General features: G+C 53.2%; 46 protein-coding genes and 3 tRNA genes (1 of these 49 running past the window's edge). 31 read left to right on the plus strand and 18 right to left on the minus strand.

What is annotated here, in order from left to right; translation table 11 throughout:
* Nucleotides 1–373, minus strand: the 5' portion of a protein-coding gene (gene holD / locus ACHHZ7_RS07365) for a DNA polymerase III subunit psi (protein ID WP_003829988.1). 41 nt of this gene lie to the left of the window's left edge; only the first 373 of its 414 coding nucleotides appear in the window; it begins with the start codon at nucleotides 371–373; its stop codon lies beyond the left edge, outside the window.
* A gap of 103 nt (nucleotides 374–476) precedes the next feature.
* On the opposite strand from holD, the gene rsmC reads away from it, so the two are divergent.
* From rsmC to ACHHZ7_RS07385, 4 genes are all read left to right on the plus strand, one after another.
* On the plus strand, nucleotides 477–1508 hold the full coding sequence (rsmC, locus tag ACHHZ7_RS07370; protein ID WP_395148868.1) for a 16S rRNA (guanine(1207)-N(2))-methyltransferase RsmC: 1032 nt from the start codon (nucleotides 477–479) through the stop codon (nucleotides 1506–1508).
* A gap of 222 nt (nucleotides 1509–1730) precedes the next feature.
* Nucleotides 1731–1817 (plus strand) — tRNA-Leu (locus ACHHZ7_RS07375).
* Nucleotides 1818–1845: 28 nt separating this feature from the next.
* Nucleotides 1846–1931: transfer RNA gene (locus ACHHZ7_RS07380), tRNA-Leu, on the plus strand.
* Between the two features lie 32 nt (nucleotides 1932–1963).
* Nucleotides 1964–2049 (plus strand) — tRNA-Leu (locus ACHHZ7_RS07385).
* Between the two features lie 39 nt (nucleotides 2050–2088).
* On the opposite strand, the gene ACHHZ7_RS07390 is transcribed toward ACHHZ7_RS07385, so the two are convergent.
* Nucleotides 2089–2325 carry a DUF1435 domain-containing protein gene (locus tag ACHHZ7_RS07390; RefSeq protein WP_003019100.1) on the minus strand — a complete coding sequence of 79 codons (237 nt, stop codon included), beginning with the start codon at nucleotides 2323–2325 and terminating at the stop codon, nucleotides 2089–2091.
* A gap of 255 nt (nucleotides 2326–2580) precedes the next feature.
* On the opposite strand from ACHHZ7_RS07390, the gene ACHHZ7_RS07395 reads away from it, so the two are divergent.
* Both ACHHZ7_RS07395 and fhuF read left to right on the plus strand, forming a co-directional pair.
* Nucleotides 2581–3657, plus strand: coding sequence for a diguanylate cyclase (locus tag ACHHZ7_RS07395; protein ID WP_003829994.1), 1077 nt, complete (start codon nucleotides 2581–2583; stop codon nucleotides 3655–3657).
* Between the two features lie 108 nt (nucleotides 3658–3765).
* The gene (gene fhuF, locus ACHHZ7_RS07400) at nucleotides 3766–4554 is read left to right on the plus strand and encodes a siderophore-iron reductase FhuF (RefSeq protein WP_060682787.1); all 789 of its coding nucleotides are present in this window, start codon (nucleotides 3766–3768) and stop codon (nucleotides 4552–4554) included.
* A gap of 29 nt (nucleotides 4555–4583) precedes the next feature.
* On the opposite strand, the gene ACHHZ7_RS07405 is transcribed toward fhuF, so the two are convergent.
* Together ACHHZ7_RS07405 and ACHHZ7_RS07410 are read right to left on the minus strand one after the other, a co-directional pair.
* Nucleotides 4584–5927 carry a PTS sugar transporter subunit IIC gene (locus ACHHZ7_RS07405; RefSeq protein WP_060682788.1) on the minus strand — a complete coding sequence of 448 codons (1344 nt, stop codon included), beginning with the start codon at nucleotides 5925–5927 and terminating at the stop codon, nucleotides 4584–4586.
* Nucleotides 5917–6060, minus strand: a complete 144-nt coding sequence (locus ACHHZ7_RS07410; RefSeq protein ID WP_020996240.1) for a hypothetical protein — start codon at nucleotides 6058–6060, stop codon at nucleotides 5917–5919. The genes ACHHZ7_RS07405 and ACHHZ7_RS07410 overlap by 11 nt, the downstream gene beginning before the upstream one ends.
* A gap of 235 nt (nucleotides 6061–6295) precedes the next feature.
* Here ACHHZ7_RS07410 and ACHHZ7_RS07415 point away from each other — a divergent pair, with 235 nt between their 5' ends.
* A complete protein-coding gene (locus ACHHZ7_RS07415) occupies nucleotides 6296–6754 on the plus strand; it encodes a YbaK/EbsC family protein (RefSeq protein WP_003830001.1) in 459 nt (152 codons plus the stop codon).
* Nucleotides 6755–6811: 57 nt separating this feature from the next.
* On the opposite strand, the gene bglJ is transcribed toward ACHHZ7_RS07415, so the two are convergent.
* Together bglJ and ACHHZ7_RS07425 are read right to left on the minus strand one after the other, a co-directional pair.
* On the minus strand, nucleotides 6812–7489 hold the full coding sequence (gene bglJ, locus ACHHZ7_RS07420; protein WP_008786120.1) for a DNA-binding transcriptional activator BglJ: 678 nt from the start codon (nucleotides 7487–7489) through the stop codon (nucleotides 6812–6814).
* Nucleotides 7450–8175: a response regulator transcription factor gene (locus ACHHZ7_RS07425; protein WP_008786119.1), complete on the minus strand. Its 726-nt coding sequence runs from the start codon at nucleotides 8173–8175 to the stop codon at nucleotides 7450–7452. The genes bglJ and ACHHZ7_RS07425 overlap by 40 nt, the downstream gene beginning before the upstream one ends.
* Nucleotides 8176–8634: 459 nt before the next feature.
* On the opposite strand from ACHHZ7_RS07425, the gene ACHHZ7_RS07430 reads away from it, so the two are divergent.
* From ACHHZ7_RS07430 to opgB, 6 genes are all read left to right on the plus strand, one after another.
* Nucleotides 8635–9411: a threonine/serine exporter ThrE family protein gene (locus ACHHZ7_RS07430; protein WP_060682789.1), complete on the plus strand. Its 777-nt coding sequence runs from the start codon at nucleotides 8635–8637 to the stop codon at nucleotides 9409–9411.
* On the plus strand, nucleotides 9402–9875 hold the full coding sequence (locus ACHHZ7_RS07435; RefSeq protein WP_057067025.1) for a threonine/serine exporter: 474 nt from the start codon (nucleotides 9402–9404) through the stop codon (nucleotides 9873–9875). Before ACHHZ7_RS07430 ends, ACHHZ7_RS07435 begins: the two co-directional genes overlap by 10 nt.
* A gap of 124 nt (nucleotides 9876–9999) precedes the next feature.
* Complete coding sequence (gene dnaT / locus ACHHZ7_RS07440) at nucleotides 10000–10539, plus strand: primosomal protein DnaT (protein ID WP_060682790.1); 540 nt, start codon at nucleotides 10000–10002, stop codon at nucleotides 10537–10539.
* 2 nt (nucleotides 10540–10541) lie between these two features.
* Nucleotides 10542–11279 (plus strand): DNA replication protein DnaC, encoded by a 738-nt coding sequence (dnaC, locus tag ACHHZ7_RS07445; RefSeq protein WP_003019133.1) that lies wholly within the window; start codon nucleotides 10542–10544, stop codon nucleotides 11277–11279.
* A 70-nt stretch (nucleotides 11280–11349) separates the two neighbouring features.
* Nucleotides 11350–11841, plus strand: a complete 492-nt coding sequence (locus ACHHZ7_RS07450; protein ID WP_048236182.1) for a DUF2501 domain-containing protein — start codon at nucleotides 11350–11352, stop codon at nucleotides 11839–11841.
* Between the two features lie 230 nt (nucleotides 11842–12071).
* The gene (opgB, locus tag ACHHZ7_RS07455; protein ID WP_008786114.1) at nucleotides 12072–14363 is read left to right on the plus strand and encodes a phosphatidylglycerol--membrane-oligosaccharide glycerophosphotransferase; all 2292 of its coding nucleotides are present in this window, start codon (nucleotides 12072–12074) and stop codon (nucleotides 14361–14363) included.
* 105 nt (nucleotides 14364–14468) lie between these two features.
* Here the strand turns inward: opgB and ACHHZ7_RS07460 are convergent, their stop codons facing one another.
* Both ACHHZ7_RS07460 and ACHHZ7_RS07465 read right to left on the minus strand, forming a co-directional pair.
* Nucleotides 14469–15914 (minus strand): tagaturonate reductase, encoded by a 1446-nt coding sequence (locus tag ACHHZ7_RS07460; protein WP_048236184.1) that lies wholly within the window; start codon nucleotides 15912–15914, stop codon nucleotides 14469–14471.
* A 13-nt stretch (nucleotides 15915–15927) separates the two neighbouring features.
* Nucleotides 15928–16950: a zinc-binding alcohol dehydrogenase family protein gene (locus tag ACHHZ7_RS07465; protein WP_060682791.1), complete on the minus strand. Its 1023-nt coding sequence runs from the start codon at nucleotides 16948–16950 to the stop codon at nucleotides 15928–15930.
* Between the two features lie 137 nt (nucleotides 16951–17087).
* Here ACHHZ7_RS07465 and ACHHZ7_RS07470 point away from each other — a divergent pair, with 137 nt between their 5' ends.
* The 3 genes from ACHHZ7_RS07470 to ACHHZ7_RS07480 all read left to right on the plus strand — a co-directional run bounded on the left by ACHHZ7_RS07470 (nucleotide 17088) and on the right by ACHHZ7_RS07480 (nucleotide 20146).
* Entirely contained in the window at nucleotides 17088–18002 is a 915-nt protein-coding gene (locus ACHHZ7_RS07470; RefSeq protein WP_048236185.1) for a GntR family transcriptional regulator, read from the plus strand.
* Nucleotides 18003–18216: 214 nt separating this feature from the next.
* A complete protein-coding gene (locus ACHHZ7_RS07475) occupies nucleotides 18217–19578 on the plus strand; it encodes an MFS transporter (RefSeq protein WP_003830025.1) in 1362 nt (453 codons plus the stop codon).
* Nucleotides 19579–19630: 52 nt separating this feature from the next.
* On the plus strand, nucleotides 19631–20146 hold the full coding sequence (locus ACHHZ7_RS07480) for a GNAT family N-acetyltransferase (RefSeq protein ID WP_048236186.1): 516 nt from the start codon (nucleotides 19631–19633) through the stop codon (nucleotides 20144–20146).
* Between the two features lie 14 nt (nucleotides 20147–20160).
* Here the strand turns inward: ACHHZ7_RS07480 and ACHHZ7_RS07485 are convergent, their stop codons facing one another.
* Together ACHHZ7_RS07485 and tsr are read right to left on the minus strand one after the other, a co-directional pair.
* Nucleotides 20161–20475: a hypothetical protein gene (locus ACHHZ7_RS07485; protein ID WP_192463936.1), complete on the minus strand. Its 315-nt coding sequence runs from the start codon at nucleotides 20473–20475 to the stop codon at nucleotides 20161–20163.
* Nucleotides 20447–22108, minus strand: a complete 1662-nt coding sequence (gene tsr / locus ACHHZ7_RS07490; protein ID WP_008786110.1) for a methyl-accepting chemotaxis protein — start codon at nucleotides 22106–22108, stop codon at nucleotides 20447–20449. Before tsr ends, ACHHZ7_RS07485 begins: the two co-directional genes overlap by 29 nt.
* A gap of 364 nt (nucleotides 22109–22472) precedes the next feature.
* Here tsr and btsT point away from each other — a divergent pair, with 364 nt between their 5' ends.
* From btsT to yjiA, 3 genes are read left to right on the plus strand one after another with little or no spacing between them, the layout of a single operon-like run.
* On the plus strand, nucleotides 22473–24623 hold the full coding sequence (btsT, locus tag ACHHZ7_RS07495; RefSeq protein WP_003830033.1) for a pyruvate/proton symporter BtsT: 2151 nt from the start codon (nucleotides 22473–22475) through the stop codon (nucleotides 24621–24623).
* Nucleotides 24624–24673: 50 nt separating this feature from the next.
* The gene (locus ACHHZ7_RS07500) at nucleotides 24674–24868 is read left to right on the plus strand and encodes a YbdD/YjiX family protein (protein WP_003830038.1); all 195 of its coding nucleotides are present in this window, start codon (nucleotides 24674–24676) and stop codon (nucleotides 24866–24868) included.
* A gap of 12 nt (nucleotides 24869–24880) precedes the next feature.
* The gene (gene yjiA / locus ACHHZ7_RS07505; protein WP_060682792.1) at nucleotides 24881–25837 is read left to right on the plus strand and encodes a GTPase; all 957 of its coding nucleotides are present in this window, start codon (nucleotides 24881–24883) and stop codon (nucleotides 25835–25837) included.
* 103 nt (nucleotides 25838–25940) lie between these two features.
* Here the strand turns inward: yjiA and ACHHZ7_RS07510 are convergent, their stop codons facing one another.
* The 4 genes from ACHHZ7_RS07510 to ACHHZ7_RS07525 form a co-directional block, all read right to left on the minus strand.
* Complete coding sequence (locus ACHHZ7_RS07510) at nucleotides 25941–27005, minus strand: DUF2955 domain-containing protein (protein WP_048215011.1); 1065 nt, start codon at nucleotides 27003–27005, stop codon at nucleotides 25941–25943.
* Nucleotides 26995–28062, minus strand: coding sequence for an HlyD family secretion protein (locus ACHHZ7_RS07515; RefSeq protein WP_060682793.1), 1068 nt, complete (start codon nucleotides 28060–28062; stop codon nucleotides 26995–26997). The genes ACHHZ7_RS07510 and ACHHZ7_RS07515 overlap by 11 nt, the downstream gene beginning before the upstream one ends.
* 6 nt (nucleotides 28063–28068) lie before the next feature.
* A complete protein-coding gene (locus ACHHZ7_RS07520) occupies nucleotides 28069–28533 on the minus strand; it encodes a MarR family winged helix-turn-helix transcriptional regulator (protein WP_008786106.1) in 465 nt (154 codons plus the stop codon).
* Between the two features lie 147 nt (nucleotides 28534–28680).
* A complete protein-coding gene (locus tag ACHHZ7_RS07525; protein ID WP_071845219.1) occupies nucleotides 28681–28845 on the minus strand; it encodes a DUF1127 domain-containing protein in 165 nt (54 codons plus the stop codon).
* A 177-nt stretch (nucleotides 28846–29022) separates the two neighbouring features.
* Between ACHHZ7_RS07525 and ACHHZ7_RS07530 the strand changes: the two genes are divergently transcribed.
* Nucleotides 29023–30435, plus strand: coding sequence for a PLP-dependent aminotransferase family protein (locus ACHHZ7_RS07530; protein ID WP_060682794.1), 1413 nt, complete (start codon nucleotides 29023–29025; stop codon nucleotides 30433–30435).
* A 51-nt stretch (nucleotides 30436–30486) separates the two neighbouring features.
* Here ACHHZ7_RS07530 and ACHHZ7_RS07535 read toward each other — a convergent pair whose 3' ends face one another.
* Nucleotides 30487–31449: an Rpn family recombination-promoting nuclease/putative transposase gene (locus tag ACHHZ7_RS07535; protein WP_060682795.1), complete on the minus strand. Its 963-nt coding sequence runs from the start codon at nucleotides 31447–31449 to the stop codon at nucleotides 30487–30489.
* Nucleotides 31450–31679: 230 nt separating this feature from the next.
* On the opposite strand from ACHHZ7_RS07535, the gene ACHHZ7_RS07540 reads away from it, so the two are divergent.
* From ACHHZ7_RS07540 to mdtM, 3 genes are all read left to right on the plus strand, one after another.
* Nucleotides 31680–32495: an AraC family transcriptional regulator gene (locus ACHHZ7_RS07540; RefSeq protein ID WP_060682796.1), complete on the plus strand. Its 816-nt coding sequence runs from the start codon at nucleotides 31680–31682 to the stop codon at nucleotides 32493–32495.
* Between the two features lie 48 nt (nucleotides 32496–32543).
* Entirely contained in the window at nucleotides 32544–33194 is a 651-nt protein-coding gene (locus tag ACHHZ7_RS07545) for a LysE family translocator (RefSeq protein ID WP_032942296.1), read from the plus strand.
* 324 nt (nucleotides 33195–33518) lie between these two features.
* A complete protein-coding gene (gene mdtM, locus ACHHZ7_RS07550) occupies nucleotides 33519–34760 on the plus strand; it encodes a multidrug efflux MFS transporter MdtM (RefSeq protein WP_060682797.1) in 1242 nt (413 codons plus the stop codon).
* A gap of 80 nt (nucleotides 34761–34840) precedes the next feature.
* Here the strand turns inward: mdtM and metC are convergent, their stop codons facing one another.
* Together metC and ACHHZ7_RS07560 are read right to left on the minus strand one after the other, a co-directional pair.
* Entirely contained in the window at nucleotides 34841–36031 is a 1191-nt protein-coding gene (gene metC, locus ACHHZ7_RS07555) for a cystathionine beta-lyase (RefSeq protein ID WP_032942294.1), read from the minus strand.
* Between the two features lie 30 nt (nucleotides 36032–36061).
* The gene (locus ACHHZ7_RS07560) at nucleotides 36062–37294 is read right to left on the minus strand and encodes a dicarboxylate/amino acid:cation symporter (RefSeq protein ID WP_003830065.1); all 1233 of its coding nucleotides are present in this window, start codon (nucleotides 37292–37294) and stop codon (nucleotides 36062–36064) included.
* A gap of 219 nt (nucleotides 37295–37513) precedes the next feature.
* Here ACHHZ7_RS07560 and ACHHZ7_RS07565 point away from each other — a divergent pair, with 219 nt between their 5' ends.
* The 8 genes from ACHHZ7_RS07565 to ACHHZ7_RS07600 all read left to right on the plus strand — a co-directional run bounded on the left by ACHHZ7_RS07565 (nucleotide 37514) and on the right by ACHHZ7_RS07600 (nucleotide 44148).
* Nucleotides 37514–38440: a LysR family transcriptional regulator gene (locus ACHHZ7_RS07565; protein WP_060682798.1), complete on the plus strand. Its 927-nt coding sequence runs from the start codon at nucleotides 37514–37516 to the stop codon at nucleotides 38438–38440.
* Between the two features lie 75 nt (nucleotides 38441–38515).
* Nucleotides 38516–39796 (plus strand): DUF445 domain-containing protein, encoded by a 1281-nt coding sequence (locus ACHHZ7_RS07570; RefSeq protein ID WP_060682799.1) that lies wholly within the window; start codon nucleotides 38516–38518, stop codon nucleotides 39794–39796.
* A gap of 13 nt (nucleotides 39797–39809) precedes the next feature.
* Nucleotides 39810–40274 carry a GNAT family N-acetyltransferase gene (locus tag ACHHZ7_RS07575; RefSeq protein WP_060682800.1) on the plus strand — a complete coding sequence of 155 codons (465 nt, stop codon included), beginning with the start codon at nucleotides 39810–39812 and terminating at the stop codon, nucleotides 40272–40274.
* Between the two features lie 95 nt (nucleotides 40275–40369).
* Entirely contained in the window at nucleotides 40370–41521 is a 1152-nt protein-coding gene (locus tag ACHHZ7_RS07580; protein WP_060682801.1) for a double-cubane-cluster-containing anaerobic reductase, read from the plus strand.
* Nucleotides 41522–41530: 9 nt separating this feature from the next.
* Entirely contained in the window at nucleotides 41531–42298 is a 768-nt protein-coding gene (yjiL, locus tag ACHHZ7_RS07585; protein WP_008786095.1) for a putative 2-hydroxyacyl-CoA dehydratase activator YjiL, read from the plus strand.
* On the plus strand, nucleotides 42295–42546 hold the full coding sequence (locus ACHHZ7_RS07590) for a DUF3343 domain-containing protein (RefSeq protein WP_008786094.1): 252 nt from the start codon (nucleotides 42295–42297) through the stop codon (nucleotides 42544–42546). Before yjiL ends, ACHHZ7_RS07590 begins: the two co-directional genes overlap by 4 nt.
* 94 nt (nucleotides 42547–42640) lie before the next feature.
* Entirely contained in the window at nucleotides 42641–43828 is a 1188-nt protein-coding gene (locus tag ACHHZ7_RS07595) for an MFS transporter (protein WP_060682802.1), read from the plus strand.
* A gap of 191 nt (nucleotides 43829–44019) precedes the next feature.
* Nucleotides 44020–44148, plus strand: coding sequence for a hypothetical protein (locus ACHHZ7_RS07600; protein WP_395148882.1), 129 nt, complete (start codon nucleotides 44020–44022; stop codon nucleotides 44146–44148).
* Here the strand turns inward: ACHHZ7_RS07600 and ACHHZ7_RS07605 are convergent.
* The coding region (locus tag ACHHZ7_RS07605; RefSeq protein ID WP_019725171.1) for an IS1 family transposase at nucleotides 44142–44251 on the minus strand (110 nt) is incomplete at its 5' end. The two genes, ACHHZ7_RS07600 and ACHHZ7_RS07605, sit on opposite strands and share 7 nt — an antisense overlap.

The raw sequence follows: 44251 nt of genomic DNA on the forward strand, positions 1-44251 counted from the left end.
TTTGTTGCCATAACGCGGCGCGTGCCGCTGGGTTTTCCCGTAATTCATTAAACGCAGGACTCTCGACCTGAGCGCCCTCCAGCAGCAGCGGCTCTTCGGTTCCCAGCCGCCAGCTATTACAGCGACTGCCTTGCGGCAGCATGGCGACACGGTCAGGCGTCAGTTGTAAAACCTGATCCGGGCTAACGGTTAATGCACGTAAAATATCGCTGATCAACGGTTCGGTTAGCGCGGGTAACTGTGCAGCAACCATCACCAAACGGACATGCGCAGGAATGGAAATCGCGATCTCGCCCTGCAGTGCGCCAGGACGACGCAACGACCACTGCGTAATGCCCAGTTGCTGTAACTGCCAGTCTCGTCGGGATGTCATAGCGAAACACTCCTGTCTATCAGGGGCGCAAATATAGCAAATTTGTCGAATCCGTGCCATCAAACAACTATAATCCCCCGCTGTACAATTTAAGGAGCATTCCATGTCTGCTTTTACCCCGGCAAGTGAAGTCTTGCTGCGCCACAGTGATGATTTCGAACAAAGCCGTATTCTGTTTGCCGGTGATTTGCAGGATGACCTGCCTGCCCATTTTGAAAGCGCCGCCAGCCGTGCGCACACCCAGCAACTTCACCACTGGCAGGTGCTTAACCGCCAGATGGGCGACAACGTCCGTTTCAGCCTCGTCGCGCAGGCCGATGACGTTGCCGATAGCGATACGCTGATCTACTACTGGCCGAAGAATAAGCCAGAAGCCCAGTTCCAGTTGATGAACATTCTGTCGCTGTTACCGGTGGGCACCGATATTTTTGTTGTCGGTGAGAATCGCAGCGGCGTACGTAGCGCAGAGCAGATGCTTGCCGAATACGCACCGTTAAACAAAGTCGACAGCGCACGTCGCTGTGGCCTGTACCACGGTCGTCTGGAAAAACAGCCGGTCTTTGATGCAGAAAAATACTGGGATGAATACCAGACAGAAAATCTGACCATCAAAACGCTGCCGGGCGTCTTCAGCCGTGACGGTCTGGATGTTGGCAGCCAACTGCTGCTCTCCACGCTGACGCCGCACACCAAAGGCAAAGTGCTGGATGTCGGCTGTGGCGCAGGCGTTCTCTCCGTCGCCTTAGCCAACCACTCGCCGAAAGTGCGCTTAACCCTGTGCGATGTTAGCGCCGCCGCCGTTGAAGCCAGCCGCGCAACGCTTGCAGCCAACGGCATTGAAGGTGACGTCATCGCCAGTAACGTCTTTTCTGACGTGACGGGTCGTTTTGATATGATCATCTCCAACCCGCCGTTCCACGACGGTATGCAGACCAGCCTTGATGCCGCACAAACGCTGATACGTGACGCAGTGCGTCATCTCAACAGCGGTGGTGAACTGCGTATTGTGGCGAACGCCTTCCTGCCTTATCCGAAGGTACTGGATGAAGTGTTTGGCTTCCATGAAGTTATCGCGCAGACCGGACGTTTCAAGGTCTATCGCACCGTGATGACGCGCCAGGCGAAAAAAGCCTAACGGCTGTAGGCCAGATAAGGCGTTTACGCCGCCATCCGGCGTGACACCGAGCAACGCCGGATGGCGCTATCGCTTATCCGGCCTACATAAAACGCCAAAAACCGAAGAAACGCCTTTTTTTTCGGCAATCACGTTAAGTTCGAAAATTAACTGTTGACGCCCTGCATAAAATCTCTAGAATTCGCCCCCGTGGTAACGATACTTTTTGAGTGTCGATGGTATGCGAAGGTGGCGGAATTGGTAGACGCGCTAGCTTCAGGTGTTAGTGTCCTTTCGGACGTGGGGGTTCAAGTCCCCCCCCTCGCACCATAATCCACGTTGATATTGCTCGCACTGGGCGAAGGTGGCGGAATTGGTAGACGCGCTAGCTTCAGGTGTTAGTGTCCTTAGGATGTGGGGGTTCGAGTCCCCCCCCTCGCACCAACGAGGCGATATCAAAAAAATAAGATGACTGTGCGAAGGTGGCGGAATTGGTAGACGCGCTAGCTTCAGGTGTTAGTGTCCTTAGGATGTGGGGGTTCGAGTCCCCCCCCTCGCACCAATTATCTTATTTCCCTCTCGATTTCCTTCTCTGTTTTGTTCATCCCTGATTCCAGTTCATCATTACCAAAACAATGCCACCAATCAGTGCCGCGCATGAAGGTAACAAAACAAAGTGACGTAAACGTTTGTGGTACAGCATGAGCGAAGTCAGCAGTAATCCTAATACAATCATCACCTTCCATACGTAGACCGACAGGTCGCTATATGCCATCCCGGCAATCAGCATTCCCGGCAGCAGAACACCCCATCCACTGCCCAGCGTACGTTGCAACATGATTTCACCTATAACACTGATAATGATAACCAATATCATATGATAAAATTTCTCATTTGTCAGCCGTGAAGCACTATCAATTATATGAGTTTTACTTAACGATTGATGACATGAATAATCCAAGGTGATAAATTGCTCACCGGTTAGCTCTTCAACTAAAAACAATAAAAACCTCTGCGAATGATACCCCGTTCGTTATTTGTTTTATTTACCAACACACCTTCGTACATTGCAGATAACTAACAATATTTACCTATGACAGTACAATCCTGGCGAACTCTGCGCACAAAAAAATACCAACTCTCTTTACGACTGTTTCTACTGCTCAACGCAGTCTCCGCGCTGTTTACGCTTTTTTTCCCACTGTTTGCGGTCAAAGCCTTATCAGTACCGGCGTTGCTGATGCTGGTGATGAGTACACTGCTGCTGGTATGGCATGGGAAATACGCGGATAAAAGAATTAATCTCCCTTTTATTTCAATCGTTTTTGGCTTGTTATGGGCGTTACATATATTCTTGAAATATAACGCTCTAGGTCAGAATGATTATTATTTCCTGTTAATAGCGCTGCTCAGCGTACTGTTTATTGGCTCTATCGCTTTTGCCAATAATATCATCGCGTTTACGCTCCACTCACTCCCCTCCGTCGCCGTTTGTTTATGGCTTAACGGCAGCGAACATGGTTTGCGGATTTTCTATTTTATGGCGCTGCCTATGGCCGGTATCGCCATCCAGCATGTGATACAAAAGCGCTACGATGGATTCGCTCAGCAACTGATGTACAAACTGCTGGAGGAAAGGGAAACCCTGAACGGGCTCAGCATGCTCGACCCGCTAACCGGTTTGTATAATCGCCGGGGGCTGCAACACCGGCTCGATACGCTGTTGGCTCTGAGTAATTCGAGGCACTTCGTTCTGCTGCTGGATATCGACCATTTCAAATCCTATAACGATCATTACGGACATATGATGGGCGACCAGGCGTTGATCCGTGTTTCTGCCGCAATCCGAGACTCCGTACGCTCCCGGGACGTGGTGGCGCGTTTTGGCGGTGAAGAGTTTATGATTTTGCTGACCGCGGTCGATCCACAGCAGGCCCAGGCTGCCGCCGAACGTATCCGCCAGAAAGTGTACGATCTTAAAATCCCTCACATGTTTAATGAGAGCGTGGCAACCAACGTAACCGTCAGTATCGGCATTGCACCTCTGGTAGAACAGGATATTGATGCTGCTATCGCCAAAGCAGATAAAGCCCTTTACGAGGCCAAGAATCTTGGACGTAACAATACGCTGGTCAGCGATGAGCTGCGGGTAAACTGCCCCTCTACCTGAGCTTTCTGTGCGCTACCGCTCGGGATGGCGACAAAGATCTTGCCATCGCTCAATGTCAATTATAGGATTAGCAATCATTATCATTAAGATTAACATCCTTATATCGACATGGCTTATCGTTCCGCACCGATCGTTGAAGATGTCATCTGGCGTAGCCATCTCCCCTCAGAGATGCCCTCGCTGGCTGCTGCCGTACGCGCAACGATAGCCAAAACTCGCGAGCACCTGCTGGACTTCATTCGTTTTGACGAAACGCCTGTGCCAGGTGCAATGACGCTGCATGAATGGACGCAACCGGCGACGCTTAGCTCGCTGCTGGCCGTTTATTCAGACCATATCTATCGCAACCAACCCACGCTACCCCGCGAAAATAAGCCCCTGATTTCTCTTTGGGCGCAATGGTATATCGGCCTGATGATGCCTCCGTTAATGGTGGCCCTACTGACGCAAAAAGAGGCTATCGACGTCTCTCCTGAACATATGCGCGTAGAGTTTCACGAAACGGGCCGTGCGGCCTGCTTCTGGATCGACGTCCATCAGGATCACCAGACAACAACTCTGTCCCCTCAACAACGCATGGAAACGCTGATTCTCTCAGCGCTGACGCCGGTTGTGCAGGCGCTGGAAGCGACGGGCGAGATCAACGCGAAGCTTATCTGGAGCAACACCGGATATTTAATTCACTGGTATTTAACGGAAATGAAGCCGTTGCTAGGTGAGGAACTGCTGACCACGCTGCGCCAGACCTGCTTTTTTGAGAAACAACTCTCCTGCGGTCAGGATAACCCTCTATGGCGAACCGTTGTTCCGCGTGAGGGGCTGTTAGTACGCAGAACCTGCTGCCAACGCTATCGCCTGCCTGACGTTCAGCAATGCGGAGACTGCACGCTGAAGTAAGCGAGGAGCCGTAGCCCCTCGCCAGATATTTATGCAACCTGCTGGTTTTCCTCTTCCATACGCTGCGCCTCTTCTTTTTCCTGCGCCAATAGCTGCTTTTCGTAGACCTTAAAGAACGGGAAGTAGATAACGGCCGACACCAGCGCCAACAGCACCACCAGAATAGCTGCACGATAATCCCAGCCTAATGCCCATGCCGCGCCAACCGGTGCCGGTGCGGTCCAGGGAACCACTGAAATGACCCGCCCAATTAAATCCAGTTTCATCGCCGCCCAGGCCAGTACCGCATTCACCATTGGAGCCAGCAGGAAAGGGATAAAAAACACCGGGTTCATGACAATCGGCGTACCAAAAATCACCGGTTCGTTAATATTAAAAATGCTGGGGACTACGCTCAGACGCCCAATCGAGCGTAGATGAGCCGAACGACTACGCAGATAGCAAATCACCAACCCCATTGTTGCACCTGACCCTCCGACCACAATAAAGAACGTCCAGAACGCTTCCATAAAGATATGCGGTAACGGCGCGCCCTGCGCCAGCGCCGACTGGTTCACCCCAAGATTAGTTAGCCAGAACATTTGCAGCATTCCCGACACAATTGCCGCGCCGTGAATACCCGCAAACCACAATAGATGTCCAATCAATACCGCCAGAAGTATCGCCGGCAGAGAATCTGCAGCCGACACCAATGGTTTAAAAATGGCCATAATGGCCTGCGGGATCAGCATGTCAAACTGCGACTGTATCACCAGACTCAGCGGGTACAGCGTCAGTACTACCACCAGCACCGGGATCAGCAGATCGAAAGAGTTTTTGATCATCGGCGGCACCTGATCGGGTAAACGGATGCCGATGTTGTGCGCCTTCAGGAAGCGCATCATTTCAACACAGTAAATGGCCACCAGGATGGCGGTGAAAATCCCCGTTCCTCCCAGGCTATCAACCGGCATTGTGCCTTTGGTTTTTGGCGCGGCAATCAGCAAAAAAGCCATGATTGATAGCATCGCACACATAAACGGATCTAACTGATGCGACTTCACATAGTGCTTGCCCAGGTTATAAGCAATAGCCGCACATATGTAGACCGACATAATCCCCATCGTCATATCAAACGGTGTGAGGATTTGGCCTTCAAACTGTTTTGCCAGATCCAGCCACGCGCGAGCAAATCCCCAGGTGGTATCCGGAGAAAAAGGCGGGTAGGCAAAAACCAGCAGAAAAGAGCCTACAATCATAAAAGGCATCGCCGAAATAAAACCGTCGCGAATGGCCATTACATGTCGTTGCGAAGAGATGCGCCCGGCAACAGGGCTGACGTAATTTTCAACAAAGCGGAAAATCACGTTAAACACAGCATGGTTAGTAGACATAGCCGTTCTCCCGTTGTGCAAAACCCTGCAACCGTGCTGGCATCAACACCGCCACCACGTAAAGCCCATTACCACTTTTCGCAACCGTGCCGGGAGGAACACCAGCGCTACCGCTTTTCGAGTTAAGTTTCATAGATGGCTCTTATTATGTGATACAGAGGAAGTGACAACTTCAGTATTAATCGTCATTTCAGCATTCTGCAACCGGTTACTGTAACCGGTTTCTTTGATTGTGAAGACGATCGAAAAACTGCTAATGTTGCTATGTTGTTACAATAAAATATTTACAGTGTGGTTGCCCCTATGACAAATTACATCCTGCAGTTTTCTGCTGTGCAGGGCTATCTGTAAGCGATAGGGAGAGAAGAATGAGTTTGCAATCAGTACGCCAATTCCTGGCGCAACATGCACCAGATATCGAGATCATCGAATTAAACCAGAGCACAGCAACCGTTGATCTGGCAGCAAAAGCCCATAACGTTGAACCTGGCCAAATAGCGAAAACACTTTCGCTAAAGGTGAAGAACGATATCATCCTGGTCGTGGCAAAAGGCGATGCCCGACTGGATAATAAAAAGCTTAAGAGTACGTTCGGTGCCAAAGCCCGAATGTTAAGTAGTGATGAGGTCGTGAACGCGACGGGGCACCCCGTTGGCGGCGTTTGCCCCTTCGGATTAGAAACACCGATATCAGTGTACTGTGATGTTTCTCTGAAACACTACGCTGAAGTGCTGCCTGCCGCTGGTGCCATCCACAGCGCGGTTCGCATCACGCCTGAAAGGATGGCTGAACTGACTTCTGCCACCTGGGTTGACGTGTGTCAGTAATGTTCCACGCGCTAAACCGGCTGCCAAGCCCGGCAAGAAACACGTCAACGTTGCCCGTCACGAAACCGCCTGCATAAAAGGCGCTGGCTCGCCGGCACGCAGATACAACAGGATGTCGGCGGCATCCAATAACCCGGCATCCGAGCTGACCCCCAGTTTGGACATCACATTAAATTTGTGTGCCCGAATGGTTTTGATGTTCCTTTCAAGCTGAACAGCAATCTGTGGCATCGAATAACCATTCGACATAAAGCGCAGTATTTCTCGTTCTGTCGGGCTGAGCATACGGCTTTGATTAATATACCAATGGTTTTTCGTACCTTCGGTTCCCCGGCCAGGGCTGCTTAACGCCGTAAATAACGCGTCCTGCAACACCGTTAACGAAGAAGCTTTACTCACAACGCCATCTAACGGCAAGGGGGACAGGGAACCAATTAAACGCGCTTCAGCGTCATCATCGGCAATCACCACACGGCGAATCCGCGGATAATTTATCGCCAGCTCCGTTAAATAGGTCAACCCTGCTCTTCGATCGGTTCTGATTGCAGAGAGGGAAAAAATAACTGCCGAAAACGACATCTTTAACATTGCCTGGCTAAAAGCGGGCTGGTTTGAAAAGAGATGAAGTTTATATTGGTCATCCGGCATGGTATTAAATAAACTCTTAATACCCACGCTGCTCATCGTGCACTTTTCTACCAGTGCAACGTTTCTTTTGATGATTCTGCTTTCCATTCCGTGGTTTCTCCATAAACTGAAGGTAAATTAAGTTCTCGCGATCCTTGAGAACTATTTATCCAGGCATACATTTCTGCATTGCTATTTATCGACAAGCGACGCATAGCGCTATTCTTTTGGGCACTGATTGTTTTATTGCTTTTTTTCAGCAACGCCGCAATCTGGTTAATCCCCCATCCTTTCCCAAGGAGGCGCAATACTTTTCTTTCAGAGAGAGTGAGAACGATAGATCGTGCGCTATGGTCTAACAATTGCGGCATAGCAGGCGGAGAGAGCAGCGCCTTGCTTATTCTCTCTGCTCGTGTATTTCCCGCGTGAATAACATTTACTAAACTTTCAATCGGCTCGGCGTCAGAGAGCAGCGAGCTGACAGGACACATCAGTAGTTCAACCGCCAGAGGATAAAAGATACGAGATACGAGAAATACCCAGTGAATATCACGGTATTGAGATAATAAAGAATAATATTGTTCGCAAACTGCACGTGGATGATTGCAGTCTCCGGTTAAATCAGCAATTACCAAATCAGCACACCGTAGCTGTAATAACGTCAGTTCTTCAACAGAACGACAGTAGGTAAGTTCGTAATCGGAGAACTTTCCCTGCATTATACCTTTAAGCCCAGTTTGTATAATCGGTGATTTACTAATAATAATTGCGTTTTTGCAGCGTCCTGGCAACATATCCCCTCCACACTCACCAGTCCGCAATCGTACTTAATTAAATTCTCCCGGGAGGATTAATAATCTTAACTCACAGGAAAATACTCCGAACAATAAGCGGGGTGAATTGTTATCCTTGGTGTTTATTTCAAATAAGTATTGACGGCACCATCCAAATAGCGCCAAATTCTAAGCTATTATTGCACAATTACGTATAAATACATTATCTGTACAATTATAATAACTACAATAGATCGTTAGCATGGCTTACGTATTTGCCATCCGGGAAAATAACGCTACATTTCAATCATGTCTCCCCCTCGTAACTTAGCGAACGGGAGCGTTAAGATGCCACAACCGTATCACCTGTGTCTTTTTTCGACACAAAGATTGATCTTAGCCAGAGCCAGCGGGCTCACGCTTCATGATAAAAAGAAGACATTCGTCACTCAAAGAGATCCTTTTCAGTCAGAGCGAGCCATGCAAACAGAGCAGTCGTCACAGCGAACGGTTACACGGTTATGTATTCAATGCGGACTTTTTTTACTTCAGCATGGGGCAGAAAGCGCTCTGGTTGACGAGTTATCCACCCGACTCGGGCTGGCACTTGGCATGGATAGCGTAGAAAGCGCCATCTCCTCTAACGCTATCGTCCTGACCACCATTAAAGACGGGCAATGCCTGACATCAACGCGAAAAAATCAGGATCGCGGCATTAATATGCACGTCGTGACGGAAGTGCAGCACATTGTCATTTTGGCGGAACATAAACTGCTGGATATTAAAGGGGTAGAGAAACGCTTTAGCCAGATTAAGCCGCTACGCTATCCAAGATGGCTGGTCGCCTTCATGGTCGGTTTGTCCTGCGCCTGCTTTTGTAAACTCAATAACGGCGGATGGGATGGTGCGGTGATCACCTTTTTCGCCAGCAAGGTGGCAATGTATATCCGTCAGATTCTGGCATCCCGGCATTTGCACCCACAAATTAACTTTTGCATCACCGCGTTTGTGGCGACAACGATTTCTGGTCTGCTGCTGACGCTACCGACGTTTAGCCACACCCCGACCATCGCCATGGCCGCCAGCGTGCTGCTACTGGTTCCGGGCTTTCCGCTGATCAACTCCGTCGCGGATATGTTTAAGGGACACATTAATACCGGGCTCGCCCGCTGGGCAATTGCCAGTTTGCTTACACTGGCGACCTGCATTGGCGTAGTCATGTCGATGACCTTATGGGGGCTGCGCGGATGGGCGTGATCGATTTCATGTTGGCGTTAATGCAGGACATGATCCTGTCGGCGATCCCGGCGGTAGGCTTTGCCATGGTATTTAATGTCCCTCATCGGGCGCTCCCCTGGTGTGCGTTACTCGGCGCGCTCGGCCACGGTTCGCGAATGGTGATGATGAGCGCAGGGTTTAATATCGAATGGTCGACCTTTATGGCATCGCTGCTGGTCGGCTGCATTGGGATCCAGTGGTCGCGTTGGTATCTGGCACATCCGAAAGTCTTTACCGTTGCGGCAGTGATCCCGATGTTCCCAGGGATCTCCGCCTACACCGCCATGATCTCGGCGGTAAAAATCGGTCATTTTGGCTACAGCGAAGCGCTGATGATCACCCTGCTGACCAATTTCCTGAAAGCCTCATCGATCGTCGGCGCGCTCTCCATCGGACTATCCGTGCCAGGATTATGGCTGTATCGCAAACGCCCACGCGTTTGACGGTGCACTTTCTTTAATACCCTGCAGAGAGGGGAATCTCCCCCTCATCTGCTGCTCTCCTTCTTCTCTGTGTTACTATAAAAGCAGTCCCCTTCTCGGTTGTTGTTCAGTATTGAGAAACATTATGCCCTGCAAAATTTTGACGCCAGACGTCACTAGCATTGACGCCTTACTACACGATCACCACGCCGTGCTGGCCAAGTCTGCGGGTGGCGCCGTAGCCGTATTCGCTAACAATGCGCCAGCGTTTTACGCGGTGACGCCTGCGAGACTGGCTGAGCTGTTGGCGCTTGAGGAGAAACTGTCACGCCCGGGAAGCGATGTGACATTGGATGATCAATTTTATGAAGAGCCGCAAGCCGCTCCCGTTGCCGTACCAATGGGGAAATTTGCGATGTACGCTGCCTGGCAGCCTGATGCCGACTTTCAGCGTCAGGCTGCTTTATGGGGCGTAGCGTTGAAAGAGCCGGTTACTGCTGAAGAGCTGGCCTCATTTGTTGCCTACTGGCAGGCTGAAGGAAAAGTCTTTCACCATATTCAGTGGCAGCAAAAACTGGCGCGCAGCATTCAGATTGGACGGGCCAGCAATGGCGGAATGCCAAAGCGCGATGTGAACAGCGTCAGTGAACCTGACAGCCACATTCCACCGGGTTTTAGAGGATAACGATGAAAAACGTTGGCGACCTGATGAAACGTCTGCAAAAAATGATGCCACCTAATGTCGAGCCCGCCTTTAAAACGGGCGAAGAGCTGCTGGCATGGCAAAAAGAGCAAGGTGAAATTCGTGCCGCAGCGCTGGCCCGCGAAAACCGGGCGATGAAAATGCAGCGCACATTCAACCGCTCCGGTATCCGTCCGCTGCATCAGAACTGTTCGTTCGAAAACTATCGGGTAGAGTGCGAAGGTCAGATGAACGCCCTGAGCAAAGCCCGCCAGTATGTTGAAGAGTTTGACGGCAACATCGCCAGCTTTATCTTCTCCGGCAAACCCGGCACCGGCAAAAACCATTTAGCCGCCGCCATCTGCAACGAACTGTTGCTGCGTGGTAAGTCAGTGTTGATCATTACCGTGGCCGATATCATGTCGGCGATGAAAGAAACGTTCAGTAATCGTGAAACCAGCGAAGAACAGCTGCTCAACGATCTGAGCAATGTGGATCTGCTGGTGATCGACGAGATCGGCATGCAGACCGAATCCCGCTATGAAAAAGTGATCATTAATCAGATTGTCGATCGCCGTTCGTCCTCAAAACGTCCGACCGGTATGTTAACTAACAGCAATATGGATGAAATGAACAAGCTGCTGGGTGAGCGCGTGATGGATCGTATGCGCCTTGGCAACAGTCTGTGGGTCATTTTTAACTGGGAAAGCTACCGTAGTCGGGTAACCGGTAAAGAGTATTAACGTATTAGGACCACTCCTAAGACTGCCAGCGCTATACTGCGCTGAAAAGGCATAACACGAGTTGCATATAATGATGAAAACTACCAAACGTCTGCTGTGCTGTGCGCTTGCCGCCAGCACGCTCATCTCCACCAGCGTTTTCGCCGCCTCCTGGCAGGATTCGCTCTCCAGCGCGGCCAGTGAGCTGAGCAAACAAAGCTCCGGCTCGCAAAGCAGCTCGTCGCTCTCTTCCCTGACCAGCCTGCTGAACGGCAGCAATCAGTCTTTGACCTCCAGCAGCATGAATAACGTCGCCGGGATCCTGGAATACTGCGCTAAACAGAAACTGGCCTCGGTCACCGACGCGCAAAACGTCAAAAACCAGGTGCTGGATAAACTGGGACTCAGCGCGCCAGAGCAGAAACAAGATACCAACTATATGGACGGTATTCAGGGTCTGCTCAACGCCAAAGATGGTCAACAGCTGAACCTGAGCACGATCGGTAACAGCTCACTGGCACAGCAGGTAAAAACCAAGGCTTGCGATCTGGTGTTAAAACAGGGCATGAACTTCATTTCCTGACGCACGACATGCCGCGTATAACCTGCGCGGCATCTATTTATTTTCGACAATACATTCACATTCCAAATAAACAGTATTTCTCCACAAAAACGCGCATATCTAAACCAATTCTGAATAACAACGTAATTTAATGTCACTACAATTGCAGCAATGTAACAACGCTATTACATTGTTCTCTCACCAAATGATTAGCCTGCCAGGCAATTGCCCGGTTTACTGAGGATCGACCGTTGTCAGAATTAATCTCCATCACTCTGTTTCTCGCTTCAGTGCTGATTTATGCCTGGAAAGCGGGTCGCAACACCTGGTGGTTTGCCGCCACGTTAACGGTGCTGGGGATTTTTATTGTCTTGAATATCACGCTTTATGCCAGTGACTATTTCACCGGCGACGGGATCAATGACGCGGTTCTCTATACGCTGACCAACAGCCTGACCGGCGCAGGCATCGGCAAATATATCCTGCCGGGCGTTGGGATCGCGCTGGCGCTGACTACCGTTTTTGTCGCTCTCGGCTGGATCCTACGCCGCCGTCGCCATCATCCACATCATGTGGGTTACAGTCTGCTGGCCCTGCTGCTGGCGCTGGCCTCCGTTGACGCCAGCCCGGCGTTTCACCAGATAACCGAACTGGTGAAGTCGCAGTCACGCGATGGCGACCCGGATTTCCCGACGTATTATAAAGAGCCATCGAAAACCATTCCCAATCCGAAGCTGAACCTGGTGTATATCTACGGTGAGAGCCTCGAACGCACCTATTTTAATAACGACGCGTTCCCGGATCTGACCCCGGAACTCGGCGCGTTGAAAAACGAAGGTCTGGATTTCAGCAATACCATGCAGCTGCCGGGTACGGATTACACCATCGCGGGCATGGTCGCCTCCCAGTGCGGTATTCCGCTGTTTGCGCCGTTTGAAGGCAACGCCTCTGCGTCGGTTTCAAGTTTCTTCCCTAACAATATTTGTCTGGGCGATATCCTGAAAAACTCCGGCTATCAGAACTACTTTGTGCAGGGTGCCAACCTGCGCTTTGCTGGCAAAGACGTGTTCCTGAAATCTCACGGCTTTGACCATCTGTATGGTGCGGAAGAGTTAAAAAGCGTGGTAGCGGACCCGACCTATCGTAACGACTGGGGCTTCTACGACGATACCGTGCTGGACGAAGCGTGGAAAAAATTCGAAGAGCTTTCGCGCTCGGGCCAGCGTTTTTCACTGTTTACCCTGACCGTGGATACCCATCATCCGGATGGATTTATCTCCCGTAGCTGCAACCGTAAACGTTATGACATCGACGGGAAGGCCAACCAATCGTTCAGCGCGGTCAGCTGCAGCCAGGAAAACATTGCCGAATTTATCAATAAAATCAAAGCATCGCCGTGGTTTAAAGATACCGTTATCGTGGTGTCTTCCGATCATCTGGCGATGAACAACACCGCATGGAAGTATCTGAACAAGCAGGACCGCAACAACCTGTTCTTCGTACTGCGCGGCGATCAACCGCAACAGGACACGCTGGCGGTAAAGCGTAACACGATGGATAACGGCGCAACGGTACTGGATATTCTCGGCGGCGATAACTTTATCGGCCTTGGCCGCAGCAGCTTGTCGAGCGAATCCGTCTCGGAAGTGTTCCTGAACATCAAAGAAAAAATGCTGGCGTGGAAGCCCGATATCATTCGCCTGTGGAATTTCCCGAAAGAGATGAAAGAGTTCACCGTCGACCAGGACAAAAATATGATCTCTTTCTCCGGCAGTCATTTCCGCCTGCCGCTGCTGCTGCGCGTATCGGACAAACGCGTCGAGCCGCTGCCGGAAAGCGAATACTCGGCCCCGCTGCGCTTCCAGCTGGCAGATTTCGCCCCACGCGATAACTTCGTCTGGGTCGATCGCTGCTACAAAATGGCGCAACTGTGGGCGCCGGAGCTGGCACTCTCTACCGATTGGTGCGTATCACAGGGGCAACTGGGCGGACAGCAAATCGTACAGCACGTCGATAAAGCCAAGTGGAAAAGTAAAACCGTATTTAAAGACACGGTGATCGACATGGAGCGCTATAAAGGTAACGTCGATACGCTGAAAATTGTCGATAATGACATTCGCTACAAAGCAGATAGCTTCGTTTTCAACGTGGCGGGCGCGCCGGAAGAGGTCAAACAGTTTAGCGGCATTTCACGCCCCGAATCCTGGGGACGCTGGTCCAATGCGCAGCTCAGCGAAGAAGTAACGATTGAGTACAAAGCCCCGCTACCGAAGAAATTCGATCTGGTCATTACCGCGAAAGCCTTCGGTGACAATGCCAATCGTCCGATCCCCGTGCGCGTTGGCAACGAGGAGCAGACGCTGGTGTTAGGTCATGACGTCAGCACCACCACCTTACATTTTGATAACCCGGCGGATGCCGATACGCTGGTAATTGTTCCACCCGATCCGGTCGCCACCAACGAGGGCAATATTCTCGGTCACTCACCGCGTAAGCTGGGGATCGGGATGGTTGAAATCAAAGTCGTGGCTCAGGGTTCGTAACATGAAAGGCCTGATAGCGCTTTGCCTATCAGGCCTATCGTAAACCGAATGTATTGTCTGAAAAAAAACAGCGCCCAACACCACACCGGGCGCTGCATGGCAACCTTATTCCAGACCGTTCACCGCCTGGCGCATACCCTGCACCAGAATCATCTCCAGATTGGCCGTCACCTGCCCGGCAAGCCCAGGTAACAACGTCAAATCCTCTCCCCAGTGTGCCGCATCGCCAAGCACGGCATCCACCAGTTCACGCAACGTTAAATCGTTGCCAACTCGCGGCCACAGGCTGGCATACAGGCTTACCCACTGCTCATCATCCTGTATCGGATAGCGTTCCCCGTCGCGCTCTGCACGATAAAACGCCAGCAGCGCAGCGAGGGCAAACGTTAACCGCACGGGCCAGCGCCCATTGTGCTGACCCGCCAGCAGCTGCGGCAAAATTCGGGTGCGGAATTTGGTCATCCCGTTAAGCGCAATGGAAAGCAACTGGTGGCGAATGTAGGGGTTCTGAAAACGCCCGCTCACCGCATCGGCAAATTCACGCAATTCGTCCGCCGGGAGATCCAACACCGGAATAATCTCCTCACTAATCGCCCGCTCGACAAAGCGGCGGACATCAGCATCCTGCATCGCCTCGCCAACGGTCTCCAGCCCGCACAGCCACGCGACCGGCACCAGAGCCGTATGCGCACCATTGAGGATAGCGACCTTGCGCTCTTTGTACGGTTTGATATCGCTCACCACACGGATATTCAGCGGACACTGCGCCAGCTTCAGCTCCTCTGCCAGCCACTGCGGCCCCTGGATCACAAACAGGTAAAAATGCTCCGCGGTATCGAGAAACGCATCGTGATAGCCAAGCGTAGCCTCCAGCGTAGCGGCTTCTTCGCGCGGGTAGCCGGTGACAATGCGGTCGACCAGCGTGGAACAGAACGTGTTTGCCGTCTCCACCCAGTCGGCAAATGCCGGAGGAAGCTGCCACTCCTGCGCATACCGCAACACCAGCGTTTTGAGCGCCTCACCGTTATAGTCGATAAGCTCGCACGGGATAATTACCCAGCCCTTATCCACCGCGCCCGCAAAGTGGTTAAAACGCTCCAGCAACAGGCGTGTCAGCTTGGCCGGAAAACTCACCGGCGGCTCATCATCCACACGGTCAGCTGCGTGATAGCTAATTCCGGCTTCGGTGGTATTCGAAAACACAAAACGGATGTCCGCATTGTGCGCCAGCGCCAGATACGCCGCGAAATCCTGATACGGGTTGATTTCGTTATTCACCGAACGGATAAGCCGTGCCTCACTCACTGCCTCACCCTGCTCGTTTAGCCCGCGAATAAGCGTGGTATACAGCCCGTCCTGGGTATTCAGCGACGGCGGAAAATCGGTATTGATCGGGCGAACGATGGTCACGCCAGCGTTCAGATCGGTTTGCTCGTTGAGGATATCCAGTTGCCAGTCAACAAACGCCCGCAGGAAGTTACCTTCACCAAACTGGATCACGCGCGTTGGGTAGCTGGCCCCCGGAAAATCACGTCGATTCAATGTCTTCATCGCATTTCCCCTCTCAGAACGTGATCACGCCTTTAATCAGTTCACGATTGTTAATCACATCCCGTTCGTAGATTTCTGCCAGTGTGGCAAACGCGTAACGGTGCGTGAGCATCATGTCGGCGGTAAGTTTGCCTTCCGACATCAAACGGCCCACTTTGGCGAAATCTTCCGGCGTGGCGTTGCGACTGCCCATCATGGTGGTCTCTTTCTTGTGGAACTCAGGGTCAGAGAACTGTAAATCGCCTTTGAACAGCCCAACGAAAACGATGCTGCCGCCATGACGAATCAGATTCACCGTGTTGTTCATCGCATGCTGACTCCCCGTGGCATCAATAACCTTTTGCGCCAACGAACCGCCAAACTGGTCACGCAACTGCGTATCAAAATCTTCAGCGGATGGGTCGATAACCGGGAGTCCCAACCGGGAAGACACGTGCTCCCGGCGTGCTGGACTGGTATCGGCGACCACCACCTGTGCGCCATCGGCTTTGGCAATCGCTGCCGCCCCCAGACCAATCGGACCCGCGCCGACCACCAGCACCTGCTCACCCGGAGCCACCGCCGCCCGGCGTACCGCATGCGCGCTGATGGCGTAAGGCTCAATCAGCGCCGCCGCCTGCGGGTCAATCCCCTGCGCGTCCAACAGGTTGGTCACCGGAACGGACAGATATTCACTGAAACCGCCATCCTGGTGCACGCCAATCACTGAAATCTTCTCGCAGCAGTTGGTGCGCCCGCTCAGGCATGCCGGACACTGCTGGCAGGCCACGTAAGGAATAACCGCCACCTGCTGACCATTTTTCAGATTCTGTATATTCTTACCCAGACCGACAATTTCCCCACATATTTCATGCCCTAATACACGCGGGTAGCTGAAAAAAGGTTGATTGCCACCCCAGGCATGAATATCAGTACCACAAATTCCTACCGACTTAATTTTAATTAATGCTTCACCCTCACCCGGAATAGGTATTTCGCGCTCTTTCCAGACTAATTTTTTAGGTTCCTGGCAAATCAACGTATTCATCGTAGACATGATTCTGCTCTCCTGTTTTTTTGTTGCCTCAGATATCAACGAAAATAAAAAGGACGGAGAAAGCAGAAACACAATCTGTGAATTCCAGCGCATAAAAATGTTTTAAATCGGGTTTTAATAGATAAAAAGGAGAAGCCATGAGCCGTTCGCAGAACTTACGCCACAATGTGATTAACCAGATAATCGATGATATGGCGCGTGGTCATATCCCTTCCCCACTCCCCTCACAAAGCGCACTGGCGGAGATGTACAACATCAGCCGCACCACCGTGCGCCATATGCTGAGCCACTTAGGCGAGTGCGGCGTGCTGACCCAGGTCGGCAGCCACTATGTCATCGTGCGAAAACCCGACCATGACGACGGTTTTGCCTGCACCACCGCCTCCATGACCGAGCAAAACCGGATTTTTGAGCAGGCGTTTTTCACCATGATCAACCAGCGACAGCTGCGCGCAGGCGAGAGCTTCTCCGAACTGCAGCTTGCCAGAGCCGCAGGCGTCAGCCCGGTGGTAGTGCGGGAATATCTTTTAAAATTCGAGCGTTACAACCTGATTAAAAACGAAAAACGCGGTCAGTGGAGCATGAAGCAATTCGATCAGGCCTATGCTGAACAGCTGTTTGAACTCAGAGAGATGCTGGAAACGCATTCTCTGCAGCATTTCCTCAATCTGCCGGACGATGACCCACGCTGGTTGCAGGCTAAAACGCTGCTGGAGCGCCATCGGATCCTGCGCGACAGCATTGGCAGCAGCTTTCGCATGTTCTCGCAGTTAGATCGTGAGTTCCATGCTTTGCTACTCTCTGCTGCCGATAATGTATTTTTTAATCAATCACTTGAAATCATTTCCGTGATTTTCCACTTCCACTATCAGTGGGATGAGAGCGACCTCAAGCAGCGTAACATCATTGCCATTGATGAGCATATGACCATCCTCAGCGCGCTGATCTGTCGCAGCGACCTGGATGCCACCCTGGCGCTCTGTAACCATTTGAATTCAGCCAAACAATCGATGATTCGCTCCATCAACCAGGATCGTACCGTCGCGCATTAAGTACCGATAAAAAACAGCAAATCATTACCGGGAGCACGATTTTATAAAAATAAAAACGCCTGAAAAATACCTCTTGCCTATGCTCACGCTAAGTCGACTGCATTAAAAACTTTTGTGAGCGGTGATGAGCAAATTGATTCATCACTGGTATTTTTTTCAATACTGCACAGTCCTGCTGTGTGAAAAATAAATTATTGAGGTTCAGGAGTCCGGCGTGGAAAAAAATAATATTACCCTCGACCCAAGTTCTTCGTTTGGCACGTCGTCATCTGCGGATATTAATGTTCCGCCTGAGGGCATGGTGCAACGCAGTAGCCGAATTAAACGTATCCAGACCACAGCAATGATTTTATTATTTTTTGCTGCGGTGATTAATTACCTCGACCGCAGCTCACTGTCTGTCGCCAACTTAACGATTCGTGAAGAACTGGGGCTGAGCGCCACGCAAATCGGCGTGCTGCTGTCGGTATTCTCTCTCGCTTACGGTATTGCGCAACTGCCCTGCGGCCCGCTGCTGGATCGCAAAGGTCCGCGCATTATGCTGGGATTGGGGATGTTCTTCTGGTCGCTGTTTCAGGCGCTGTCCGGCATGGTGCACAGCTTCACCCAGTTTGTGTTGGTGCGTATCGGGATGGGGATTGGCGAAGCGCCAATGAACCCGTGCGGCGTAAAGGTCATCAACGACTGGTTTAACATCAAAGAGCGCGGCCGCCCGATGGGATTATTCAACGCCGCCTCCACCATCGGGGTTGCCATTAGCCCGCCGATTCTGGCTGCCATGATGCTGGTAATGGGCTGGCGCTGGATGTTCATCACCATTGGCGTGCTGGGTATTTTCCTCGCCATCGGCTGGTACATGCTGTATCGCAACCGCGAGCAAATTGAGCTGAGCGCCACGGAACAAGCGTACCTGAACGCCGGTAGCGTCAATGCCCGCCGCGATCCGCTGAGCTTTGCCGAATGGCGCAGCCTGTTCCGCAACCGTACCATGTGGGGCATGATGCTGGGCTTTAGCGGCATCAACTATACCGCATGGCTATACCTGGCCTGGCTGCCGGGCTACCTGCAAACCTCCTACAACCTGGATTTAAAAAGCACCGGATTAATGGCGGCGATCCCGTTCCTGTTTGGCGCAGCCGGCATGCTGATTAACGGTTTTGTCACCGACTGGCTGGTGAAAGGCGGTATGGCACCGATTAAGAGCCGTAAGATTTGTATTATCGCCGGGATGTTCTGCTCCGCAGCCTTCACCTTCGTCGTGCCGCAGGCCACAACGTCAATGGCCGCCGTGTTACTGATCGGTATGGCGCTGTTCTGTATCCACTTCGCAGGTACCTCGTGCTGGGGTCTGATCCACGTCGCCGTCGCCTCACGTATGACCGCTTCCGTGGGCAGTATCCAGAACTTTGCCAGCTTTATCTGCGCCTCGTTCGCACCGATCGTCACCGGTTTTATTGTTGATACCACCAACTCTTTCCGCCTGGCGCTGATCATCTGCGGCTGCGTCACCATGGTGGGTGCCCTCGCCTACATCTTCCTGGTTCGCCAACCCATCAGCGATCCGCGTAAAGATTAATCCTCCAGATGCCCGATAACACCACGTTTATCGGGCATGTTATGCTCCTCGTATGAACATCACCTTGCGCGCCACTACTCTGGCAGACACTGCCGCTCTTCCCGCCATCGAACGATCTGCGGGGCAACGTTTTTTACGCATCCCCGAACTGGCGTGGATTGCTGAAGACCAGATGTTATCCGCTGCTCAGCATCAGGCTTTTGCCGCCGCTGGCATGAGCTGGCTGGCGCAGGTCGATGCGCTTCCGGTCGGTTTTTTGGTTGCCGAAACGCTGGGGTCATCGCTGTTTATTGCTGAACTGTCGCTGCATCTGGAGTGGCAGGGAAAAGGAATTGGCCGCAGATTGATTGAGTATGTTGCCGAACAGGCGCACGCGAAAGGTTATACGTCGCTCACGCTGACCACCTTCCGCGATGTGCCGTGGAATGCGCCATGGTACGCGCGACTGGGATTTGAAATGCTGGCTGACGAGACGCTACCTGCAAAGTTGCGCCAGAAAAGAGAAGAGGAAGCGGCGCATGGACTGGCATTTGAATCGCGCTGCGCCATGCGCCTGATGTTGCGCTAATTGCCCGATGGCGGCTACGCCTTATCGGGCCTACGTAACATTTCCGGTAACCACGTATCTTTCCCGTAGGCCGGATAAGCGATAGCGCCATCCGGCAACCACGTAACTTTCCCCGTAGGCCGGATAAGCGACAGCGCCATCCGGCAACCACGTATCTTTCCCCGTAGGCCGGATAAGCGATAGCGCCATCCGGCAACCACGTAACTTTCCCGTAGGCCGGATAAGCGACAGCGCCATCCGGCAACCACGTATCTTTCCCCGTAGGCCGGATAAGCGATAGCGCCATCCGGCATCACAGGCTTAGAACGTTTCCCAGTTATCCCCGGCATCCGTTACCGCGGCTTTGCGCGGCTGGACCGTTGAAACCGGTTTAGCGGCCGCAACGTCACGCGCGCGCTGTTGGTCATGCTGGATACGGAACACGGCAACGGCCTGAGTCAGGCGGCTGGCCTGCTCTTCCAGCGCCGCAGCGGCGGCGGCGGATTCTTCCACCAGCGAGGCGTTCTGCTGCGTCACGCGATCCATCTCGGCAACGGCCAGACCCACCTGGTCAATACCGCGGCTCTGTTCATCAGAAGCAGAGGCGATTTCACCCATGATATCGGTCACGCGGGTTACCGCATTGACGATCTCATCCATGGTTTCACCGGCGCTTTCTACCAGCGTTGAACCAACATCCACGCGGCTGACCGAGTCTTCAATCAGGCTCTTGATCTCGCGCGCGGCCTGCGCACTACGCTGGGCCAGGTTACGCACTTCACCCGCAACCACCGCAAATCCACGGCCCTGCTCGCCCGCACGTGCTGCTTCTACCGCGGCGTTGAGCGCCAGAATGTTAGTCTGGAAAGCAATGCCGTCGATGACGCTGATAATGTCGGCGATTTTCTGCGAACTGGACGCGATGTCACGCATGGTTTGCACCACGTTATCCACCACTTTGCCGCCTTTCTGCGCGGTTTCAGAAGCACTCAGCGCCAGATGGCTGGCCTGACGCGCGTTTTCGGCGTTCTGCTTCACGGTCGCCGTCAGCTGTTCCATGCTGGCTGCGGTTTCTTCCAGAGATGCAGCCTGCTGCTCGGTACGAGAGGAGAGATCGTTATTGCCCATCGCAATCTCGCTGGCTCCGCTGTAAATCGCGTTGGCACCGTTACGCACGTCACCCACGGTATTCATCAGCTCACCCTGCATGTGACGCAGGCTTTCCGCCAGCTGTCCAATCTCGTTGGACCCTTCCACTTCAATACGTTTCACCAGGTCACCGCTGGCGATATGACGAATGCTGTCGATCAGACGGTTCATTGGAGAGATAAGGGTCAGCTTGATACCAAACCACACCGCAATAATCGCCGCCAGTACGGTAATCAGCACACAAACCAACACCCACATCGCCTGGCTGTAAGAGCTGTTGTTATCTGCCACTGCGATGTCATACAGGCGATCGTTCTGCTGCATGTAGTTGATATATTGCTTCTCAAAGCCATCCTGATAGCTCTGTGTCGGTTGATCAAAGAACGCGTTGATCTTCCCGTCACCCAGTAACTGGATCAGCTCCGCCAGCGCACCGTGATAGATGTCATAGGTGCGATTGATCTCCTGGAAAGCGGCTTCGCTTTGGCGTGGATCGCGCGGGAGCGACTCGTAAATCGCCCAGTTTTTTTCCGTCAGTTTCAGCGCCGTACTCGCCACCTGCATCAGCTCGGCAACGGTCGCGCCGCTGCCGATATTGCTCTGATCCATCATGTAGCGAATGCCTGCCCGGTTCAGGGTGTTACGCGTTTGCAGCAGCTCAACCCAGGTGGCGTTCAGCGCAGACTGTTGCTGGCGAATGGTTTGCAGAACGGTAAAGTTCTCTTTGTCATTCTTAAGTGAGTTAAAAAACAAGCCGCCCGAGGCGAGCTGTAAAAGGCCAAATAGCGCCAATACCAGCAGTAAGCTGGTAACAATCTTCATTCGTTTTAACATGTTTTCTCTTTCCGCTAGACAGATGTCAGAATTTTCGGCCTGGAAAGGGAAAACTTTATGAAATTTGTGCTAGTTGAATCGATCTCAGCATCGACGATTCGTCGATCCACGCCGTCTGCCAAAGCGCTAAGCGGGTTTATTAGTGATCTCAATCACATAAATTTCCCCGTTCCCCCCGCAGTTTACCGCTCACTGACACTTGAGACCGCTTAAGCTGACATACAACCGCTCACTTATTTACCTTACTTTACGCGCGTAATTCTCTGGCAAGATCCCCCCAACATAGCAGTCAATTTACCTCCTCAAACACAAGATCAAACCCACGCGGCTTCGGCCAATTATTAATTAGATACCAGGTTTTACTATGGATACGAAAAAGATATTCAAGCACATACCCTGGGTGATTCTCGGAATCATCGGTGCATTCTGCCTCTCGGTAGTGGCATTACGTCGGGGTGAACACATTAGTGCCCTGTGGATCGTGGTCGCCTCAGTTTCTGTTTATCTGGTGGCCTATCGTTACTACAGCCTGTACATCGCCCAAAAGGTGATGAAACTTGACCCAACGCGTGCTACGCCGGCGGTCATCAACAATGACGGTCTGAACTACGTTCCAACCAACCGTAACGTCTTGTTTGGTCACCACTTTGCCGCTATCGCAGGTGCAGGTCCGCTGGTTGGGCCGGTATTGGCTGCGCAGATGGGCTACCTGCCTGGTACGCTGTGGCTGCTGGCAGGCGTCGTGCTGGCCGGTGCGGTGCAGGACTTCATGGTGCTGTTTATCTCTTCCCGCCGTAACGGTGCATCTCTGGGTGAGATGATCAAAGAAGAGATGGGCCCGATACCGGGAACCATTGCGCTGTTCGGCTGCTTCTTAATCATGATCATCATCCTCGCAGTACTGGCGTTGATCGTGGTGAAAGCGCTGGCAGAAAGCCCGTGGGGTGTGTTCACCGTCTGCTCAACCGTACCTATCGCGTTGTTCATGGGGATCTATATGCGATTCCTGCGACCGGGACGCGTGGGCGAAGTGTCGGTGATTGGTATTGTGCTGCTGGTTGCCTCTATCTACTTCGGCGGCGTGATTGCGCACGACCCGTACTGGGGCCCGGCGCTGACCTTTAAAGACACCACCATTACCTTTACCCTGATCGGCTACGCATTTATCTCTGCGCTGCTGCCGGTATGGCTGATCCTCGCCCCGCGCGACTATCTGGCTACCTTCCTGAAAATCGGCGTTATCGTCGGTCTGGCGGTGGGGATTGTTATCCTCAACCCGGAACTGAAAATGCCGGCAATGACGCAGTACGTTGATGGTACTGGCCCGCTGTGGAAAGGCGCTCTGTTCCCGTTCCTGTTCATCACCATCGCGTGTGGTGCGGTATCTGGCTTCCACGCGCTGATTGCTTCCGGTACCACACCGAAGCTGCTGGCCTGTGAAACCGATGCGCGTTTTATCGGTTACGGCGCAATGCTGATGGAATCCTTTGTCGCAATTATGGCGCTGGTTGCCGCGTCTATCATCGAACCAGGTCTGTACTTCGCGATGAACACCCCGCCTGCGGGCCTTGGCATCACCATGCCGAACCTGCATGAAATGAGCGGCGAAAACGCACCGCTGATTATGGCGCAGTTGAAAGACGTCACCGCACATGCGGCAGCGACCGTCAGCTCCTGGGGCTTCGTCATTTCGCCTGAGCAGATCCTGCAAACCGCGAAAGACATCGGTGAACCGTCCGTTCTGAACCGCGCAGGTGGCGCACCGACGCTGGCTGTTGGTATCGCTCACGTGTTCCACAAAGTGCTGCCGATGGCTGATATGGGCTTCTGGTACCACTTCGGTATTCTGTTCGAAGCGCTGTTCATCCTGACCGCACTGGATGCCGGTACCCGTTCTGGCCGCTTTATGCTGCAGGATTTGCTGGGTAACTTCGTGCCGTTCCTGAAGAAAACCGACTCCCTGGTTGCGGGTATCATCGGTACTGCGGGCTGCGTAGGCCTGTGGGGTTACCTGCTGTATCAGGGCGTTGTTGACCCGCTGGGCGGCGTTAAGAGCCTGTGGCCGCTGTTCGGTATCTCTAACCAGATGCTGGCTGCCGTGGCACTGGTTCTGGGCACCGTGGTGCTGGTTAAAATGCAGCGCACCAAATACATCTGGGTTACCGTTGTTCCGGCTGTATGGCTGCTTATCTGCACCACCTGGGCGCTGGGTCTGAAACTGTTCAGCACCAACCCGCAGATGGAAGGCTTCTTCTTCATGGCGAATCAGTACAAAGAGAAGATTGCTAACGGCGGCGAACTGACCGCTCAGCAGATTGCCAACATGAACCACATCGTCGTCAACAACTACACCAACGCAGGTCTGAGTATTCTGTTCCTGGTGGTGGTGTACAGCATCATTTTCTACGGGTTCCGTACCTGGCAGAAAGCCCGCGCCATCAACGGTCGCTCTGATAAAGAGACACCGTATGTACCGGTGCCGGAAGGCGGCGTGAAGACCTCTTCACACCACTAAGATGTATTCAGCCCCGCTCCGGCGGGGCTTTTCGCTTATCAGGATTGTTTATGTTTGGTACTTTAGGGCAAGCTAAAAAATATCTCGGTCAGGCGGCAAAGATGCTGATTGGCATTCCGGACTACGACAACTACGTCGAGCACATGAAGACCAACCATCCCGATAAGCCGTACATGACCTACGAAGAATTCTTCCGCGAGCGCCAGGAAGCCCGCTACGGTAGCGGCGGAAGCAGTTGCTGTTAGAAGGAGAAGTGAATGACCCCGATTGCAGTTACCCTACTCACCGGTTTTCTTGGCGCGGGTAAAACCACCCTGCTGCGCCATATTCTCAACGAGCAGCACGGTTACAAGATTGCCGTTATCGAAAACGAATTCGGTGAAGTCTCGGTGGACGATCAGCTGATTGGCGATCGCGCCACGCAGATCAAAACCCTGACCAACGGCTGTATTTGCTGTACCCGCTCCAGTGAACTGGAAGACGCATTGTTAGACCTGCTCGACAACCTCGACAAAGGCGCCATCAATTTCGACCGTCTGGTGATCGAGTGCACCGGCATGGCCGACCCCGGCCCGATTATTCAGACCTTTTTCTCCCATGAAGTGATTTGCGAACGCTACCTGCTGGACGGCGTAATTGCGCTGGTTGACGCGGTACATGCCGACGAGCAGATGAACCAGTTCACCATCGCCCAGTCGCAGGTAGGCTACGCAGACCGGATCCTGCTGACCAAAACCGACGTCGCAGGTGAAAGTGAAAAACTGCGTGAGCGCCTGGCGCGCATCAACGCCCGTGCGCCGATTTACACCGTGACGCATGGTGATATCGACCTCTCCCTGCTGTTCGATACCAACGGTTTTATGCTGGAAGAGAACGTAGTCAGCGCCAAACCGCGCTTCCACTTTATCGCCGACAAGCAAAACGATATCTCCTCGATCGTCGTCGAGCTGGATTACCCGGTAAACATCAGCGACGTGTCGCGAGTGATGGAAAACCTGCTGCTGGAATCCGCCGAGAAGCTGCTGCGCTACAAAGGTATGCTGTGGATTGAAGGCGAGCCAAACCGCCTGCTGTTCCAGGGCGTCCAGCGCCTGTACAGCGCCGACTGGGACCGCCCGTGGGGCGACGAAACACCGCACAGCCTGCTGGTGTTTATCGGCATTAACCTGCCGGAAGACGAGATCAGAGCTGCGTTTGCGGGATTGAAGAAGTAATCCCCTGCTGAATTGCCCGGTGGCGCTACGCTTACCGGGCATGGAAATAGCACTTCCCAGTAGGCCGGATAAGGCGCAGCCGCCATCCGGCACTTGCCCCCACTCACTCGGTAATCACAAACCGCGTCGCGGCAAAGCAGTTCAAAACCCGGTGCACCAGAAATACCATGGTGAGCGTTGCCACCAGCGCGACGGTGACGGAGGTGATGCGGTACAGATCGCTGAATACCAGGTCCTGATCCGGATGAAGGTTCTGGCCAAACATAATGCCGATAGTAGTGATACTGGCAAAACCCACGCCCGCGCCGACTTTTTCCATTACGTGCAGGCGGGCGCTGAACGCCAGCCCGAGGCCAATCAGCGGCATCATCAGCACCATATGGTTGCTGAAATCATAGATAAGCAGCTGTACCAGCAGAATATACAGGCAGGCCAGCACCACGCCGACCACGCGCCAAATCGAGCTGATCACCGCGCCGCGGTAGTGCATCGGAAACAGGATCAAAATGCCTGCCATCAGCGCCGACAGCGAATCACTCAAATCGCAGATCTGGAAGACCACAAAAATCATCGTCGCCACCGTGCCGGAAAGCAGCGATTCATGGCGCACCCGGGCGGCATCTTTCTCAATGCGCGGCGGTGGCTGGCGGGGTTCCACGTCCGGGATCAGATAATGCAGCAGCGCGCTCAGCGCCACCGCCATGACGCAGGCTTCCATATTGGAGAACATCAGCGTATGCCAGTTGGTGGTGGGATAGCTCATAAAGTTGAGCATCGTGCTCTGGCACACCACGCCCATCGAACCGAGCAGAAACAGCGGTCCTTTGCTCATAAAACGAAAGCGCATCACATACAGGCCGAACACTACCAGTGTCATAACCAGCGGCCACTGTGAAAGATAGCCGACAATCAGCACCATTTCGACACAGTTCACCGCCGCGCTGAACACGAACTGTGTTGCCACATGGCGGTTGAACACCGGCACCAGCGACAGTAGCATCAGCGGATAAACCACAAAAAATACGCCGTACTGCACGTTGTAGAAGGTCGAGATACTCAGCGCGATTGTCCCGGCAACGGAGATACGCAGGGTCTGGCGAAAATCATTGGCGGTGTAGACAATGTTCCCGTGCGGCGTAAAGACGTGGGCCAGCGTGTTAATAGACATAGTGCAGCCAGCTGACGAGGTGGATCTGTGCCCCGGCAAAGGTGCGGGCGAACATTCCCTCGCTGTTATACAGCTGTACCGTAGCGCGCGCCCCGGTCGGTAACGGCGTGTCGAGCGGTTCGTTCAGCGCGACGTGAATGCGCATACGCTGGGCATCGCGCACCCAGCGGGTAGACTGTTCCGGTTGCGACAACTGGCCATTAACCTGTTCCTGGCCCGCCAGAATACCGGCATCGCTGCTGGTGACGCGGGCAGAGAAAACCTTGCCCGGCAAGGCATCGAACACCACGGCGGCATCGGTATTCACGCGAGTGTGGCGCAGGCTTTTCTCGCGAAAGTCGGCCACGATATCGGTCTGGTGGCTGACCAGCGCCAGTAGCGGCGTGGCGGCGGTGGCGTAAAGTCCGGGGCTAAGCTGGAGGTTACTCACCGTGCCGTCGGTCTGGGCATATACTTTGCTCCAGCCGAGGTTCAGCTGCGCCTCTTCCAGCGTGTTACGGTATTTTTGCAGCGTTACGTTACGTTTGTCATCGCGCTCGCCGCGCTGGATCAGCAGGTTCTGAATACTGGCATTCAGCGCCGCCACCGACTGCTCGCTGGTTTGCCAAGCAGTACGCACCTTGTCGAGATCGGATTGCGACACATTCTGCATGGCGCTCAGGCGCTGATAGCGGTCTAAGGTGGTCTTATCGTTGCGGGCGTTGAATTGCGCGGTGCGCAGGTTGGCGCGGGCAGAGGCGATCTGCGCATCCAGCTGTTGGTTACTCAGCTTCGCCTGCTCAAGGGCAATTTGCGCAGCCTCGACCTTATTGATAAATGGCGTCGGATCCAGTTCGTACAGCAAATCGCCCTTCTTCACCTGGCTATTGTTATGCACATGCACCTGCGAGACGTAGCCGGAAACCCGTGAGGAAACGGGCGTTACCACACGCATCACCGTGGAGTCCGGCGTCAGCGGGATCCAGATATCGGCAACGATAAACCAGGCGAATATTACCAGGAAAGCGGCAATACTCACCCTTACCCAACGGGCAAATTTTTGTTCTGGGGTCATCATAGTTTTTTAGATCTTGTTATCTTCTTCGCGGATTGTCCGCAGATTGCAGGCGATTTGATTGAGCGTGGCGCTGAAGGAAGCGAGTTCCGCCTCAGGGATGGTGCAGGTGACGCGATGTTGGTATGTCTCTATCACCCGGTTGAGTTCGTCCAGCCTTGCGCGGCCTTGCGCGGTCAGCGCCAGCAGGCGGATGCGTTTGTCATAGGGCGATGTGGAACGCAGCAGATAGCCCTGCTTTTCCAGCTGCGAGAGGGTGCGCATCAGCGGCGGCAGTTCGATGCCCTGCATTTGTGCCAGTTCACTGACTGAGACGTTGTCTCCCAGTTGATACAGTTGCATCAGTACCGTCCAGCTGGACTGCGTCAGGCCAGTATCGGTGATGGCAGCATCAATAATGGCCCGCCACTGGCGCACCACCATTGCCATGCGCATCCCCATCGGGCGGCGGGCAAACAGTTCATCTTCAGTCATCTTACTTTCCTCTCATCGCTGAAGAGAAAATAATACTTATCAGGATAAGTATCAAGAAACGGACTAACCAGAAGCATGAATTGATAAATATTGTGAATGTAAAAGAGGCTGGGGCGATAACCCCCAGCCTCTGTCGATGAAAGAAAATCACTCCACCTGATCGCGTCGCAGCCCGACGTCCCGCAACCGCTCATCACTCATCTGTTGCAATACGCGCCGCGTTTGCGCTCGCAGCTGCCACGCCTTGTATGCCCGCCAGATCAGTACAAACCCAATAAACGGCTGTTTTGCTTTATTCTCGTGAAATTCCATACCTTGCCTCCCCGCCTTGCCAGAGGCTTTATCTTCACGGATCTGGCCTAAAACAATACAGACTCACAAAGTACTTTTATTTAACATACAGATTGGTTAAAAAGAGTTCTGCATCGCTTTTTTCACGCCAATCTGTACTGATTTTTTAATCTGTATGGTACCCATGAGGGATACAGCATGACGCGTTACCAACATCTGGCCAATCTGCTGGCCGAACGCATTGAGCAGGGGCTGTATCGCCATGGCGAAAAACTGCCCTCGGTACGCAGCCTGAGCCAGGAGCATGGGGTCAGCATCAGCACCGTCCAGCAGGCGTATCAGACGCTGGAACAGCGCCAGCTGATCACGCCCCAGCCACGTTCCGGTTATTTTGTCGCGCCACAAAAAGCGCAGCCACCCGTGCCACCGATGTCGCGTCCGGTACAGCGTCCGGTCGAAATAACCCAGTGGGATCAGGTGCTGGATATGCTAAAGGGCAACGCGGACAAATCGATAACCCCGTTTAGCAGCGGCGTGCCCGATATTAATCAACCCAGCCTGAAGCCGCTGTGGCGCGAGCTCAGCCGCGTGGCACAGCATAATCTGCGCGCGATACTGGGCTACGATGAAATCTCCGGATGCCGTGAACTGCGTCAGCAGATTGCGCGGCTGATGCTGGACGGCGGTTCGGTGGTCAATGCAGATGATATTGTGATCACCAGCGGCAGTCAGAGCGGAATGTCGCTGGCGCTGCTGACGGTCTGCCAGCCCGGAGATATTGTCGCCGTTGAATCACCGGCCTACTACGGCACGATGCAGCTACTGCGCGGCTTAGGGATCAAGGTGATTGAGATCCCAACCGATCCGGATACCGGGATCAGCATTGAAGCGCTGGAGCTGGCGCTGGATCAGTGGCCGATCAAAGGTGTGCTGCTGGTTCCCAACTGCAACAACCCGCTCGGATTCATTATGCCGGATGCGCGTAAACGGGCGGTGCTCGCCCTCGCCCAGCGTCACGACATCGTCATTTTTGAAGACGATGTGTATGGCGAGCTGGCCACAGAGTACCCGCGCCCGCGCACGATCCACTCCTGGGACAGCGACGGCCGCGTAATACTCTGCAGTTCGTTTACCAAATCCGTCGCCCCCGGTCTGCGCGTGGGTTGGGTGGTGCCCGGTCGTTATTACAACAAACTGCTGCACATGAAGTACGCCGTCATTGGAACTAACGTTCCCGCTACGCAACTGGCAGCGGCTTCCTTTGTGCGCGAAGGTCATTATCATCGACATATTCGTCGTATGCGCCAGATTTATCAGCGCAATATGGAGATCTACACCTGCTGGGTACGGGAATACTTCCCCTGCGGGATCTGCGTCACCCGACCGAAAGGCGGCTTTATGCTGTGGGTCGAGCTGCCGCTCCAGGTTGATATGGTCTGTGTCGCTAAGCAGCTCTGTCGCCTCAAAATCCAGGTTGCACCGGGTTCTCTGTTCTCCGCATCGGGGAAGTATCGCAACTGTGTGCGCATCAACTGCGCATTGCTGCCAAACGATAAGCATCGGGAAGTAATGCAGAAGCTCGGAGAGGCGGTAAAAACGGCAATAGAGTAGATCGAGCTGCCCGGCGCTTCCGGGCAGGCAATTAGGCAGTTTAAGCTATATCTAATGGCTTAAACCCTGAATATCTTCAGCGGAAAGTCGGGTGATTTTTTGTACCATGCTGATATCGATGCCATCTGCCAGCATGGTGCGGGCAATACGCAGTGCCTCATCACGTCGCCCCTTTATCAGTCCTTCCTGTTTGCCTTCTTTTTTGCCTTCTTGTTTACCTTCCAGCTTGCCTTCAAGCCATCCTTTTTGAAATCCTGCCTCATGTAATCTGTCCGCGATCGTCATCAAATGCTCCTTGTGCTGCGGTGAACGTTCGGCAACCCCGCGAATAAACTCACTGAATCGAGGTGCATCGCCAGTTCGTAAAATATAATTAAACAGCGTCTTTATCTGAGTGTCATTAGTCAGTCCGGTAAGTAGCAGGGAAACAATTTGCTCCACCAGCCCCATAAGATCGCGTTGACGGATATGTTTTTGGATTAACTCCAGCAGCGCCATACGTCGATGCTGCACAATTTCGTCATCCGGAATAACCGTAATATCCACCAGCGGAAACGCCGCAGCATACAGCTGACGAGCCAGCTTCGGGTTGGCAAACTCGTCCAGCCAGCACAGCGAATAAGGGTACGGGCTTTTAGCGCCGTGATAAAACAGCATCGGCACCACCAGCGGCAACTGCTGATGCCCGGCATCTAAATGTTTCTGCATGGCCGCTACCGCATAGCGCATCAGTCTGAATGCCATATGCGCATCCGGTGTGCTTTGGTGTTCAATCACCACATAAATATATCCATCCCCATCCGTCGTTTTCAGCGACCACAGCACATCGGAATAGTACGCACGTAAATTCTCTTCGATAAAACTGTCTGACTCGAGTTTAAGCGTCTGAAGATCGCAAAGCTCGCGCAGCGAAGCGGGAAGATGTATTTGTAGGAAATCCCGTGCAGTCTCAGGGTGACGTAAAAATGTTTTAAAAACCGCATCATGCGGTGTTGAAGCAGAGGCTTTGTTCATGGCGATCCTTCACCTGAAAATTAGATGCCATGACTGTAGCGCCGGAAAACCACATCCTCACCTGCAACTTTCTCTCTTTGCGAGGCGATTTCCGGGATAACAACGCCCTTATGTAACGTCTGCATTTGTCTGGAACACGTCACGCAGAATCACCATCTCAATGCGCATTCCCACTTTTTCACCACTCGGCCTGTGCTATAACAAATCATCACTTTCAGTGAGGACACGATGTGACGCATACCCGGGATATTCCACAATCGTTCTGGCGTGATGAGCAGTTGCCGTGGCTGGAACTGCGCAGCACCTGGCAGAGCCAGCAGGCCTATAAGCGGCATCACCACTTTCAGCTCTCGATTGGGGCAATTCTCGAGGGGGAAACGTGCTGTCTGTGCGATGGCGAGGAATACCATCTGCAGGTGGGCGATCTGATTGTGATACCGCCGCTGGCACCTCACAGCTGTAATCCTGTTAACGGACAGTTTCGCAGCTATCATATGCTTTATCTTGATGCCCAGTGGTGTCTTGCTAATCTGCCTGCACAGAACACCCATCAGCGGCTTTGCACGCCTGCTCCCGTTATCCGCGATGCGCAATTATTCCAGCGTTATATGCACCTTGTGACGCTCATGCCGCAACGCCAAACCGCGCAAATAACGGATGCCGCACAAGCATTGCTGCACACTCTGCCGTTGCAGTCGGTCACACAAGACAACCTAAGCGCCACCAGCCAGTATCTGCGCGAACGGTTGCAGTCCAGCCTGCTCGCGCCGCCCTCACTCGATGAGCTGGCACATGAGTGTCACATGCGTAAAGAGACGCTGATCCGTACCTTTAAGCAGGACACCGGGCTGACGCCAGGAAGTTATCTGAACATCATACGGATTGACTATGCTCGCCAGCGGCTGCGGGCCGGAGACGAAATTGCCGATGTCGGCTACCAGAGCGGGTTTGCCGACCAGAGCCATTTCCATCGCACCTTTGTTCGCTACACCGCCGCCACACCGCGCCAGTACGCGTTGGGACGATCAATATCAGACAATAATTAGCGCTGCGTCAGGCGTACGGTGATCTCAGATTCATTCTCTGAGGTCGCTATGTCGCTGCTTTCTGTACTTTTTCCTTCTGCTTTTCCCGCGCTGGCGCTGGCGCATTTCGTCGCATTGCTTAGCCCCGGGCCGGACTTCTTTTTACTGGTCGGTTACGCCGCACGATACCGGATGCGCGGCAGCGCCGGGTTGTGCGTGGGGATCGCTTTCGGCAACGGGCTGTATATCCTGCTGGCAATTATCGGTTGGGGGATCCTGCGCCAGCTTCCCCTGTTGTTTACGGTTATTGAGCTGCTGGGCGCGCTCTATTTATTGTGGATTGGCAGCCTGCTGGTACGCAGCCGCCCGCAAACGCTGACCGGAACAGATGCCCAGTCTACCTGTCCAGGATTTGGCAAACAGCTACTGCTGGGATTGGGTTCGTCACTGCTCAACCCAAAAAATGCGCTGTTCTATCTGGCGCTAATGACCGCCCTGCTCGGCCCGTCGGTGACGCTGCTGCAACAAACCATGAGCGGGATCTGGATGACCAGCGTAGTGCTGTGCTGGGATCTGCTGATCGTGATGTTCATCGGTTTACCGCAGATCCAGAGACGGTTATCCAGAGGGATATTATGGGTAGAACGTATCGCTGGCGGTGTATTGATTATCTTCGGTTGTGCCATCGCTCTGCGGTTTTTGCAGAGCATCGTAGTCTGATTTGCAGGGCGATTTTCTGCACATAAACCGGATAAACTCGTTTAATTAATATCCAATCCGCATTAAACTGCGGATGGTTATTACCCGTTCAACTTACTCTTCCTGAGGTGCGATGTGCTGATTGTTACCTGTAATCGTTACGTTTTCTGACCCCGCGTCAGTGAGCGTATCTTCTGTTTGCGCTTCGCGCAGACAGCGTTTTTGATTACATGAAATTCAGTACATTTGCAGTCTGCTTTTTTCTGTCATCGGTCTGACGTCTCAAAGACGGTATTGAATTTCGCTATTCCCGTTGAGGGTTTTCTCCCGACAAGGAGCTGTTTTATGCAACGGATTCTCGCGTTTTTCTCCCAACGCGCCACAACGCTATTTTTTCCTGTCGCGTTAATTTTATATGACTTCGCCGCCTATCTGTCGACGGACCTGATCCAGCCTGGCATCATCAATGTGGTACGTGATTTCAACGCCGATGTTAGCCTGGCACCCGCTGCGGTGAGCCTCTATCTGGCGGGAGGCATGGCGCTGCAATGGCTGCTGGGGCCGCTTTCCGACCGAATTGGCCGTCGACCCGTGCTGATTGCGGGGGCGTTAATCTTTACCCTCGCCTGTGCTGCCACGCTGTTCACTACCTCAATGACGCAGTTTCTGGTAGCCCGATTTGTGCAGGGTACCAGCATCTGCTTTATCGCGACCGTTGGCTATGTCACGGTGCAGGAGGCGTTTGGGCAAACGAAGGCCATTAAGTTAATGGCGATAATCACTTCCATTGTGTTGGTTGCACCGGTTATCGGCCCGCTCTCCGGGGCCGCGCTGATGCACTTTGTACACTGGAAGATCCTGTTTGCCATCATTGCCGTCATGGGGTTTATCGCCCTGATTGGGTTAATGTTAGCCATGCCGGAAACCGTCCAGCGCGGCGCGGTGCCGTTCAGTGCCCGCGGCGTAGTGCGTGATTTCCGCGACGTTTTCCGTAACCGGGTGTTCCTGTTTGGCGCAGCCACACTGTCGTTAAGTTATATCCCGATGATGAGCTGGGTGGCGGTCTCACCGGTTATTCTGATCGATGCTGGCGGCATGACCACATCGGAGTTTGCCTGGGCACAGGCCCCGGTATTTGGCGCGGTGATCGTCGCCAATATGGTGGTGGTTCGTTTCGTGAAAGATCCGACCCGACCACGCTTTATCTGGCGAGCCGCACCTATACAGCTGAGCGGGCTGGCGGTGCTGATTGTCGGCAATTTACTGTGGCCGCACGTCTGGCTGTGGTCGGTACTGGGGACCAGCCTGTATGCGTTTGGTATTGGGATGATTTTCCCGACGTTATTCCGCTTTACGCTGTTTTCCAACAACTTACCTAAAGGAACGGTCTCGGCGTCGCTGAATATGGTGATCCTGACGGTGATGGCGGTTTCTGTCGAAATTGGACGCTGGCTATGGTTTAACGGCGGCAGGATTTCGTTTCATCTGCTGGCGGTTGCGGCAGGGATAGCTGTCGTGTTCACGCTGGCAGGCTTACTCAAACGGGTACGCCAGCATGAGGCAACGACGTTAGCCACTGAAAACTAACCTGCCCGCTTATCCGGCCTACGACAACTATGTAGGCCGGATAAGGCGCTTGCGCCGCTTCCGGCTACGGTCACCTCACCTTACGCAATGCGTGCAAATCCCGCGTCCAGATCGGCAATCAGGTCGTCGATATCCTCAAGGCCGATATGTACCCTGACCAGCGTGCCGCTGAAATCTACCTCTCCGGCCGGGCGAATGCTGTTCAGCTCTTCCGGCTGGTTCGCCAGAATGAGCGACTCAAATCCGCCCCACGAATAGGCCATATGGAACAGCGAGAAGTTATCGAGGAAATTCGCCATCTGTTCGTCGGTCAGTCTCTTTTTCAGCACAAACGAGAACAGGCCTGAGCTTCCGATAAAATCACGCTGAAAATACTCATGGCCCGGACATTCCGGTAATGCCGGATGATTCACCCGTGCCACTTCCGGCCTTGCCGACAGCCAGCGGGCAATATGGATGCTGCTCTCCTGATGCTGCTTAAGGCGTACCGCCAGGGTGCGCAATCCGCGGCTGCCGTTGTAGGCCGTATCGGCATCCAGCGTTTGCCCCATCAGATAGGAGTTCTCGCGCAGGCGATCCCAACAACGGGCGTTCGACACCGCCGTGCCCAGCATGGCGTCCGAATGGCCGATGGTGTACTTCGTTCCCGCCTGAATGGAAATATCCACGCCATAATCCAGCGCTTTGAACAGCACGCCCGCCGCCCAGGTGTTGTCGATCATAATGACAATCTCCGGATTCACCGCGCGGATAGCCTTCACCATCCCCGGCACGTCCTGGACTTCCATGGTGATAGAACTTGGCGACTCAAGGAATACAACCTTTGTTTCCGGACGCAGAAGATCGACGATACCTGCACCAATCAGCGGATCGTAATACGTTGTTTCCACGTTGAATTTACTCAGGATCTTATTGCAAAAATCCTGGGTTGGTTCATAGGCCGCACCCGTCATCAGAATATGATCGCCACCCTGAACAAACGCCAGAATCGCATTGGTCACCGCCGCAGCACCACATGGGTACAGCGCGCAGCCAACGCCGCCTTCCAGTTCGCTCATTGCCTTCTGGAAGGCAAAGTGGGTATAGGTTCCGCGACGACCATAAAACAGCTCGCCGTTCGCGCGATTGGCGGTGGCAAATTTCTTGTCCTTCACGGTATCAAATACCAGTGACGATGCGCGTTGGATAACCGGATTCACCGCTCCCTGGGTGTAGCGTTTGTCGCGACCAGCAACAACCAGGTGCGTTTCAAGCTTCATTGCGTCTTTCATAACATCTCCTGTTCTTAATCCGTGAGAAACCTATACCACCGCAGCAGTAGAGTTTATTTCAGTGTTGGTCTGCTTTTTTCCAGCGAACCGTTCAACAATCTGCGCCGCATTCAAATCATGGATAACGTTAATCAGTGTGGCCGGCGCATCGGTAATCGTGCCCAGCACCACCAGCATCGGGATCGCTTCCATCGGCAGGCCGAGCGTGGTGACGATAAAGATTTCACCGAGGAATGCCCCGCCCGGTACGCCGCCGACAATAATGGCGGAGAGCACCGCGATCAGCATCGTCAGGAAGAAGGTTTCGGTGGTGAATTCCATGCCCAGCACGGAATAGATAAAGACAATTTTTAGCGCGGCAATCATCGCCACGCCGCCCTTGTTGAGGTTAACCAGCAGCGGAATGGAGACATCAACGATTTCCGGGTTAATCCCCATCGCCTTACCGGCACGCAGCGTCACCGGGAGCGTCCCCAGTGAAGAGCAGGTACCCAGCGCGGTCGCAGACGGTTCAATCGCGTTACGCCAGAAGGCTTTGACCGCCGGAATACCGCCGCCAATATACGAATAGAGAATCGAGCCAAAGACAAAGTAGACCAGCGTGGCAACCATAAACAGGCCGATGGCGCGGGCAAAGGTTAACAGTAGTGCAGAGTCCTGACTGGCCATGGTGGCAGCGAAGTAGCAGCCCAGACCAATCGGCGCGACCTTCATAATGATCGAAACGATCTTCATGATCACGGTATTGGCGTCTTCCAGCAGCGACGCAATACGTTTACCGGCCTGATCCGACTGGCCAATTGCGACACCGGCGATGATCGCCATTACGATCAGCGCCAGAATATTGGACTTAGAAAACAGTCCGATAAAGTCGCTGGTGGTGATCATACTGACAAAATCCATCTTACCGCTGCCCGCCTGTACCGACTGCGAGAGATCGATAGTGACGCCCTGCGCCGGGTTATACCAGAGCGCCAGCGCGACGATCCCGGCCGCCGGAATAAAGGCCATGGCGATCGAAACAATAAAGATAATCGCCATAATGCGCCCCAGCCTTTTCAGGTCGGTCATACTGGCGATCGAAGACATAACGCTGATCCCCACCAGCGGCACAATAATCATAAATAGCAGGTTTAAGAATATCTGACCTATTGGCTGGAGTTTACTTGCAAACGATGGGGCATAAATACCTAATAAGCCGCCAATCACCAGAGCAACTAATAAAATAATCGACGATTTGTAGGGTTCGAGTCGTGACCACATAATCGGTACCTTTAGAATAATAATTAATAAGATTAAATTCACAATGTGATGAGTTTCCGTTTCGCCTCCTTTTATTTTGTGACGTAACTCACCTAAGTTGTTATTTTTTCATTTTGCCAGCAAGTTGTTTCCTGTGATTCAATAGTTGCATGTTTAAAACGCGAATGTAACGGCCTATTCGTACCGTTTTTGCAAATCACTTGTGAATTAAAGGAAACTATGAGTACGCCGATTTCACTCAAGCATCTGGAGTTTTTTACTAAAATCGTCGACTGCGGAGGATTGTCAGAAGCCGCGGCGCAGCTCAACGTATCGCCGTCTGCGGTCAGCAAAAGTCTGGCTGCGATGGAAGACACGCTGGGCACGACATTAATTAAACGCACCACTCGCAGTATTACCCTGACCGACGCAGGGCAATATCTCTTCAACCGCGCTAATAAGCTTTTGAAAGAATTCGATGAAACGCTGAATACCACTTCCGGTTATTACCACAGCCCGCAGGGTGAATTACGCATAACCTGCTCAATTGCGTTTGGTTATTCCCGGCTGGTGAACCTGGTGGATAAATATCGCTCCCAGTTCCCGGATGTAAATCTGTATATCGATCTCAACGATAACTTTGTGAATCTGAACGAAACAGATTTCGACATCGCCCTGCGCATCTCCACCGCACCGCCGCAAAACTATGCGATGCGCAAGCTGGTGCCTGTTCGCTGGGCGTACTGTGCCTCACCCGGCTACCTCGCCAAAAAAGGCATGCCCCAGCGTCGAAGCGATCTGGTGGATCATAATTGTCTGGTTTATCCCGGCCTCACACCGGTGCTGAAGGTGGCGGATGAACAGGATCGTCTGCATCAGTTGAAACTGCATATGCCGATCCAGGCCAACAGCAGTCTGGTATTGCTGAAGTCAGTGTTAGAAGATCAGGGAGTGGCGTATTTGCCCACCTATCTGATTGGCGATCATATTCAAAAAGAAGAGATAACGCCGCTGATGCTCGACGGCACTATCACCTGTGAAACTCACGCCCTGTATGCGCTGTACTTTCCCAGCAAGTACAGCAATCCGAAGGTGCGATCGTTTATCGATTTTCTGGTGGCGGAACTCGGCCCCTTGCCCGCCTGGGACAACTGGATCCCTGAGTAAGCCCAGCCCACCTGAAAATGGGAGGCGCTCCACATTTTTTGCGCGATCCCCCCGTCTGGCTCTATCCTTAAGCCTATGAATAAAATTGCTGAACTCAAACGCGCCAAGCGACTGGCGCTCTCATTGCTGCTGATTGCCGCTGCCACCTTCGTCATCACGCTTTTTCTGCCGCCTAATTTCTGGGTACTGGGGATCAAAGCGATCGCCGAAGCGGCGATGGTGGGCGCGCTGGCGGACTGGTTTGCCGTGGTGGCGCTTTTTCGCCGGGTGCCGATCCCGTTTATCTCGCAGCACACGGCGATTATCCCGCGCAATAAGGATCGGATCGGCGAAAATCTCGGGCAATTTGTCCAGGATAAATTTCTCGATACCCAGTCGCTGGTCGCGCTGATCCGCCGCCATGAACCGGCGCTGTTGATCGGCAACTGGTTCAGCCAGCCGGAAAACGCCCAGCGCATCGGCCAGCATCTGCTGCAAATTATGAGCGGTTTTCTCGAACTGACCGACGACTCGCGCATTCAACGGCTGATCAAGCGGGCGGTGCACAAGGCCATCGACAAGGTCGATCTCTCCGGTACCAGCGCGCTGATGCTGGAAAGCATGACCAAAAACAATCGCCATCAGGTGCTACTCGACACGCTGATCGCCCAACTGATCGCCCTGCTCCAGCGCGACAGCTCGCGAGCGTTTATCGCCAGACAGGTCGTGCACTGGCTGGAAACCGAGCATCCGCTGAAAGCGAAGATCCTGCCAACAGAATGGCTGGGCGAGCACAGCGCCGAGCTGGTGTCTGATGCCGTTAACTCCTTGCTGGATGACATCAGCCACGATCGCGCACATCAGATCCGCCATGCCTTCGATCGCGCCACGTTTAAGCTCATCGATAAGCTCAAACACGATCCGGAGATGGCCGTGCGGGCCGAAAGCCTGAAAAGCTATCTGAAGGAAGATGAAGCCTTCAACCGTTATCTTGGCGAGCTGTGGGCAGATCTGCGTCAGTGGGTGAAAACCGACATTAACGCCGATGATTCCCGCGTGAAGCAGCGCATCGCCAGCGCCGGGCAGTGGTTCGGCGAAACGCTGGTAGCCGACAGTGCCCTGCGCGCCTCACTGAATGGGCATCTGGAGCAGGCCGCACATAAAGTGGCGCCAGAGTTCGCCACCTTCCTGACGCGCCACATTAGCGACACGGTGAAAAGCTGGGATGCACGCGATATGTCACAGCAAATCGAGCTGAACATCGGTAAAGATTTGCAGTTTATCCGCGTCAACGGCACGTTGGTTGGCGGTTCTATTGGGCTGGTGTTATATCTGTTGTCGCAAATTCCTTCCCTGCTGACGCTGGCGAATTTTTAAGGAGAAAAATTCAATGACGATGAACATCCGCATTTTTTCCCTGCGCGAAACACCGGAAAAACTGCACGAGGTCACCGCTTACTTTCAGCAACAATGGGCCTCAGAAGACTCCATGAGAGTTTACGAGGATGCACTGCATCGTTGTATTGGCGCAAAGAACCCGCTACCGCAGTGGTACTGGATGCAGGACGGCGACTGCATTGTTGGCTGCGCCGGATTGATCACCAATGATTTTATCAGTCGCGGCGAACTGTGGCCGTGGCTATGCGCACTCTATATCGATCCTCGCTATCGTGGTCACGGTCTGGCGTTTCGCCTGATTGAACATATTGCGCAGCAGGCCAGACAGTTAGGCTTTATGCGGCTTCATTTGTGTACTGACCTGGAAGGTTTATACGAGAAAGCGGGATTTTACTTTGACGGGCCGGGCTATCATCCGTGGGGGGAAGTCTCACGGGTCTACAGCCGTAATCTGTAAGCGCGCAATTGTTGTACATCAATAAAGCCAGATAAATTGCAGGGTTATAATACGACGTCTTTTTACTGTCTCCCGTGTTACGGGGAAGGAAAATCATGTCGCTAATCACCGATTTACCCGTCATTTTCAACCAGTTCTCCGACGCTCGTCAGAAAGGTTTTCTCACCGTAATGGATCTTAAAGATCAGGGTATCCCGCTCGTTGGAACCTATTGCACCTTTATGCCGCAGGAGATAGCGATGGCGGCAGGTGCGGTCGTCGTTTCGCTATGCTCAACCTCTGATGAAACCATTGAAGAGGCCGAAAAAGATCTGCCACGTAACCTGTGTCCGCTGATCAAAAGCAGCTACGGGTTTGGTAAAACGGATAAATGTCCGTACTTCTACTTCTCTGACCTCGTGGTGGGCGAAACGACCTGCGATGGTAAAAAGAAGATGTACGAGTACATGGCTGAATTTAAAGCGGTACATGTGATGCAACTGCCCAACAGCGCCAGTGATGCGGCTTCGCGAGCACTGTGGAAAGCCGAGATCCTGCGTCTGCAGCAGGTAATCGAAGCCCGTTTTGGCACCCCGATTACCGAAGCCGCGCTACGTGAAGCCGTCATTCTAAAAAACCAGGAACGTCGTGCACTGGCAAACTTCTACCGCGTTGGTCAGCTCAACCCACCCGCACTCAGCGGCAGTGACATTCTGAAAGTCGTCTACGGTGCAACCTTTCGCTTTGATAAAGCAGCACTGATCGACGAGCTTAATAGCATGGCCGAGCGGGTACATCAGGAATGGCAGGCCGGGAAACGTCTGGCATCGCGTCCACGCATACTGATAACCGGCTGCCCCATCGGCGGCGCGGCAGAAAAAGTGGTTAGTGCCATTGAAGAAAACGGCGGTTGGGTGGTGGGTTATGAAAACTGCACCGGCGCGAAAGCCACTGAACAGTGCGTGGAGGAAACTGGCGACGTCTACGACGCGCTGACCGATAAATACCTCGCCATCGGCTGCTCATGTATTTCCCCTAACGATCAACGCCTGAAAATGCTCAGCCAAATGGTTGAAGAGTACCAGGCTGACGGCGTCGTCGATGTCATTTTACAGGCTTGCCACACTTACGCCGTTGAATCACTCGCCATCAAACGCCACGTCCGCCAACAGCACAACATTCCCTACATCGCCATTGAAACTGACTACTCCAGCGCGGATATCGGCCAGCTTAGCACTCGTGTCGCCGCGTTCATTGAAATGTTGTGAGGAACAGGGATGACATACTCAATAGGGATCGATTCCGGCTCCACAGCGACTAAAGGAATTTTGCTGGAAAGTAACGTCATCAGACGTCGCTTTCTCTGCCCAACACCTTTTCGCCCTGCCGAAGCAATCGCGCAGGCATGGGAAACACTGCAGGCGGGGCTGGACGTTAGACCATTTTTAACCCTCACTGGCTACGGACGGCAGCTCGTGGATTATGCTGACAAACAGGTCACTGAAATTTCCTGCCACGGACTGGGGGCACGCTTGCTGGCTCCCGGTACCCGCACAGTGATTGATATCGGCGGTCAGGACAGTAAAGTCATCCAGCTAGATGATGATGGTAACCTCAGCGATTTCTTGATGAACGACAAATGTGCGGCTGGGACCGGACGATTTCTGGAAGTCATCTCACGCACGCTCGGCGCCAGCGTAGAGCAGTTAGATGCGATTACCGCTGGCGTCGAACCACATGCCATCACCAGCATGTGCACGGTTTTTGCCGAGTCAGAGGTTATCAGCCTGCGCTCTGCGGGTGTCGCGCCGGAGACCATTTTAGCGGGTGTGATCAACGCGATGGCCCGACGCAGCGCGAATTTCATCGGACGGCTTTCAGGGCAGGCTCCACTGTTATTTACCGGGGGAGTAAGCCACTGTCACGCCTTTGCTCGTATGCTTGAAGGCCACATTGGCATTCCCGTACACACGCATCCCGACGCGCAGTTTGCTGGGGCGATTGGGGCCGCGTTAATTGGTCAGCGTCAGGGGAAACGTGAGTGAAGGAAACACTGTTCTTGTTTCATACTACCCTCGGCGTCATCAAAACGCGTAAAGCGCTACAGGCTGCGGGTATGTGCTTTCGGGTGGCAGATATTCCCCGCGAGCTACGCGGTGGCTGCGGGCTGTGCATTTACATCGACTGTGTTGCTGGCAAGGAGGATGAGTGGATAATTCCGGGTCATACCGAATCTATCTACCATCTTGAAAACGGAGACTGGCGCTGCCTTGCCACTTTTCCTCCTTCCTGAACGTGCCAGGGGACTTATTTTTATTTTACTTTTCATTATCATTTACACATGTAATATAACAATTATCAGCTAACAGCGCGAAATGAGAGTCCGTATGTCCCAGGGAAGCCCAGATTCAAATCGTCATGCCATCAGCGTCGCGCTTTTTGGCATGCTGGTCTTAACACTGGGTATGGGAATTGGGCGCTTTCTGTATACGCCAATGCTGCCGGTGCTGCTGTCGGAAGGTCAATTTACATTTGACCAACTCTCCTGGATTGCCAGCGCCAACTACGCCGGGTATCTGGCAGGAAGCCTGCTCTTCTCCTTCGGGCTCTTCCATCTTCCCTCTCGCTTACGCCCGATGTTGCTAACGTCCGCGCTCGCTACCGCAGGGCTGATTCTGGCGATGGCCAGCTTTACGCAGCCCGCGCTGGTGATGCTGATCCGCTTTCTGGCGGGCGTCGCCAGTGCCGGTATGATGATCTTTGGCTCAATGATCGTTCTGCATCATACCCGGCATCCCTTCGTGATCGCGGCGTTGTTCTCCGGCGTTGGTGCAGGTATTTTGCTGGGCAATGAATATGTCATTAGCGGTCTGCATTTTGCGCTTTCATCGCACACGCTCTGGCTGGGCGCAGCGGCAGCCTCGGCTCTGTTCTTCGTGCTACTGGTTATACTCCTGCCATCTCGCGATCACGTGCTCCCCGCTGCGGCCCCGGTAAAAACAGAGCATCAGCCTATGTCCTGGTGGCTGCTGGCGCTACTGTACGGGCTGGCCGGATTTGGCTACATCATTGTCGCCACCTACCTGCCACTAATGGCGAAAAGTGCCGGTTCGCCGCTGTTGACTGCCCATCTCTGGTCGCTGGTCGGCATATCGATAATTCCGGGGTGTTTCGTCTGGCTGTGGGCCGCCCGACGCTGGGGAGTATTGCAATGCCTGACGGCGAATTTGCTGATTCAAAGCGCCTGCGTGGTCATGACGCTCGCCAGCGGCTCCTTGCCGCTGCTGGTGATAAGCAGCATGGGGTTTGGCGCAACGTTTATGGGAACCACTTCACTGGTGATGCCGCTTGCCCGTCAACTAAGCGTACCGCGCAATATTAATCTGCTGGGCCTGGTCACTCTGACTTACGGCATTGGACAAATACTTGGTCCGCTATTAACCAGCCTTCTGGGAAGCGGCGCACATGCGATCGTTAACGCCACGGTGTGCGGCGCGGTCGCGTTGTTTATTGCGGCACTTATCAGCCTCACGCAATTATACAAACAGCGTTTCGCCTCGCCCAAAAGGGTATAACCGGCTAACGTCTAAAGAAGATATATTCGGATTAGTCCGTAATTAAATGTCAGCATTTAATAAACCGCAAATAATCGGCAATTACCCGTCAGACAATTTATAATTCCCGGCTGTTCATTTATAAACTCAATTTAAAATGCGTAAAAATGGACATATTAATTCAACATCAACACCATCTTCGGGAAAAGTTTATGTCGTGGTTTAAAAAAATACTACTGGGGTTAATTATTTTGGCGGGTTTAATTGGCACGCTAAAGGATTATAAAGACTTTGGCCTGTTTGGCGCACTGGGATTGTTGGTAATGACTCCAACTTATTGATAGTGTTTTATGTTCAGATAATGCCCGATGACTTTGTCATGCAGCTCCACCGATTTTGAGAACGACAGCGACTTCCGTCCCAGCCGTGCCAGGTGCTGCCTCA

This window comes from Citrobacter freundii complex sp. 2024EL-00216, assembly GCF_043945515.1.
In the GTDB taxonomy this organism is placed as follows: domain Bacteria; phylum Pseudomonadota; class Gammaproteobacteria; order Enterobacterales; family Enterobacteriaceae; genus Citrobacter; species Citrobacter portucalensis.

Bases quoted from the DNA above. Each gene is read 5' to 3' on its own strand.
- ACHHZ7_RS07425 (WP_008786119.1), bottom strand. From the start codon at position 8,175: ATGTTGCCAGGACGCTGCAAAAACGCAATTATTATTAGTAAATCACCG.
- ACHHZ7_RS07525 (WP_071845219.1), bottom strand. From the start codon at position 28,845: ATGGAATTTCACGAGAATAAAGCAAAACAGCCGTTTATTGGGTTTGTA.
- yjiA (WP_060682792.1), top strand. From the start codon at position 24,881: ATGACCCCGATTGCAGTTACCCTACTCACCGGTTTTCTTGGCGCGGGT.
- ACHHZ7_RS07450 (WP_048236182.1), top strand. From the start codon at position 11,350: ATGATGAAAACTACCAAACGTCTGCTGTGCTGTGCGCTTGCCGCCAGC.
- ACHHZ7_RS07410 (WP_020996240.1), bottom strand. From the start codon at position 6,060: ATGAAACTTAACTCGAAAAGCGGTAGCGCTGGTGTTCCTCCCGGCACG.
- dnaT (WP_060682790.1), top strand. From the start codon at position 10,000: ATGCCCTGCAAAATTTTGACGCCAGACGTCACTAGCATTGACGCCTTA.
- metC (WP_032942294.1), bottom strand. From the start codon at position 36,031: ATGAAAGACGCAATGAAGCTTGAAACGCACCTGGTTGTTGCTGGTCGC.
- ACHHZ7_RS07415 (WP_003830001.1), top strand. From the start codon at position 6,296: ATGAGTTTGCAATCAGTACGCCAATTCCTGGCGCAACATGCACCAGAT.
- rsmC (WP_395148868.1), top strand. From the start codon at position 477: ATGTCTGCTTTTACCCCGGCAAGTGAAGTCTTGCTGCGCCACAGTGAT.
- ACHHZ7_RS07535 (WP_060682795.1), bottom strand. From the start codon at position 31,449: ATGAACAAAGCCTCTGCTTCAACACCGCATGATGCGGTTTTTAAAACA.
- ACHHZ7_RS07470 (WP_048236185.1), top strand. From the start codon at position 17,088: ATGAGCCGTTCGCAGAACTTACGCCACAATGTGATTAACCAGATAATC.
- ACHHZ7_RS07480 (WP_048236186.1), top strand. From the start codon at position 19,631: ATGAACATCACCTTGCGCGCCACTACTCTGGCAGACACTGCCGCTCTT.
- ACHHZ7_RS07465 (WP_060682791.1), bottom strand. From the start codon at position 16,950: ATGTCTACGATGAATACGTTGATTTGCCAGGAACCTAAAAAATTAGTC.
- ACHHZ7_RS07405 (WP_060682788.1), bottom strand. From the start codon at position 5,927: ATGTCTACTAACCATGCTGTGTTTAACGTGATTTTCCGCTTTGTTGAA.
- ACHHZ7_RS07395 (WP_003829994.1), top strand. From the start codon at position 2,581: ATGACAGTACAATCCTGGCGAACTCTGCGCACAAAAAAATACCAACTC.
- ACHHZ7_RS07565 (WP_060682798.1), top strand. From the start codon at position 37,514: ATGAGTACGCCGATTTCACTCAAGCATCTGGAGTTTTTTACTAAAATC.
- ACHHZ7_RS07485 (WP_192463936.1), bottom strand. From the start codon at position 20,475: ATGCCGGGGATAACTGGGAAACGTTCTAAGCCTGTGATGCCGGATGGC.
- ACHHZ7_RS07600 (WP_395148882.1), top strand. From the start codon at position 44,020: ATGTCGTGGTTTAAAAAAATACTACTGGGGTTAATTATTTTGGCGGGT.
- ACHHZ7_RS07460 (WP_048236184.1), bottom strand. From the start codon at position 15,914: ATGAAGACATTGAATCGACGTGATTTTCCGGGGGCCAGCTACCCAACG.
- mdtM (WP_060682797.1), top strand. From the start codon at position 33,519: ATGCAACGGATTCTCGCGTTTTTCTCCCAACGCGCCACAACGCTATTT.
- dnaC (WP_003019133.1), top strand. From the start codon at position 10,542: ATGAAAAACGTTGGCGACCTGATGAAACGTCTGCAAAAAATGATGCCA.
- bglJ (WP_008786120.1), bottom strand. From the start codon at position 7,489: ATGGAAAGCAGAATCATCAAAAGAAACGTTGCACTGGTAGAAAAGTGC.
- tsr (WP_008786110.1), bottom strand. From the start codon at position 22,108: ATGTTAAAACGAATGAAGATTGTTACCAGCTTACTGCTGGTATTGGCG.
- ACHHZ7_RS07500 (WP_003830038.1), top strand. From the start codon at position 24,674: ATGTTTGGTACTTTAGGGCAAGCTAAAAAATATCTCGGTCAGGCGGCA.
- ACHHZ7_RS07570 (WP_060682799.1), top strand. From the start codon at position 38,516: ATGAATAAAATTGCTGAACTCAAACGCGCCAAGCGACTGGCGCTCTCA.
- ACHHZ7_RS07560 (WP_003830065.1), bottom strand. From the start codon at position 37,294: ATGTGGTCACGACTCGAACCCTACAAATCGTCGATTATTTTATTAGTT.
- fhuF (WP_060682787.1), top strand. From the start codon at position 3,766: ATGGCTTATCGTTCCGCACCGATCGTTGAAGATGTCATCTGGCGTAGC.
- ACHHZ7_RS07510 (WP_048215011.1), bottom strand. From the start codon at position 27,005: ATGTCTATTAACACGCTGGCCCACGTCTTTACGCCGCACGGGAACATT.
- ACHHZ7_RS07530 (WP_060682794.1), top strand. From the start codon at position 29,023: ATGACGCGTTACCAACATCTGGCCAATCTGCTGGCCGAACGCATTGAG.
- btsT (WP_003830033.1), top strand. From the start codon at position 22,473: ATGGATACGAAAAAGATATTCAAGCACATACCCTGGGTGATTCTCGGA.
- ACHHZ7_RS07430 (WP_060682789.1), top strand. From the start codon at position 8,635: ATGCAAACAGAGCAGTCGTCACAGCGAACGGTTACACGGTTATGTATT.
- ACHHZ7_RS07545 (WP_032942296.1), top strand. From the start codon at position 32,544: ATGTCGCTGCTTTCTGTACTTTTTCCTTCTGCTTTTCCCGCGCTGGCG.
- ACHHZ7_RS07390 (WP_003019100.1), bottom strand. From the start codon at position 2,325: ATGTTGCAACGTACGCTGGGCAGTGGATGGGGTGTTCTGCTGCCGGGA.
- ACHHZ7_RS07575 (WP_060682800.1), top strand. From the start codon at position 39,810: ATGACGATGAACATCCGCATTTTTTCCCTGCGCGAAACACCGGAAAAA.
- ACHHZ7_RS07595 (WP_060682802.1), top strand. From the start codon at position 42,641: ATGTCCCAGGGAAGCCCAGATTCAAATCGTCATGCCATCAGCGTCGCG.
- ACHHZ7_RS07520 (WP_008786106.1), bottom strand. From the start codon at position 28,533: ATGACTGAAGATGAACTGTTTGCCCGCCGCCCGATGGGGATGCGCATG.
- ACHHZ7_RS07515 (WP_060682793.1), bottom strand. From the start codon at position 28,062: ATGATGACCCCAGAACAAAAATTTGCCCGTTGGGTAAGGGTGAGTATT.
- ACHHZ7_RS07435 (WP_057067025.1), top strand. From the start codon at position 9,402: ATGGGCGTGATCGATTTCATGTTGGCGTTAATGCAGGACATGATCCTG.
- yjiL (WP_008786095.1), top strand. From the start codon at position 41,531: ATGACATACTCAATAGGGATCGATTCCGGCTCCACAGCGACTAAAGGA.
- ACHHZ7_RS07580 (WP_060682801.1), top strand. From the start codon at position 40,370: ATGTCGCTAATCACCGATTTACCCGTCATTTTCAACCAGTTCTCCGAC.